A 57671-nucleotide genomic window follows, 5' to 3' on the forward strand; every position below is an offset into this window, starting at 1 on the left:
GCCGCACCGGCCCCTGAGACTGGCCCTGGTCCTGATAACTCATCGTGAACCCGATGTCCTTCCCCCGTGAGCGACAAGGACCCGCCACCCGTACCACGGGGGCCGCCCTCGGCTACCAGACGGCGGTAGCAGCCACCCCGCAACCTAAACCGACACCAATCTCATATTGGTGTAAACACGAGAAAAGTGCCTGAAACGGGCACGTGTTCGCTGGTGGTGGTCCTGGTGGAGGTCAGTGCCCAGCTCAGCTCAGCCGCAGAAGGCGCCGTGCGTAACCCGAGTTGTGTGCCCTACGTGCCCACCACTCAATGTCGGGTAGGCACCCGGCCGGCGTTCCGTGCCCCGCTCTGCGGGCGGGGCACGGAACCTTCCCGGGAACGGGGCGCGGAACTTTCCGGGGGATGGGGAACTTTCAAGGAGTGAGCGCGGAACCTTCCTGGGGCCTACTTGCAGAGGGCTCCGTCCACGGCCGCCTCGACCTGGCCGGCAGCGCTCTCCGTGGCGGGCGGCGCGGTGACGGCGAGGGTGACGGCGCGGCCGTCCTCGGTGACGCCGCCGCGGGTCGTGAAGCCAGGGATGTCTCCGCCGTGGCCCCAGGCGCGGTCGCCGCAGGATAGGTCCCAGCTCATCAGGCCGAGGCCGTAGCCGCGGCCGGGAAAGGCGGGGACGGTGGTACGCATCTGGTCGAGTTCGGCGGGCCGGAGCAGGTCACCGGCGAGGAGGGCGGCAAAGAAGCGGTTGGTGTCGCTGGGGCTGGAGATCATCGCTCCGGCCGTCCAGGCCCAGGACGGGTCCATCTTCGTGACGTCCTGCAGCGGCTTGTCCGGGTCGTCGATGTAGTAGCCGTGTGGGTGCCGGCTCCGGATGCCCTGTTCGCCGACGTTCGGGAAGTAGGTGTCGCGCAGCTTGAGGGGAACGATGATCCGGTTGGTGATCTCCTCGGCTGCCGGACGGCCAGTGACCTTCTGGATGAGCAGACCGGCGACGACGTAGTTGGTGTTGCTGTACTCCCACTTCGTGCCGGGGGCGAAGCTCGCCTTGTCCGTGAGGGCCAGGTCGAGCAGGTCGCGCGGCTCGAAGTAGGTGTGCTGGAGGCGGAAGAAGTCTGGGGCGATGTCGTCCACATAGCCGGGAAGACCGCTGGTCTGTTGCAGTACCTGCCGTACGGTGATCTGTCGGCCGTCGATGCCATCGCCGCGGATCAGGTCGGGCAGGTACGTCTCGATCGGCTCGTCCAGGTCGACCTTGCCCTCGCCGACGAGTTGCAGGACCACGGTGGCGACGAAGGTCTTGGTGTTGCTGCCGATGCGCACCTGCCCGTCGACCGGGGGCTTCCGCTTGGTGCCGAGTTCGGCCACCCCGGCGGTGTAGTTACGGGTACGGCCGTCGGAGGTGCGGACGGCGGCGAGGGCGGCCGGGAAGTTCTCCTCGGTCACGAGGCGGTTGAGGTCGGCCTGCACGCCGTCACGGGGGCGGACGGTCTCGGCGCTCGCTGCGGGGGCGACCCCACTGAAGGCAAGACCGCCGACGAGGGCGAACGACGTCACGGCGGCCAGCGCGCGTCGCCGGGTGGCGAACGATGTCGGGCGGCGGTGCAGTCGATTCCGGTCGAACATGGGAACAACTCCTCATTGCCCTCGAACTGAGGGCGGGCTCGTTGGGAGGAACCCAGTTTCGACGGAACGAGCTTCGAGATCGATGCTGCTAGCTGGCCGATTCTGGTGGTGGTAGCCGGACCACGATGCGCGCCTCGTGCCGTACCGGGAAGGACACCGAGGCGGCGATGAAGCACCGGTCGTTCGCCTCGGCGTGCAGCGCGGTCGCCCGCTCGACCATGCTGGCGTGGGTGACTGTCACCTGCGGGCGGAGCAGGACGTCGGTGAAGCGGGCGGCAGCGGTGTCGTCCTCGCGCATTGTGCCGTGGGCGGCGTCGTGGTAATCGACGACCACGACATCGTTGACGGCGCAGAGGTGCAGGTACCACAGCAGGTGGCACTGGCTCAGCGACGCGACGAGCAGCAGCTCCGGGTTCCACTGTCGCGGGTCGCCGCGAAACGCCGGGTCGGCGGAGCCGGTGAGGAGCGGGCGGCCGGGGCTCACCGTGTCGTACGACCTGTCGTACGCGCGGTAGTCCGCCGTACCGCGACCGCGGTCGCCGGTCCAGGTGGTCGCGATCTCGTATGTGTGGGTACGGTTCACGGACGAATTCTGGCAGGTAACTCGGAGTGGTTCGGGGCGGCCCGATCTCGGCGCACGGCGGAGGGCCCGCTCCGACCGGTTTGCGGTGGAAACGGGCCCTCGTGGACCTACGGGCTTCGCTATCCGGCGCAGCCGGGGACGTTGACGCAGTTGTCGGGTCGGTTCTTGATTACCACAGTGCCGGTGGCGGTGTTCAGGTTCACCGTGCCGACGGCGTTGAAGATGCCCCCGCCGTTGGTGATGGCGATGTTCTCGACCACCTTTGTGGTGAAGAGGCTGGTCGTGCCTTCGTTGTAGATGCCGCCGCCCTGGTCGGCCTGATTGCCGACAATCTTGGTGCGCCGCAAGACCGTTTCCCCTGCGTTGTAGATTCCTCCGCCGACTGCGTTCCTGTTGGTGTTGTTCTTGATGATGCTGTCCTCGATGACAGCGAAACTGTCCCCCGCCACGAACAAGGCGCCGCCGAGGACCGATGCGGTGTTGTCGGCCAGGTTGACCTTCCGCATGGTGAGTTGCCCACCGCCCTCGGCCCGGGTGGCGCCACCGCCACTGCTGCGGGCCGTGTTGTTGGTGAACGTGGTGCCGGTAACCGTGCCGACGCCGCCGAAGACAGCCAACCCTCCGGTGTTGTCCGCGAAGTTACCGGAGACAGTGCCGCCCTTGACGGTGACGGTGCTGTTGAGCGAGTAGATGCCACCGCCGCCCTGAGCGCCGCCGAGGGCGATGTTGTTGTCGATGTGGGATTTGCTGACTTCCAGCAGGCCGGGGCTGTAGATACCGCCGCCTTGTTGGGCGGCGGTGTTGCGGTCGACTGTGGAGTGGTTGACGCGGGTGGTGCCGAAGTTGGCGATGCCGCCGCCGCTGGTGATGTTGCCGCTGGCGAGGTTGCGGGTGATGGTGCTGTGGTTGGCGGTCAGTGCGCCGCCGGCGTTGACGAATATTCCGCCGCCGCCGTCGAGGGTGGTATCTCCGCCGGTGATGGTCAGTTTGTTGAGGGTGAGGTCGCCGCCGGTGTCAACGGTGAGGATCCGGAACTGGTCGGCTGCGGCGGCGCGTTCGATGGTGGTCTTCTTGCCGCCGTTGAGGGTGATCGGGGTGACGATCGCCGGCAGCCCCGCACCGTCGATGTCGGCGGTGAGCAGGTAGGTGCAGTCCTTGGCCAGGTCGAGCACCGCACCACCGCGGGCGTTGGCCAGGGTGATCTGCGCGATCAACGCGTCCGCGTCACACGGGACCGGAATCCCCTTCGGCTTCTCCGAACCCTTGCCCTTGTCGTCCCGCTTGCCCTTGTCGTCGCCCTTGCCTTTGTCACCGTGTTTGCCCTTGTCGTCGTGCTCGCTCTTGCCCCCGTCGTGCTTGCCCGCGTCCCGGCTACCGCGGTCACCGCTGCGGTCCCCACCGTGATCATCAGCAGCGGTCAGGGTCCGTCCGAGCGCATCCACAGCCGGACTGGCAGCAACGCCGACGGCGGTCAAGGCCAGACCGGTCACCCCGGCCAACCCCACCGCCCACCACCGCCACCGCGACCTCCCCCGACCCCCAACCGGCCGCACCGGCCCCTGAGACTGGCCCTGGTCCTGATAACTCATCGTGAACCCGATGTCCTTCCCCCGTGAGCGACAAGGACCCGCCACCCGTACCCACGGAGGCCCGCCCTCGGCTACCAGACGGCGGTAGCAGCCACCCCGCAACTTAAACCGGGCAAAAAGCATGTATCAACATGAACGTGAAGAAATAGCTTAAACGGGATGCTGAGGGTTGACAGTCAACAGACCTTTCGCGGTCACCTCTGTGCCAACGAAGATTGACCGCGGGTGCGATCTCTGTCGAGCGGGTCGAGTTGATCCGGGTGGGAGGGCCACGGTGCCGACGCACGAGGTGTTCAACCAGGTGCCACCCCTGGTCGACTACGACGTGGCAGACGACCCGGCGCTCTGCTCCGGACTGGCCCGGGAGGGGGCCGGCTGGGCCACCGCCGAGCTACACGACCTCGGCCGGCTCGGGGGCACCGCGGCGGCGATCGAGCACGGCCGGTTGGCCAACGAGCACCCGCCCGTACTGCGCAGCCACGACCGCTACGGGTACCGCGTGGACGAGGTGGAGTTCCACCCGTCCTGGCACGAGCTGATGCGGACCGCGGTGACCTACGGCCTGCACGCCGCGCCGTGGGCCGACGACCGACCGGGAGCGCACGTCGCCCGCGCCGCGAAGTTCTACACCTGGCGGCCGGACGCCGGGCATAGTTGCCCGATTTCGATGACCTACGCGGCGGTGCCGGCGCTGCGGCACGCCCCCGAACTGGCCGCCCGGTACGAGCCGCTGCTGACCGCCACCACGTACGACCCGGGGTTACGTCCGGCGCTCGACAAGCATGGCCTGCTGGCGGGCATGTCGATGACCGAGAAACAGGGCGGTTCGGACGTACGCGCCAACACCACCCTCGCTCAGCCGGAGACGGACGGCAGCTACCGGCTGGTCGGGCACAAGTGGTTCACCTCCGCACCCATGTGCGATCTCTTCCTGACTCTCGGTCAGGCTCCGGGTGGGCTGACCTGCTTCCTGGTGCCTCGGGTGTTGCCCGATGGCACGCGCAACCCGCTTCGGTTGATGCGGCTCAAGGAGAAGCTGGGCAACCGGTCGAACGCCTCGGCGGAGATCGAGTACGAGCACGCGGTGGCCTGGCGGGTCGGCGACGAGGGGCACGGCGTCCGCACCATCATCGACATGGTCAACCTCACCCGGCTCGATTGCCTGATCGGCGCCGCCGCCGGGATGCGCCAGGGGGTCGTCACCGCGGTTCACCACGCCCGCCACCGGTGGGCATTCGGGCGTCCGCTGGTCGACCAGCCGTTGATGCGCAACGTCCTCGCCGACCTCGCGGTGGAGTCGGAGGCCGCGACCGTCCTCATGCTGCGGCTCGCCGGTGCGACGGACCGCTCCGCCCGGGGTGACGCCGATCAGGCCGCGTTCAGGCGGCTCGGCGTGGCGGTCGGCAAGTACTGGGTCTGCAAGCGGTGGCCAGGCCACGCCGCCGAGGCCCTGGAGTGCCTGGGTGGCAACGGGTACGTGGAGGAATCCGGCATGCCCCGGCTGTTCCGGGAGTCGCCGTTGAACTCGATCTGGGAGGGCTCCGGCAATGTGGCCGCCCTGGACGTGCTGCGGGCGCTGACCCGCCAGCCGCGGGTGCTGGCGGCGTTCGAGGCGGAGGTGGACGCCGCCGCCGGTGCGGACGCCCGACTCGACACCGCGGTCCGGCGGCTGCGGGCGAGCCTGGCGGACCCGGCCGACGCCCAACTCCGGGCGCGGCACCTGGTGGAACGGCTCGCCCTCGTTCTACAGGGGTCGCTGCTGGTGCGACACGGCCACCCGGCGGTCGCCGAGGCGTTCTGCGCGTCCCGGCTGGGCGGTGCGCACGGCTACGCGTACGGCACGCTGCCTGTCGGGATTGACCTCACCGCGATCCTCGATCGCGCCACCCCGAAGGTGGGCTGACCACCGCGGGTGGGTCAGGTGTAGAGGCGGCGGGCGTACTCCGGGCCGTAGTAACTCTGCAGTTCGGCCAGGCTCTCCGCGCGGGCCTCGACCTCCTTGACCAGGCGGGCCCGGGACGGCAGCACCTCGGGTGTCCAGCTCTGCGGGCTCCACAACTGCGATCGGAGGAACGCCTTCGCGCAGTGGTAGAAAATTTCCTCGATCGCTACCACCAGCGCCAGGACCGGCCGGTGACCCTTGACCGTCATCGAGTCGAAGAAGGGCGCCTCCCGGACCAGGCGGGCCCGACCGTTGATCCGCAACGTGTCGGTACGCCCGGGAATCAGGAAGATCAGCCCGACGTGTGGATTGTCCAGGATGTTGTGGAAGCCGTCGGCTCGTCGGTTGCCGGGGCGCTCCGGGATGGCGATGGTGGTGTCGTCGATCGGCAGGGCGAAGCCGGGTGGGTCCCCCTTCGGTGAGACATCACAGGTGCCATCCGCGCCGGCTGTGGCCACCAGGCAGAACGGGGAGGCGGCCAGCCATTGCCGGTCCCGCTCGTGCAGATGGGTTCGCTCCTTCGTGGCGACCTGAGCCGTCGGTACGCCCAGTAACTCCCGCAACTCCTCGTGAGTGGTGATATCTACCGTCACGTGCCCCTCCCTCGTCCGTTGACCATGGCGGCGGTGCGTCATCGACAGCCTAGGTGGCATCGACCGGGGTGAGGTCTGCCTGGGTGACGGAGGTTACCCACCGCACCCATCCGTCAGTAGGACCACAAACAGTGCAGGTAGGACGACGAGCGCCGGCAGGACCGAACAGTGGAGGCCCGGTATGGAGAGCCGACTCAAAGTGTTGGGTCACCCCCTCCACCCGATGCTGGTGATGTTCCCGGTCGCCCTGCTCGCAACCGCCGTGCTCTTCGACGTGGTCGACATCGTGGGTGGGCCCGACTTTCTCGGTGACGTCGCCTACTGGAACCTCACCGTCGGCCTGGTCGGTGGTCTGCTGGCCGCGGCGGCGGGGACGGTCGACCTACTCGCCATCCCGACCGGCACCCGCGCCAAGCGGGTGGCGCTCACTCACGCCGCCGCGAACGTGGCGCTGATCCTGCTCTTCGCCGCGGTCTGGGTGGTCCGGCTCAACGCCGACTCCCGGGCCGCCGGCGGCGCGCTCATCGCGATCGAGATCGTCGCCTTGGCCATCCTCGGGGTCAGCGCGTGGCTCGGCGGAGAACTGGTCGACCGTCTCGGCGTCGGAGTCGACCGGGACGCCGACCTGGACGCGCCCAGCTCCCTGCGGCCCTCGGCAACCCCCCAATGAATAGGAGAAGTGTGATGAGTGAACCCGGCGGCGGGATCGGCCAGGGCAGGCGCGGCCGGCAGCAGGGGTGGGACCCGATGGGCGAGTTGCATTCGCTCCGCGCCGAGCTGGGTCGGCTGGTCGGGGGCCGGTCTGACTCGGCGGACCTCCAGCTGGACGAGACCGCGGACGGCTGGGAGGTGGTTGTCCGGCTGCCCGGGGTGGCGCCCGATGAGGTGGCGGTCGAGCTGGACGAGCGTGAGCTCTGCGTACGGGCCCGGTCGGAGGCCGAGGTCAACGCCGACTACGGGATCCTCGACGGCTCCGAGGCCCGGGCCTTCGTGTACCGGGTCGAACTGCCGTCCCGGGTGGACCCGGAGGCCATTGACGCGGTGATGGACCACGGTCTGCTTCGGATTCGGCTGCCGCGGACCGCCCGACCCGAGCCCCGCACCATCACCGTCGGGCGCAGCGGTGCTCGCGGCATTGACGGTGGTACCCCGTTCCCGGTCGACCCCGCCGTCAACCGGGAGCTGCACCACCCGAACGTCGAGACCGACCGGCCGTAGCGCGCTGATGGTCGCCCCGGACCTGCTCGGCCCGGCCGCGCAGCGCGTACCCGCGGTGGAGCGGATCGCCGTGCTGCGGGCCAACGCACTGGGCGACTTCATTTTCGTCCTGCCAGCGCTGGCCGCGTTGCGGGCCGCGTACCCCGCGGCGGAGATCGTTCTGCTCGGCGCGCCGTGGCACGCGAAGCTCTGGCGCGCCCGGCCGGGTCCGGTGGATCGGGTCCTGGTGGTTCCGCCGGCTCCCGGAATCCGCCGCCCGGAGCCGGACGAGCCGGAGTCCGGGCTGGCGGACTTCCTCGCCCGGGCCCGCACGGAACGCTTCGACCTGGCGCTGCAGGTGCACGGCGGCGGGGCGAACTCCAACCCGGTCGTGGCCGGCCTCGGCGCCCGGGTAACGGCCGGGCTGCGGGCCGAGGACGCGCCGCCGCTGGACCGTTGGCTGCGGTACGTCTACTACCAGCACGAGGTGATCCGCTACCTGGAGGTGGCGGCCCTGGTGGGGGCGCCGGCGACCACGGTTGTCCCCGCCCTGGCGGTCACCGACGCCGACCGTGCCGAGGCGGTCAGGGTGCTCGGCCCGGCGCACCGGCCCCGGGTGGCGCTGCACCCCGGTGCCACCGACACCCGTCGACGCTGGCCGGTCGAACACTTCGCGGCCGTCGCCCGGCAGCTGCACCGGGACGGGTACGAGGTGCTGGTCACTGGCACCCCGATGGAGCAGGAGGTGGTGGACCGGGTGGTGGCGGCGGCCGGGGTACCCCTCCGGCCGCAGGTCGGCACGCTCAGCCTCGGCGGGCTGGCCGGCTGCTACGCCGGCTGCGCGCTGGTGGTCGCCAACGACACCGGGCCGCTGCACCTGGCGGCGGCGGTCGGCACTCCCACGGTTGGCATCTTCTGGGTCGGCAACCTGATCACCACGGCGAGCCCGCTGCGGGGTCGGCACCGCCCAATCACGTCCTGGACGGTGCACTGCCCGGTCTGCGGGGTCGACTGCACCCCGGGTAGCTATCCACACCGGCCCGGCGACGGCGAGTGCCCGCACCGCGACTCGTTCGTGGCCGAGGTCCCGGTGATCGAGGTCCTCGAAGCCGCCCGCGATCTGCTCGCCAACGGAGAACAGCCGGCCACGACGCCCGGAGACGGGACCGGGCCCTGAGGCGCGGCCGGGGCCGCGACTGTGCTTGCCGCCCACCGGTCAAGCCTGTTCGAGGAGCACTTCCCACGCCTCAACCTCACGTTCGGTGACGGTGGTCGGTGACTCCAGGTGGAACGCTCCGCTGGGCAGGATTCCGGCGCCGCCGTGCCGCTCCAAGACGGCGAGCTGGGCGGCGACATCCTCCCCCTGGTGCCGCGCCGGCACGCGTCGCCAGAAGTCGAAGCCGCCCGCATCAACCAGCTTCGCCCGGTCGTACAGCACACAACCACCGATCCAGGAGACCTTGTACGCCCGCCAGGAGCCCGGTGGCAGGCGCAGCCGCTCGGTGACGTGGAGCAGGTTCGCGGCGGGGTGGAGTAGTGCGCGCTCCCACTGCGGGGTGCCCGGGCGGATCCGCTCCGGCACCGGCGGCCCGTCCCACTCCTCGTAGTGCCGGTGCGTCTCCGGGCGGATGTCGTGCCGGTACGACAGGCCGTGTACGGCGTTGCCGACGAACCCGCAGCCCAGCTCCGCGATCGCGGTGACCAGCCGGTGCAGCGTTCCCGGCGCCAACCACACGTCGTCGTCGAGGCAGAGCACGTACCGGGCGGTCGAGGCGGCCAGCAGCGCTGCCCGGTGCTCGGCCATCCCACGCCGGGGCAGTCGGCGGGTCAGCAGGACCGGGTGCCCTCGGTGGCGCAGGATGCGGACCATCGTGGCCACGGCCGGGTGCACGTACGCGGGGTCGCTGTCGGATTGGTCGCTGACCACCACCCCGAAGTCGGGCACGCCTTCCTGGGCGGCGAGCCCGGAGAGGGTGACCGCCAGTTCGGCGGGGCGGTTTCGGGTGGGGACCAGCACGTCGAGGTGTCGGTCGGCGCGGAACTCGTCGGCGGTGCCGTGCTCGAGGGGTCGGCTCACGCCTGCCCCGCCACCGGTGCGCTGCCGCCGTGCGCGCGGATCCGGTCGATGATCGCCGAGGTGGAGCGGTCCGGCACGTAGCCGAGGGTGCGGACCTGACCGCCGAGCCGGCGGACCAGGGGTGCCTCCGGCACCAGCTCCGGCGGGTAGTCCCCGCCCTTGACGTAGATGTCCGGCCGGATGGCCTCGATGAGCCGGGCCGGCGAGTCCTCCTCGAAGACCACCACGTGGTCAACGTGGGTCAGCGCCGCCAGCAGGGCCACCCGGTCCTCCACGGGGTTGACCGGCCGATCCGCGCCCTTGAGCCGGCGGACGCTGCCGTCGGCGTTGACCGCTACCACGAGCAGGTCGCCGAGGGCGCGGGCCTGTTCCAGGTAGCGGACGTGACCGGGATGCAGGACATCGAAGCAGCCGTTGGTGAAGACGACCGAGCGGCCTGCGCGGCGGTGTGCCCGGGCGATCGTCGCCAACTCGTCGGCGCCGACGAGGATCGGCGGGTCGCCGTCGTCGGAACGGTCGAGTGCGGTGAGCAGGTCCTCCCGCCGGCAGACACAGGTGCCGGTGTCGGAGACGGTGATGGTGGCCGCGAGTTGGGCGAGCTGCGCGGCGGTCGGTAGGGGGGCGTCGGCGGCCAGGGCGAGGGTCATCGCCGCCAGGTACGCGTCTCCGGCCCCGACCGTGTGGCTGGCTGGCATCGGGTTGCTGTGGCTGCGGCTGGGCTCGCCGTCCGGACCGGCGACGACTGCGCCTTCGGTGTCCAGCGTCACCGCCACGACATCCGCACCGGTGTGTTGCCGCAGTTCCGCGAGGCGGGATTCGGCGAGTACCGCCCGGTCCGATCCCGCGGCACCCTCGCGCGCCCCGGGCTCGATTTCCTCGTCGGCGACTTGACCGTCGCCGGGTGCGACTCCCACGGTCAGCTCGGAGGGGCCGTCGGAGCGGGCGTGGTCCGGGTGGTTCAGGTGCAGGCCCCCGCTTCCGGGCCGGGCTGCGGTGTCGGCGAGCAGTCGGCTCGCCTCAGCGAAGCTCGGCGTGACTACGGTCGGGGCGAGCCCACGCCAGTCGGCGAGGTCATGCGCGTCCAACGCGACCGTCGCGTACCGCTCCCGGTTGGCCACCAGCCACGCGCGCACCGGTGCGGGCAGGGCACCCAGCGCGTAGTCGCAGACGACCAGCGTCGGCGCCGCGTCGCCCGCCGCCTGTAGCTCCGTCGTTGCGCAGGCCAGGGCGTCGAGCAGCCGAGCTATCCCGGCGTCGTCCAGGGGCGCCGCGGGACCACCGGAGTCCTCCCGCAGCAGGATCTGGCTGCCGGCGAGCATCCGCCGCTTGACCGGGGTCGGGCGGCTCGGTTGGCTGACCGTGCGGTCCCACACGTCGGCCCGGTCCAGGCAGTCGTGCACCTCGTCGCCGGCCACGTCCGCGCCGATCGGTGCGACCAGCGCGGCCCGTCCGCCGAGCGCGGCGATGTTGACGGCGGTGTTCGCCGCACCGCCCGCAGCGGAGATCCGTCGGCGCAGGGTGAGGATTGGGGCCGGTGCCTCCCGGCAGAGCCGATCCGAGTCGGCGAACCGCCACTCGTCGAGCATCGCGTCCCCGACGACCAGGACGGGGCGTCCCAGCCAGCTCTCCACCACGGCGGCGAGTCGGTACTGTTCCGCTGCTGCTCCTGCCATGTCCGTCCGGGTCCCCGCCGGCCCGCCGGGCCAAACCTGGGGTGTTCGACCGGCGGCGGACTATTTGAGGATCAGGCGGTTCGTCTGCTCGAAGACATCCAGGTCGGCGAGGGTCTCCGGGACGCTGGCCGACAGTGGGCTGGGCAGGTGGCCGCGGTCAAAGAAGGCGGCATCGGTGGTCTCATCGGTGACCTGGGCGAGGTCCCCGTCCCACTCCTCGACCCGGAACGCGGTGGTGAAGATCTGGTACGTGTGTCCGTACATGTTGGTGTGGGTGCGGTCCGGCCCGGTGTAGAGGGCGAAGGCGCTGACCCGCAGGGCGCGCAGGCCGGTCTCCTCCCGGACCTCCCGCACGGCGCAGTCGGCGATCGACTCACCTAACTCCATCGCACCTGCCGGCATGGCCCAGTGCCCGTTGTCAGCGCGCTGAATCAGCAGGATCCGACTCGAGTTGTCCCGCACCACCGCGCGGGCACCGACGAACATCAGCGTCCGGTCGCCGGCGAGGGCGCGGAGCTGTCCGACGTAGGAATCTGCCCAGGAAATGCTCACCCCGGCTAATCTACGCACCCCCGCCGGGGCGAGATGGAGTTCCGGGGTTCTCAAATGTGATCGGCGACACTAGTTTGTTGCTATGCGGAGCACGATGATGGATGCCCCCCTCCAGGTCTCCCGGATTCTTGGCCACGGCGCCACCGTGCACAGCGCGGCGGAGGTGGTCACCTGGACCGGTGCCGAGCCGCACCGGATGAGCTACGCCGACGTGGCGCGCTCGGCCGCCCAGCTGGCACACGCGTTGCGGGACGAGTGCGGCGTGACCGGGGACGAGCGCGTCGCCACCTTCCTGTGGAACAACACCGAGCACCTGGTGGCCTACTTCGCGGTGCCGAGCATGGGCGCGGTGCTGCACACGATCAACATTCGGCTTCTCCCGGACCAGGTCGCCTACATCGCCAACCACGCGCAGGACCGGGTGGTGCTGGTCGACACGACGCTGATCCCGCTGCTGGCTAAGGCCATCGGCGACATGACCACCGTCCGGCACGTGGTGGTGGTCGGTGGTGGTGATCCCGCCCCGCTGGTCGCGGCGGCCGGCAACCGGATCTCCGTACACCACTGGGATGCCCTGCTGGCCGGGAGGCCCGACACCTACGACTGGCCGGACGTGGATGAGCGCTCTGCCGCCGCGCTCTGCTACACCTCCGGGACCACCGGCAACCCCAAGGGGGTGGCCTACTCGCACCGATCGATCTACCTGCATTCGCTTCAGGTCTGCATGCCGGAGGCGTTCAGTCTGGGGCCGAAAGACCGGGTCTTGGGCATCGTGCCGATGTTCCACGCGATGTCCTGGGGGCTGCCCTATGCGGCGTTCCTCTGCGGGGCGTCGCTGCTCCTGCCGGACCGGTTCCTCCAGGCCGCCCCGATCGCCGAGATGATCGCCGCTGAGCGGCCGACGGTCGCCGGTGCTGTCCCCACTATCTGGAGCGATCTCCTCGCCCACCTGGACAGCCACGAGGTCGACACCAGTTCGTTGGGAGAGGTGATCGTGGGTGGGTCGGCCTGCCCGCCGGCGCTGATGCACGCCTTCGAGGAGCGGCACGACATTCGGATCATCCACGCTTGGGGCATGACCGAAACGTCTCCGCTCGGTTCGGTGGCCCGCCCGCCGGCCGGCGCGGACGAGGCCGAGGCGTGGCAGTACCGCTACACCCAGGGGCGGGTCCCGGCCGGGGTCGAGGCCCGGATCGTCGGTCCGCAGGGCCAGCGGCTGCCCGCCGACGGCACGTCCGTGGGGGAGCTGGAGGTCCGCGGGCCGTGGGTGACCGGGCGGTACGTCGGCGACGAGACCCCGGACGAGGAGACGTTCCGGGATGGCTGGCTGCGTACGGGTGACGTCGGCACCCTCTCCCCGGATGGCTACCTGACGTTGACCGACCGGGCGAAGGACGTCATTAAGTCCGGTGGTGAGTGGATCTCCTCGGTGGAGCTGGAGAACGCGTTGATGGCCCATCCGGATGTGGTCGAAGCCTGCGTGGTGGGGGTCCCAGACCAGCGTTGGGGTGAGCGGCCGTTGGCGACCGTGGTGCTTCGGGAGGGGGCGAAGACCGGGGTGGAGGAGCTGCGGAGCTTCCTCGCCGAGTCGGTGGCCCGCTGGCAGCTCCCCGAGCGCTGGGCGGTCATCGACGCCGTGCCGAAGACCAGCGTGGGCAAGTTTGACAAGAAGGCGGTCCGGTCCCGGTACGCCGAGGGGGGCCTGACCGTCCGGGAGTTGGCCTCTTCGTAGCCGCCGCACCCGGCCGGCCAGGTCGGCTGGTGCAGGGAGGGTGCCGTTGTCGTGGCCCAGGGGGGCGGCCCCGGCGTTCGCACCGCGCCGGGGCCGCCCGTTCAACGCGGGATGACCCGCACTGTCATTCTCGCGAGGACGATTCGCCTCTGTCCTCCATACCTGGGAACTTGATACCGGGGGAGGATTGCCCGGCTCGATCCGGGCTCACCGGTCATTCGAGGTATCGATCAACACCTTGCCGACCGCCCCTTCCTCCACTGCCCGGTGCGCCGCCTCGGCTGCCGACAACGGGTAGTGGTGCAGCGGCAGCCCCGCCTCCTCGCCCACCCGGACGCCACCCTGCTCCACGGCCGCCGCCACATCCACGACGGCCTGTGCCTTCGCGGCCTTCGGCGCGGTGTAGACCAGGACGAACTGCCAGCGGGCGTTCAAGGCCATGAGGGGCCGGACCGGCAGGGCCACCTCGCTGCCGCCGTCGTCGGCGTACACACAGACCGCGCCGCCGGTTCGGAGTAGCTGGACATCGATGTCACTGTTGCGCGTGGAGACCTCGACGATCGCGTGGACCCCCGCTGGTGCGATCTTGCGGACCTCCGCCACCACGTCCTGTTCCCGGTAGTTGACCACGAGATCGGCCCCGGCTGCCGCCGCGAGCTTCCCCTTCTCCGCGCTGCTCACCGTGGTGACCACGCAGGCGTCCGCCCAACGCGCGAGCTGAATCGCCGCGTTACCCACCGCGCCCGCTCCACCCTGCACCAGCACGGTGTGACCAGCGAGGGCCCCGGCGTGTAGTGCGTCCGGCAGGTACTCACCGGCGGTCAGGCACCGATGCGCGGTCAGGAACGGAATGCCCAGGGATGCGCCGAGGTCGAAGGAGGCGGCGCCGAGGCGGACGGCCTGCCGGGCCGGGAGCAGCGTGTACTCGGCGGTCGTTCCCCACGGCCGCTGCCAGGCGGCCTCCCACACCCAGACGCGTTCGCCGATGAGGGACCGGTCGACTCCCTTGCCGACCGCCTCGACCACCCCCGCGCCGTCCTGGCCGGGTATCTGCCAGCCGGCCGGCAACTGGCCGTGTCGTCGTGCCTTCCAGTCCGTCGGGTTCACTCCCGCGACCGCCATGCGGACCAGCACCTCGCCGGCCTCCGGCTCGGGTACCGGCCGGTCAACCGGCCGCAGCACCGTGGGGTCGCCGGTGCGCTCGTACACGACCGCCTTCATGCCGCCTCCATCGCTTGCATGCCGTCTCCTCAGCTGCCCTGTTGGTCTGCCATACCCGGCCGTTCCTCGCCCAGACCGTCGTGGACCCGCGCCACGACGTCCGGGGTCAGCTCGCCGATCGAGGAGAGCACCACCGCGGCGAGCCGCTCGGCCTCCGACTCCAGCGGGTACGCCCCGTGTGGCACCGCCACCACGGCCATCCCCGCGGCAGCCGCGGACCGGACACCGTTGGCGGAGTCTTCGACCGCGACGCAGCGGGCCGGGTCGACACCGAGTCGTTCCGCGACCGCCAGGTAGACATCCGGAGCCGGCTTGCCGTGCTCGGTCTCCTCGGTCGACAGCGTCGCGTCGAAGCTGCCGCCCAGTCCGGTCGCGTCGAGCGCCGTCCGGATCAGCCGGGTCGGGGAGGAACTGGCCAGGCCGAGTGGCCACCGCTCGGCCGTCCGGCGCACGGCATCGACGGCGCCGCCGATCAGCGGTACGCGGTGTGCGTACCGCCGGGACATCTCGGTAACCACCTCGGCGGCAACCTGCTCGGCAGTCCGGTCGACACCGAGCTCACTGCTGAGGTAGCGGGACCATTCGCCGGTGCTCATGCCCATCAGCCGGCGCTGCGATTCGGACTGCCAGGTACCGCCGTGCGCGGCCACGTACGCCCGCCGGACCTCCTCCCAGACCGGTTCGGAGTCCACGATCACGCCGTCCAGGTCGAAGATCACCGCAGCCACCATGCCCCCCATCCTGCCGGATGGGGCCAGCGGTGCCGGTCAACCCAGGGACGGCAGGCCGATCGGGTTGTCCGGCGGGATGATGGTGTGCCCGGCCCGGACAACTGGGTCGAGCAGTTCCTGGAGCCGGGCGCTGCGTTCCGGGCCGAGTGCCTGCCAGGGATGGGTCGCCGCCGCGTCGGTGGCCGCCTCGACAGTGCCGAATCCGGACCGTCCCCGCTCGGTCGGTTCGCCGTCGGCGGTCAGCCACCCCCGGTCGTGGAGCCGGCGCTTGGCCGCCGCCCACTCCTGCTCGGTCCAGCCCCGGCCGAGCAGGTTGGCCGCGGGCATTCCCATCGCGACCCGCCAGGCCAGCGTCTCCACCGGGTCGAGGTCGGCCGCGACGAGCGCGGCGATGTGCCCGTCCCCACGGTGCTCCCGCAGGACCGTCGCCGCCTGCCAGAGCCGGGCGAGCGGGTAGTCACCGCGTGGCAGCGCCGCGTTCGCGGCCCCCAGCACCCGGCCCGCCGTCCTGGTTTCGGCCGCCGCGGCCTCCATCAGGTCGGCGGTCTCCGTGAGGTGGGACTCGGGCAGCTCGTAGGTGAGCTCGGCGAGAGCCTGGACGGCACCGGTGAGTCGGGCGCGCAGGGCCTCCTCCGGGGAGGCCAGTTTCCAGACCGCGGGCAGCGCGCGCTGCACCATGTGCGGGGCGAAGTGGTAGAAGGCCGCGGTCACCGGTGCCGCGGTGGTGGCGCCGAGCGGCGCGGACCGGCCGGCGAAGTAGCCCCGCCAGTAGCCGCGCAGCCCGGTCGCCTCGTACGCCGCGCGGGCCCGGGGATGGAAGTAGGTCACCGCGTGGACCGGCTCGAAGTGGGTCCACATCAACCGGGCTGTCCGCCCCGCGTCGTCTGTCATGCGCACCTCCGCGTCCGTTCCGGCCCGGGGGGTTGTCTGCCCCCGGTTCGACGAACCTACTGCCGTTCGGTGAGGGTGTGGAAGCCCGCTGTGGCCAACTGCACCGGCGGCAGGGCGGCGCGGCCGGCTACTGTGCGCCGAGCACGTCCACGACGAAGCGCAGCGGACCGGCTGGACGGCCACCGCCCGGGTTGGTGCCATACGCCAATTCCGCGGGGATGTCCAGCTGTACCCGGCTGCCGATGGTCACCCCGACCAAGCCCTGGTCCCAGCCGGGGATCACCGAACCGACGCCGATCGGGAAGCTTGCCGGCTGCCCGCGCGACCAGGACGAGTCGAACTCCTCGCCGTCGCTGTAGAGGATGCCGACGTAGTTGACGGTGATCGTCTGACCGCTCTCCACCGTGGGCCCGGTGCCCTCGATCAGCGGGGTGACGACGAGCTCGGTCAGCTCTCCCTCGCCCGCCTCGACGACCGGCGCGGTGCTCAGCGCGGGGTCCGCCCCTTCCGGCAGCTCGCTGCCGCCGGCAGCCGGGTCGGGCGCGTCCGCCGGCGGGGTGTCTTCCGATGGGGCGCCCGCTGATGGGGAACCCGCCGCGGTCGGGCTGCCCTCGTCGTCACCTGCCGGGCCGACCAGCACGAACACGGTGACCAGGATGGCGGCCACGGCAACCCCGGCGAGACCGCCGGCCCAGGCCTGCCGGCGGCGCTTCGCCTCGGCCGCCTTCTGCTCTGCGAGCTGCGCGGCCAACCGCCGCTCTGACTTCTGTGCCCGGTTTTGCGTCCGCTCGCTCACGCCGTCGACTCCCTGTTTGAAGATGATGGCCGGCACCGCGTGCCGGGGGAAGGCCGACGAACACGGTACCCGTCGTGGTCCCCGTGGTGCAGGTGCCGGACGCCCCATTGTCCGCTGGAGGCCGGTATCGCCGACGGTGGCCGTCTCGCCGTTTAGGCCATCTCGCCGTTCAGGCCGTCTTGCGGGCGCCCTTGCGGGCCGGCGCCTTCTTGGCCGGCTCCGCCCGCTGCCCCTCATCCTTCTTGGCGGTCGTCTTGGTTGCGGTTTTCTTCCCGGCGGTCTTCTTCTCAGCTGTCTTCTTCTCGGCTGTCTTCTTCTCGGCTGTCTGTTTCTCCTCGGCCGGCTTTTCCTCGGCTGTCTTCTTCGCCGGAGTTGCTTTTCCGCTTTTCTTGCCGGCGGCCCTCTTCGGTGCGGCCTGCTGCTCGGCGGCCTTCCGCTGAGCGGAACGCGCCGCCGAGATGGGGGTCGGTTCGCCCGCGCCGGGACCGGCGGGCTTCTCGCCGCGTGCCGCCTGGGCCCGCTCCACCGATGCCTTCAGCGCCGCCATCAGGTCCACCGCCGCGGCCGGAGCCTCTTCGACCTCCTCCGGCTGGACGACCTCGCGGCCCTCCACCTTCGCGTCGATGACCTCCTGCAGGGCGGTCCGGTAGTCGTCGGTGAAGACATCGGGCTGGAAGTCGCCCGCCATCGAATCGATCAGGGAGCTGGCCATCGCGAGTTCTGGGGGCCGAACCTTCAGGTCCTCGTCGAGAAAGCCGAACTCCGGCGTCCGGATCTCGTCGGGCCAGAGCATCGTGTTGAGCAGCAGGACGCCCTGGTGCACCCGCAGCGTCGCGAGCTGTTCGCGTTGGCGGATCGCCACCTTGACGATGGCCACCCGTTCGGAATCGGTGAGCGCGTTGCGCAGCAGCACGTACGGCTTGGTGGCGGTCCCCTCCGGCTCGAGGAAGTACGCCTTGTTGTAGAGGATCGGGTCGACCTGTTCGGCGGGGACGAACTCCAGCACGTCGATCGCCCGTGAGCTGCTCAGTGGCAGGTCGGCGAAGTCGTCGTCGGTGAGGATGACCAACTCGCCACCGCCGAGGTCGTACCCCTTGGCGATATCGTCGTAGCTGACCTCTTCGCCGCAGACCTGGCAGGTGCGCTTGTAGCGGATTCGACCCCCGTCATCCCGGTGCACCTGGTGGAACCGAATATCCTTCTCCTCGGTTGCCGAATACAGCTTCACCCCGATCGAGACGAGCCCGAACGACACGGCTCCTTTCCAAATGGCCCGCACCCTGTGCTCCTTTCACCGGTATCGGCCATGTTCTCATCCGATGGAACCGGGCGCGAGCAGTTCCGGATTCGACTAAGGTCAGCTCGTGCCCGGCGTGCCGCCCAAGCCGATGCTCGCGACTACCGGAGAGCTGCCGGTGGGCCCGGGCTGGGCCTACGAGTTCAAATGGGACGGAATCCGAGCGCTGATCAATATCGGCGACGGCCAACAGCGGGTGTATGCCCGATCCGGTGTCGAGGTCACCATTGCGTACCCGGAACTGGCCGGTTTGTCCGCGCAGGTGGATGACGCCCTCCTCGACGGCGAGGTGGTGCTCTTCGGCGCGACCGGGCAGCCGTCGTTCACGGCGCTGGCCGAGCGAATGCACGTCCGGGACCGGGGTCGAGCCGCGCGGCTCGCGGCGTCTCTGCCCATCACCTACCTGGTCTTCGACCTGTTGCGGCTCGACGGCGTCGACCTGACCGGCTACCCGTGGCAGCGGCGGCGAGCTGTGCTCGATGAGTTGGGGCTGGCCGGGCCCCGGTGGGCGGTCCCGCCGACCTTCTCGGACGGCTCGGCGACCTTCCATGCGGCGGGGGAGCACGGCCTGGAGGGGGTGATGGCCAAACGGGTCGGCTCCGTCTACCGGCCGGGTACGCGTTCGCCGGACTGGGTGAAGGTCAAGCTGGAGGTGACCGGCGACTTCGTGGTCGGTGGCTGGCGGCCGGGAGCCCGTCGGCTCGGTGGGCTGCTGGTCGGCGTCCCCCGGCCGGACGGTCGCCTCACCTTCCGGGGACGGGTCGGCGGTGGCATCGGCGCGGCGCTGGAGCGGGAGCTGCTGCGTGAGCTGGAGCCGTTGCGCACCGATGGGTCCCCCTTCGCTGGGGACCTTCCCCGCGTGGACACCCGGGCCGTGGTCTGGGTCGCACCCCGGGTCGTGGTGGAGGTGAAGTACGGCCAGCTCACCCCGGACGGGCGACTGCGCTTTCCTCGGGTGCTGCGGTTGCGTCCGGACAAACTCGCTGAGGAGGTTGACGATGCCTGACCGGCTCCGGGTCGAAGTGGCCGGCCGCACTCTGGAGTTGTCGAATCTGGATAAGGTGCTCTACCCGGTGACCGGCTTCACTAAGGGCGAGGTGATCGACTACTACACGCGGGTCGCCCCGGTGCTCCTGCCGCACCTCGCTGATCGGGCGCTGACCCGGATCCGGTTCCCGAACGGCGTCGACGGTAGCTCCTTCTTCGAGAAGAACGCCCCGGCGGCGACCCCGGGCTGGGTCCGCACCGAGACGTTGCCGGTCCCCGGTTCGGCGAAGGGCCGGGAAACGATCGACTACGTGGTCGCCGACGAGTTGCCGACCCTGGTCTGGTTGGCGAATCTCGCCGCCCTCGAACTGCACACGCCACAATGGCAGATTGGGGCACATCCGGACTTGATGGTGGTTGACCTCGATCCCGGTGAGCCGGCTGGGCTTCGTCAGTGCTGTCAGGTAGCCCTGTTGCTGCGGGAACGGCTCGCCGACGACGGGATCGAGTCGTATCCGAAAACGTCAGGGAAGAAGGGCATGCAGCTCTGCTGCCCGATCGCCGGCACCCAACCAGCCGACGAGGTCTCCGGCTACGCCCGACGGGTCGCCCAGGAGCTGGAGCGGGGGCACCCGAAGCTCATCGTGTCCAAGATGGCCCGAAAGCTACGGGCGGGAAAGATTTTCATTGACTGGAGCCAGAACAGCGCGGCGAAGACGACGGTGGCGCCGTACTCGCTGCGGGCGCAGTCGGCGCCGGCGGTGTCCACCCCGCTGACGTGGGCCGAGGTTGCGGCCGGGGCGGCCGGCAAACGCCCAGCGACCAAGCCCTACCCGCCGGCTGAGGTACTGGCCAGGATTGCCGAGCAGGGCGATCTGCTCGCCCCGCTGCTCGACGGTGGCCCCGAGCTCCCGGGCTAGCTGGTGCTCGTGGACACTCCGGCTTTCGCGGGCCAGAGCGGGCGCCAGCTCAGTGTGCCCGAAAAGGCGATGTTGGGGTCGTTCGATTGGGATAGCGTGACCTGTCGTTCATACATGCGTTCGAGGAGTTGCGACACGTGTCACGTTGGAAGAACATTGCCGTTCTGGCGGCTGCGACGGCCTCGGTGGTTGCGGCGACCGGCTGCGGACCGACTACGGCCTCGCCGGAGGAGTCGCCGCAGTCGGGTGTGCTGGAACTGCTCACCACCGACCTTCAGGGGTCATTTCAGGAGGCGGTGGAGCAGAGCGGCAAGATCGAGACTCTGCGGGCCAGAATGGTGGCTTCGGGTCCCGAGGATTTCGAGATGCAGCTGACGTTGGATCTGCGTGACCCCGTGAGCTACGAGGGCGTCATGGATATGGAGGGGGTTCCCACCGCGGTCCGTATGGTTGACTCCGCGATGTACATCGAGGTGCCCGAGGCGGAGCGCGAGAGCAACGACGGCAAGCGTTGGATGAAGATGGACCTCTCCTCCGCATTTGCCACGGGGATGGACCTTGAACAGCCAATCCAGAAGGTCGACCCGGTCGTACAGGTCAAGACACTGCTGGGTCTTGAGGAAGTCACCGTTGTCGGCGAGGAGACGGTGGACGGAACACCGACGGTCCACTACACCGTCACTGCCTCCACGGAGGAGCACCTAGCCATGCTGGAGGAGCAGGGCGAGATCGACTCCGCCGAGCTGGCGAACTCCCTGGACGAGATGGCCGAGTTCTCTGTCACGGAGATCAAGACCGATGTGTGGGTCGACGAGCAGTACTGGCCGCGTCGGGCACGCATGACCATGGGCGAGATCGTGATAACGATCGACTACACCGACTACAACGAGCCGGTGAACATCGAGGCCCCGCCGGCTGCGGAGACCAACGACTTCGATGCGCTCCTTGAGGGACTTAAGGAGCTCGGGGCTGGTAGCTGATCGGGAAATCTGATCGTCGTACTCTGCCCGGCCGGCTACCGGCCGGGCAGAGTCGTTGTGGGGCTGGATGGGGTGCGACGTACCCCTGACTCTCTCTCGGGGCGGCGGTTTGCGCCGGAGGGTCAGTGTCGCCGGTGCCCGGGCGGGCGGGGCCGGCAGCGCGAGGTGTGGTCCACCGCGAGCACGCACCGCCCACGTCCCTCCGGCAACAGCCGGTCGCAGAAGACCCAGTGGCGCACATCCTGTTGATCTTCGGCGGAGACGGTCACCCCGCCCGGCTCGACCCGGGCACTGAGTCGAATCAGCACGCGGGCAGCGGTCCGGGCCAGAATTCGGGCCCGCAGCAGGTCGGGAGCGGTGAGCGGGAGATGGATCACCCAGCGACTGGTCATCGGTAGTGGTGGCGGTCCGACTGGGCGCTCTGCCATTCCCGCAGGGCGCTTTTGATCCGCACGTTCTCTTCCTGTACCGCAAGTAGGGCGGTCTGTGCCCTGGTCAACTCGTCGGCGACCCGGTGCAGGAAGTTGCGGATCTCCACCGGGTCAAGCCCTCGTCGGCGGACCGGGAAGCACCGGTCCCGGATCTGCCCCGGCCGCAGCGGCAGCCGGGGGTGGGTCGGCGGAGCGGTTTTGTGGTGGCGGGTGACCCCGCTGTTCGGGCTGGGGCTTGGTCGGTGCGTGAGTCGGCGGATCAGGCTGCGCATGGTGGCCACCCTTCGTCGAGTCGCGGGTAGGTGGAGGGGCGCTCCGCCGGTTGCGGTCGGCGGAGCGCCCGCCCGGCCATCGCAGCCTCAATTGGCGGTACGACGGCCGGGCCGTGCCTGGGGGTGGCGCGGAGGTGCGGTCTCGGCGGCGATGCGAGACCAGTACGAGTGGCGCCAACCGACCGCAGCGGCACCGCATCACCGACAGCGACGCTACTGACACCTAGCACCTCTGTCAACGCTCTCTTATCTGTCGAACCTAGCGCACCAACTTTTTGATGCTTTTCTCCTAGCTCTTGCTGCTCTCTCAGCTGGTGATCAATACTGGAAGGGCCAACCGACTGCAAGGGGCATCCGTGCCGATACCACCAACCATGGACGAGTTGATCCGCGATCTGATGAAGCGGATCGAGGCGGGCGAGTTCCGCCCCGGCTCCCAGATACCGTCCACCCAGGAACTCGCTGACCACTACGACCTGTCGCTGTCGACGATTCACCGAGCGGTGGCGCGGCTACGGGCGCAGGGGGTGTTGGTGGGTCGTCCGGGACGCGGCGTCTTCGTCGCCGAGCCACCACATCGCTGACGGGGTGCCGCCCTTGACCGGGCAGCACCCCTACTGATTCGGGGTCCGTTGCTGGCTGCGGTCGGCTGAGGTGTCGCCCGTGTGATCCGCCGGCCGCCCTGCTACCTGCGGACGAAGGGCGCCCCCATGGCTGCTGGCACTGGGTTGGGCACCGAAGTGTCGAGCGCCTCGACCAACTCCTTGTGGGGTGCCAGCCGGCAACCTTGGATTACTGGCCTTTGGGGCGTTTCATGCTAAGAAAAGCTGGGGGAGCGGGGTAAAAAGGGCATCTGTCCTAGTTGTCTGCTCGGAGGTCAGGGGCGATGCAGGGGATCCGTCAGCGGGCCAGTTGTAGCGCTCGAGCGCGCGAGGTGGCTCGGGTCGGCACCGGATGGTTCTGCCTCGTCCTGGCTGTGACACTCCCACCGGCGATCGGTGTGTCGCCTGCAATCGCGCAGCACGGACTGGCAGCAACACCTGACGCGTCGGACACCATCCTCGCCTGGGGCGATAACAAAGACGGCGAGTTGGGCGACGGGACGACCATGGACAGCAGTACGCCGGTCGAGGTCAGTCTGCCGGCGGGCACCACCGTCACCGCCATCGCTGCCGGTGACGACCACAGCCTGGCGGTCACCTCTGCCGGCGCCGCCCTTGCCTGGGGCGGCAACCGCTTTGGCCAGCTTGGCGATGAGACCACCACGGACAGCACCACGCCGGTCGAGGTTAGTTTGCCGGCGGGCACCACCGTCACCGCCATCGCCGCCGGTGACGACCACAGCTTCGCGGTGACGTCCGCCGGCACCGCCCTTGCCTGGGGCGACAACAGCCAGGGTGAGTTGGGCGACGGGACTACCACCCGCAGCAGCACACCGGTCCCCGTTAGCCTGCCGGCGGGCACCACGGTCACCGCCATCGCCGGTGGCGTCGCCCATGGCCTGGCGTTGACGTCTGCCGGCACTGTCCTTGCCTGGGGCAGCAACTCTGATGGCCAGTTGGGGGACGGGACGACCACGGATAGTAGTACGCCGGTTGAGGTTAGTTTGCCGGCGGGCACCACCGTCACCGCCATCGGCGGTGGACGAGACCATAGTCTGGCGTTGACGTCTGCCGGCACTGTCCTTGCCTGGGGCAGCAACTCTGATGGCCAGTTGGGGGACGGGACGACCACGGATAGTAGTACGCCGGTTGAGGTTAGTTTGCCGGCGGGCACCACCGTCACCGCCATCGCCGCCAGCAGGTTCCACAGTCTGGCGGTCACCTCCGCCGGCGCCGCCCTTGGCTGGGGCAGCAACTCTGATGGCCGGTTGGGGGACGGGACGACCACGGACAGTAGTACGCCGGTCGAGGTCAGTCTGCCGGCGGGCACCACCGTCACCGCCACTACCGCCGGTGTCGCCCATAGCATGGCCCTAGTCGCACCACCAGTGGGCTCCACCCCACCACCACCGGACGCCACCGCACCGCCGCCGGACCTGCCCACCACCGGCGCCAGCCTGCCCATCACCCTTGCCGCCGCCGTCCTGCTGGTCCTCGCCGGTGCCGCCCTCATCCGCCTCGCCCACCAGCATCAACCGACCCACCGTCCACGCTGAGGCGATCCGAAGCGCCGGGCGCGGCGTCTTTGTCGCCGAGCCACCACATCGCTGACGGGGTGCCGCCCTTAGTGGGGCAGCACCCCGCGCTGCTGTGGTTGCTACGCCTCGGCCCAAACGGCCAGCTCGTTGCCGCTCGGGTCGGTGAAGTGGAACCGACGCCCGCCCGGGAAGTCGTACGGGCCGTTGACCACGGTGCCGCCGGCCTTGGTCACCGCCTGAATTGACTGTTCCAGCGCGGTCGAGAACAGCACGACCAGCGGGCCGCCCGCCCGCACCTGGGTGTCCTGCCGAAGCCCGCCCACCTCGGGTGCGGACTCACCGCGTGGGCTGCGGATGCCGGCGTATTCCGGCCCGTAGTCGGTGAACTGCCAGCCGAAGGCGTCGCCGTAAAACCGCTTCGCCTCCGTGAGGTCGGTGACGGCGAACTCAACGTAGTCGATGGCGTGCTGCCGGTGTGTCACAGATTCGGTCATGCACCAGATCGTGCCCGTTGGGTGTGACCAACTTTGCCGACGCGGCAGAGTGGGCCTAAAAGGGGACCTGTCCGGGCGCAGGTCGTAGATCAAACCAAAGAAGTAGCTGTTGTCGGGCACTCGAGCGGCGAGCGGACCCGATCCACGTACGCTGCCATGGTGCAGATTGACGTGGTTACCCTGCTTGTCGAGGAGTACGATCCGGCGATCGCGTTCTTCACCGCCGCACTCGGTTTCGAGCTCATCGAGGACTCGCCATCGCAGACCAACGATGGGCGACCCAAGCGGTGGGTGGTCGTCCGGTCCCCGGGTGCCCAGACGGGGGTTCTGCTCGCTCGCGCCGACGGAGAACACCAGCGTGCCGCTGTCGGTAACCAGGTAGCCGGTCGCGTCGGGTTCTTTCTCCGTGTCGACGACTTCGACGCCGCTTACCGGCGGATGACCGAGGCCGGTGTCACTTTCGTCCGGGAACCGCGGACCGAGCCCTATGGCCGAGTCGCGGTCTTTCTCGACATCGCCGGCAACCGGTGGGACCTCCTCGGCGCGACCTGACGTAGCCGTTGGACCTGGCTACCTGGCCCGGGTGATCGGTGCTAGGGCCCGGCCGGCGGCGGACCGACGAATAGCTGCCACATCGGGCGCGTACCGCCGCTCGCGCCTGGGTGATGCGCGGTGACGCAGCACCGAGTGCGACACCGCACGATGCCCGCGGTGGTTCACAGGTCCCGCGACCACGCCGCAAGGTGTGGCTCGGTAGTCGCCGATGAACAGCATGCCTCGGCGACTACCACGAATCATCTGAGTTAGTTGTCAGCGATGCGGATGAGGCCACCGACGGCACCGATGTATGCGGCGCCGTCGGGTCCGATGGAGATCGGGGCGTAGTGGTTGTTGACAAGTGGTCCGGCTCCGGCCAGCCTGCGCCATACCCGTTCACCGGACCGTACGTCGATCGCGGTGAAGTACCACGCGTCGGGATGTCCAAGTAGCTGGCCGCCGGGGCGGAATGTCAGTTCGTCGGCAGCGGGGTGGGTGTAGGTGTACAGCAGGCCGTTGGCCAGCGAGACTTTGCTGACCACACTGGGGATCCGCTCGGTCGTGTTGGACCAGTCGACGGAGCAGTTTCGGCCGGGGTAGTCGACGTCTATCCGGGTCAGACCCGGCACCGTGTCGGGCTGCCGGGCCCCGGCCAGCCCTTTGAGTAGCGCCTGTCCGTCGAACTGGTACCCGTAGTTATTCTCGACGATGATGTCACCGCCGACGGCGATGAGGCTGTTCTCGGTGGAGCTAGTGCCGGCGGGAAAGACCGGTTGGGCGCAGATTTCGGTCGGTCCGTTCGTGCCGCGGGCGAACACGAGTACTCGCATGGCCGGATCGGCATTGTCGGTGATGGCCACGTAGCCCCCATCTGGGCCAGACGCCGGGCCGATCAGGGTGGGGGTGGTACCGCTACTGTGGCTGAACTGGCCCGGCTTCTGTCGGCTCCCCCGGTCGTAGGGGGCGCGCCAGGTGACCTCGGGCCGGCCGCTTGGAGTGGCGTCGAACCGGTAGAGCGCGTGGTCGCTGACGACAAAGACTCCGCCGGACTCGTCCACGGCGATGCTGTTGGTGACCTGCTCGCCGTTGAATTTGCGCGTTTCGATGCGCCCGTTGGTCATGTCGAGGGTGCCGACGGTTCCGTCCTTGGCGGCGAACCAGAGCAGTCCCGACCAGTCTGGCAGGGCCGACACGATGCCGCTGGTGCCGATGGCGGGGGTGAGGTCGTAGCTGCGTTGGGGTACGAGGCGGTCGCCCTGGACGGCGACGACCAGGATCTCGCCGGTGTTGGTGGGGATGATCGCCTGGTCGTGGTTGTCGAGGTAGAAGTACGCGCCGCCGACGGCGTCGGTGGGGCTGGAACTGGAGGCGCCAGGCAGGCTCAGGGTGGTGATCGCGTCAAGGGTGTCCGGATCCAGGAGAAGCAGCCGAGGCGCCTGGCCCGGGGTGATGCAGACCGTGACGATCCGGCCCTTGGAGTCGAAGGTGACCGAAGCGCATACTCCACCCTGCAACCGTCTGCTCACTGTCAGGTCGCGTCCGGACGGGCCGGGATTCTGGTGTGTGTCGGTCTGGTAGGCGTCGCCATGCATGTTGCTGGTGCCGTTGGCGGCCATGAAGGGATGTTGCGGCACCTCCGCGTTGTCGATCGGGTTGGCTGTGGCCGGCTGACCCGTGAACGGCCGTAGTCCGATGCCGCGGGGATCGACGGGGATGGGCAGGGTGTGCCCAGCCGTGCTGTCGATTGCGGTCGTACTGGGTAGAGCCAGGCCGATTACCGTCATGACGGAGACCAGGGCGAGACCTTGCTTGCGCATGTTCATGGTCCTGACTGTCGACGGATATCGATAAATGCTGAAGTGTAGAGGTGCGTCGGTTGCGTCGGCAATGGGTGTAGGACCCCATGGCGGAGCCGATGGCCTGGTTCGTCAACCGGTCGCTTGATCGCGGATGGCCGCTAGTTAGAACCGTCCCGGTAGCTACGTCGAGTGCCGGTGGTTCTTGCTCCAGGGCGGCTGGGAATCCTGCCTGTCATCCATAATGGACAGATGGCGAGCCCGTGCGGCTCGAGGTGCCGCCGGCAGCGGAGGATTCCGACATGGACAAGGCCCTAAAGGGCGTTGAGGGTTCTCACGGAGTCGTCGCGGCCCTGCCCGGGTGCGACGGGCGGTCGAACCCCTGACCGGAGTCGCCCCGGGCCGCGCGGGTCAGTCGACCGAGGGCAGCGACGGGCCGAGGACGTCATCGGCGTCCACGATCGTGTAGGCGTACCCCTGCTCGGCGAGGAAGCGTTGCCGGTGGGCGGCGTACTCGGTGTCGATCGTGTCCCGAGACACCACCGTGTAGAAGTGCGCCTGCCGGCCGTCGGCCTTTGGCCGGAGCACTCGACCGAGCCGCTGCGCCTCCTCCTGCCGAGAGCCGAACGTGCCCGACACCTGGACCGCCACCGCCGCCTCCGGCAGATCGATCGAGAAGTTACCCACCTTCGAGATCACCAGGGTCCGCAGCTCACCGGAGCGGAACGCGTCGAAGAGCCGCTCCCGCTCCCGGTTCGTGGTTGACCCCTGCACGATCGGCGCGTCCAGATATTCACCCAGTTGGTGCAGCTGGTCGATGTACCCGCCAATCACCAGTGTCTGCTCGTCCGGGTGCCGGTCGAGCAGCGCCTTCACCACCGGCAGTTTGGTCCGGGTCGTCGCCGCCATCCGATAGCGCTCCTCGGCCTCCGCCGTCGCGTACGCCATTCGCTCGGCCTCGGTGAGGGTCACCCGTACCTCGGTGCACTTGGCCGGGGCGATCCAGCCCTGCTGTTCGATGTCCTTCCACGGGGCGTCGTACCGTTTCGGACCGATCAGGCTGAAAACGTCCCCCTCCCGCCCGTCCTCGCGAACCAGGGTGGCGGTCAGTCCCAGCCGGCGACGGGCCTGAAGGTCGGCGGTGAACCGGAAGATCGGTGCGGGAAGCAGGTGGACCTCGTCGTAGACGACCAGACCCCAGTCGCGTGCCCCGAACAGGTCCAGGTGGGTGAACGCGCCGCCGCGCCGGGAGGTCAACACCTGGTACGTGGCGATGGTGACCGGACGGATCTCCTTGCGCTCACCCGAGTACTCGCCGATCTCTGCCTCGGTCAGCGAAGTGCGGGCCACCAGCTCCCGTTTCCACTGCCGCCCCGCCACCGTGTTCGTCACCAGGATCAGCGTGGTCGCCTTCGCCTCCGCCATCGCCGCCGCCCCAACCAGGGTCTTCCCCGCGCCGCAGGGCAGCACCACCACGCCCGACCCGCCGGCCCAGAATGCCTCCACCGCCTCCCGCTGGTAGGAGCGCAGCGTCCACGGCTTCGCACCGTCGGTCCCGGCCTCGGCCAGCTCGATCGGGTGGGCCTCACCGTTGACGTACCCGGCCAGATCCTCGGCGGGCCAGCCGAGCTTGAGGAGCGCCTGCTTGAGTCGCCCGCGCTCGGATGGGTGCACCACGATGGTGTCCTCGTCGAGTTTCGGGCCGAGCATCCCGGCGAGCTTCTTGCTCTTGGCGACCTCGACCAGCACCACCCGGTCGATGGCCCGCAGCACCAGGCCGTGCACCGGGTCGTTGATCAGTTGCAGCCGGCCATACCGGTCCATCGTCTCGGCCACGTCAACGAGCAGGGCGTGCGGCACCGGATAGCGGCTGTACGTGATCAGCGCGTTGACCACGCCCTCGGCGTCGTGCCCGGCGGCCCGGGCATTCCACAGCCCCAGCGGGGTCAGCCGGTACGTGTGCACATGCTCCGGTGAGCGTTCCAACTCGGCGAATGGTGCGATCGCCAGCCGGCATGCCTGCGCATCGGGGTGTTCGATCTCCAACAGCAGGGTCTTGTCCGACTGCACGATCAGGGGTCCACCACTCACGGAAGCGCCTCTCTTGATCTCCGGATGCCGGCCGTCGCGCCGGGCAACAGGGCCGGGAGACGACCATCCAGTGTTGCACGGGCCGCAGCGGATGTTGGAATTTGCGCGCGCCATGCAACCTGGCGGGGCACTGGTACGTCTTGCAGAGTGACAACCAATGCGGGTGAGTTTCACGTTCCTGCTTCCGGGTCGCCTTCCGGACCTTGCCCGCATGGTCGTCACGCTGGTCGGCGCCGGTGCGTACGCGTTCGATCCGCGGCCGAGAGCGGCGGGGGCGGAGGGCCCGCGTCGATCGGGGCGGCGGAGCCGCCAACGGGGGCGGGCGCAGCGCCCGGGCCGGACCGGCCGGTCGTGGTGCTGGCCCAGAGCCATTGTGGGTGTCACCCTGGATCCTCGAGTTCGTCAAGGGCGGGGAGGACGAAATGACCGTCAACCAGGACGTGATGACCGAGACGCCGCGGAGGTCCGCTCCGCCCGTCTCCGCCGGCACCATGGTCGCCTACGTGGCCGGCGGGGTACTCCTGTTTGGTTGGTTCCTGTTTGGTCTGCTGGTGCAGCGGCAGGGCCTCGTGGACTCGGTCGGCGAGACCGCTGGTACGGCGTTTGGTCTGCTGCTGGTGGTTGCGGTGGTCGGCACGTTCCGCCGCGACCGACGCTGACCCGTTGGTTCCCTCCCGCCGCGACCGACGCTGAGCTGTTCAGGCGTTTAGTCCGCCAGCACCGCTGCCGCCACCCGGTGTAGGGCGAAGGTGTGCAGCATTTCGGTTCGCTCGTCCTCCGCCCGTAGGTAACCCGCCCCGATCGACACTGGCCGGACCAACCGGGAGGCGGTCGCCCCGTGCGCGTCGACATAACCCACCCAGACCAGCGCCTTGTCCCGGACCGCCTGCTGAAGCACAGCCAGCGCGTCGGTGTGGCGGTGCGCGGCCCCGGCTCCTTCCTGGCCGCGGAGCAGCGCCGGTGCCTGCCGGGCGGCCCGGGCGGCGGCATCGCCCCGCCGGATCTGCTCGACCATGCCGAGGAGCCGGGGCATCGGGAGCCTCGGGGCGGCGAGCGGGTCAACGATCCGGGCGGTGCCGGGCGAGCGCGCCGGCGCCCGGCGGGTCCTGGGTCGAGTGAGTACCGCCGCACCGGTGGCGTCCTCGGGTACTGGTGCATAGCCGGCCTCGCGCAGGGTGTTGAGCATGCGGTTGACCGGGCACGGAGTGACGAGCACGGTCGGCGCGAGTCGGCGGAGCGCCAGCACCTCCAACCGACGGTCGGCGAGTACCTCGCCGAGTAGCGCCTCGTCGTCGCTGCGCAGGTACGCCCCGGTGGCGCCGACCCGCAGACCGCCGTGCCGGCGGGCGACGTCGTCAACCAGGTAGGTGAGCCCCTGCGGCACCGGGGTCCGCGAGCGCCGGGTGAACAACGCGTGTAGGTCAGCTGCCGAGTAGCCGGCGTCCAGTGCCCGCCGGACGCTTGCCAAGGTAACCCGGTGCACGCTGGCACCGCCGGCTGACTCGTGCTCGGCCACCACGTCCAGCTCGGCGGCGAGCGTCGGGTCAGCCGGTCCGGGTACGACAACGGTCAGATCGGCCTGCACCAGGAAGTGGTCAACCGGGGCGGGGAGCAGCCCGTCCAGTGCTCGTACCGCCGTTGACGGCTCGCCATCGGCGTGCAGGCCCAGCGGGTCGTCGGCGCTCCGCTGCTCGCTGGAGGTGGCGTCGGCGAGCAGCAGCCGCCCGTACGAGGTGAGCGCCCCGAGCCCGGTCACGCCCAGCATGGCCGCCTCGGTCAGCACCTCCCGGTGTGCCGCCTCCCGTCCCCGACTGCGCCGGGGGGATCGCCAGTCCAGCAGCTCCAACACCTCGTCCGGGGTGGGTGCGGTCGCCGGCTCCAGGTCGGCGAGGACACTGAGCGCCGCCTGCCGACCAATCGGCGCTCCAGCGCGTTCTGCCTCGGGGGAGAGCACCGTGATCGGGCGATCCCGGTCGTCGCGTTGGCCGACCAGCCCGGGTTGTCGGGTCATCGTCAGCCACGCTCGGGCCAACTGCTCCCACCGCTGCGCCAGCGAACCGGCTCGCCAGGCCTCGTACCCGGCGCTCGGCAGCACCTGCTGCTCGGTGCCGGAGCGGGGCGCTGCCGCCCCGGGCGCCTCCAGCTCCCCGGTCAGCCCGGCGGCGTGGGATGCCTCCAGCAGCAGTGCGGCTGTCGTTTCGTCCAGGCCGAGGGCGCGGGCCAGTCGGCGCAGGTCGCGGACGCCCAGGCCACCGGAGCGAAGCACCGAGGCCGGCTCCGCGGCGAGCTGTTCCAGCAGCGCCTCGGCCTGGCGGACCACCTCCATGGCCTGGCCCGCCCCGGCCATGGAGGTGGTCCGCTTTCGGTTCCCGGGGTGGGGCCGAGACCAGTGGTGGGTCGGTGGGCATGGGGCCGAGCGAGCCGGTGTCCCGGCGGAGCAGGAGCCCCACCTCCCGGGGCAGCTCGACAGTCCCGGGCCGGCCGCCCCCACCGGTGGTGACCGAAACCAGAAGGCGGTGGTCAACCAGCCAGCGCACCGGTGAGCCGGTGGGTGCGCCGCCGTTCGTGGGGTCCGGTGGCAGTGCATCCTCGGCGCCCAGGGGCGGGGCCTGCAACGCCCCCGGTGGCACGCTGCCGACCGGCGGACCGGCGGCGAGTCGATCCAGGATGGCCCGGGCCGACGGCGGCGCCGAGAGCAGGGTTCGCCGCAGCTTCGCCGGGTCGGCGCAGAGGGCCGCCGCCCGCGAGTCCAGCTCCGCTGCCGGCCGACCCAGCCCTGCGGGGTACGGGGAGACTTCGTCGATGCCGCCGATCACGTGTAGGCGTTCGTCGGGCCCGTACAGCAGCAGGCGTGATCGGAGCAGCCGCACCGCGTCGCGGACGGCGGCCGGTTCCGGGGGGCGCGTGTTGGCGGCCGCCATGGCGAGTATCACGTCGAGGCTGGTTGTGTCGGCCGTTGCGTCGCGGGTGAGCCGGGCGGCGTCGAGGACCTGAAGCGTGAACCGGTCCAGGCTGTCCAGAGCACGGGCCACCGATACCCGGGACTGGGCGCGGATGGCGAGCGCGGCGAGGTCGGTGGGTACCGGCACGACGAGGTCCGGCCGCTGCTGGAGCAGGGCCGCGAGCGACTGGTCGGGCAGCGCACGCAGGTGGTCGGCGAGTGAGGTGGTCATCGTCTTTCCACGCTAGCCCGACGGGTGCCCGCTCCGCCCCTCGGTCGGCCAGTCGCCCCGACTACACCGGTATCGCCGTACCCCGTAGCAGCCGCGGCCGGGGTGGCGCCGGTGCGGGATGATCTCACTAGATTCCCAGCGGCGCCCGACGCCGTGGTCCGGTTAGCCTTAGAGCAGTAGATGTCGTGAGCGAAGCAGAGGTTTACAAGTGCCGACGGGTCGAGTGAAGTGGTACGACGCGACCAAGGGATACGGGTTCGTCACCAGTGACGAGGGCGGCGACGTGTTCCTGCCCAAAGCCGCGCTTCCGGCGGGTGTCACCGACCTCAAGGGTGGGCAGCGGGTCGACTTTAGCGTGGTCGACAGCCGCCGGGGCGTCCAGGCGATGGGGGTCAAGCTGTTGGAGGCCCCACCATCGGTGGCGGAGCTGCGTCGTCGCCCTGCGGAGGAGTTGCACGGCCTCGTCGAGGACATGATCAAGGTTCTGGAGGCGAAGGTGCAGCCGAACCTACGCCGAGGCCGGTTCCCGGACCGGAAGACCGCGCAGAAGATCGCTCAGCTGGTCCACGCGGTCGCCCGTGAGTTGGAGGTCTGAGGCACCAGGCCAGCGTCGGCGGCCCGGTTCAGCAGCGCGTTAACGGCGGCGTACCCGGCTGCACCCAGGTCGGCGGTGAACTCGTTCACATAGAGGTCGATGTGCCGCTCGACCACGTCGGGCTCCATCTCCTGCGCGTGCGTCAGCACGTAGTCGCGGCTGGCTGCCGGGTCTGCCCAGGCGCGGCGGGCCGACTCCCGGATCCACCCGGCGGCGGCCTCGGGGTCCACACTGCCCCGGCGAGCGAGAATCGCGCCGAGCGGGATCGGGAGGCCGGTGTCGGCCTCCCACCATTCGCCCAGGTCGACCAGGGCGGTCAGCCCGTGCCGGGGGTAGGTGAACCGCGCCTCGTGGATCACCAGGCCGGCGTCGTACCGGCCGGCGGCGACTCCCGGCATGATCTCGTGAAACGGCACCACCTCGATACGGGCGGGTGGCCGCCCGGCCGACCAGAGCCGGAAGAGCAGGTAGGCCGTGGTCCGGTCACCGGGTACCGCAACCGTGGCTCCGGAGAGGTCGGCCCGGTCCGGGACTCCGTTCAACCGGTCGCCCGAGCCCCCGGATGACGCGGCAGGGGCGAGCATCGGGTCGGGTCGGGTCAACACCAGGGGTCCGCAACCCCGGCCGAGTGCCCCACCGCAGGGCAGGAGGTGGTAGTCCTCGAGCAGCCACGGCAGCGCCGCGTAGCTCACCTTCACCAGGTCGAACGCGCCTTGCTCGGCGGCTGTGTTGGTCACGTCCACGTCGGCGTAGGTCACTGTGACCGCAGGGGCGCCGGGGACCTGCCCGTGCACCAGCGCGTGGAAGACGAACGTGTCGTTGGGGCAGGGCGAGATCGCCAGCGAGAGCGTCACGCACCTACGGTAGCCCCGCGGTATCGCCGCTCCTGGCCGGCCTTGTGGCAGCGGCCGGGATCCGGCATTGTTCGGTGGCCAAGATCTCTGCATCCCGCCCGCCGGAGGTGCCAACTGCCCACCTCGTACCTGCTCTGGCTCGCCGGGATCCTCGCCTCGCTGCTGGGTAACTCGCTCTTCTACTTCGCCCTCGGTTGGCAGGCGAGTGCGCATGGTGGCGCCATCGCCGGTCTTGTTCTCACCTCGGTCAATCGATAGACGTTCGAGTGGTGCTGCCCAAGCCACGTTCACGGAGTTCCCGCCTCCGGCGTGGCCTCGTGTCCCGGCAATCCGTGGGTGCGGCGCCGCTGCTTCATCTCCGCCTCATAGATATGCCGCCGCCCGCCGGCCAGGCGCTCCCGTGCCTCCCGCTCGACTTCCTGGAACGTGGCGAAGTAGCCGTCGTCGAACTCCTCCACGACCTGGAATGTCCATCGCCCGGGTAGCACATTGCGGCCCAGCAGTTCGTGCTCGACCCGGTCGGCCATGCCGTCGTGCCCGGCCTCGCGGAGCAGCCGTACCACCCGATCCAGGGTGAGATCCGCTCCACCGATGAGCTGGTGTGCCGAGTACAGGTGACCACGTGCCCGGTGGACTGTCTCCAACGCCTCGCTCAGCTCGCCCAGTGCTTCGACGGTGGCGTCATCGATCCCTTCCGGCCGGGAGTGTTCCGCGTCCACTGACCGCTTCTGATCTGGCATGGCGGCTGACGTACCCCGGAATCGTCGGGCTGCACCTGAGGGTGCCCGCCGCCAATCAATGCGCCGCACTCCCGCCGCTGTGCCTTGTCAACGGCCGGTGACGGTGAAGATCGGTTTCATCCCGTGATGTCCGGATGAGTCCGTTCGGCCGGGCCTCCCGCTTGGCTGCGGTAGTGGTCCCGGCGGCTTTGCCGGGCGATTTACGTGTGGCACCATCGTGGCACCGGCAACCACCTCCGGTCCCCTCGACAGGAGTTCACCTATGTCTAAATCGACGTACCGCTGGCGTGGTGCCATCCTCGCGTTCGCGGTTGTGGCTGCGTTCGTGGGTGGCCTGCTCGCTTTGGAGTCGAGCGCCTGGCTTGCTGACTATCAGTGGACTGCGCCGGCTCTGGAAGCAGGCGTATCGATACTTCGGTAGCTTCCGCGCCACTGACCAGGGGGCGGTATGTCAGGCAGTTCACCGCCGGTGCGTAGGACCACCGAGCAGGTCTGGCTGATCACCGCCCCACTGGCGATGGTCGCGGTGCTCTGTACCGTCTTCCTGGCTCTCGCGACCGAGTCGTCGCCTGTCAACTTAACCGTCACCACAGCCCTGTTTGTCGCGACGGTCGCGGCGAGCACGCAGGTCCTACAGATCGTCGTCCGCCGCCAGGCGCTCGAGGTGGTCGCCACCGAGATTCCACTCGTGCTGGCCTTCTACTACCTGCCGCCGTTGACGGTGGTGGCGCTCATGGTGTTGTCCGCACTCGTCCAGTACCTCTGGCGTCGGCTCGGCGTGGTGAAGGTCGGGTTCAACCTGGCCCGCACCGGCGCGGCCGCCTCGCTCGGCGGTGTCGTCCTGGTCGGACTCTCCGGTGTGGATGGAACCGGCCCGCGGACTTGGGTGGTCCTATTCGCCGCGGTGACGGTGAACTCGGTGGTTTCGCTGATCGCGGTCAGTGCCGTCGTGAGCTTGTTGCACGGCTGGCAGGTCGGCTGGGAACTGTTCCGCAGGTCGCCGGCGACGCAGATAGTTAACTCGATCAACGTGGTGATCGGCCTGATCCTGCTGCTGGCGTTGGAATCGACCGGGTGGTCGATACTGTTGATCGCCGTGCTGGCCGTCGCGATGGTGGTGGTCTACCGCTCGTACGCGCAGTTCCTCCGGCAGCATCGCATGCTGAGCAGCATGTACGAGCTGACCCGGGCGATGACCGAGGGCGGCCGGGAGGGCGCCATCGCGGACGTGCTGCTGGGCCGGATCCGGGCGCTGATGCAGGCCGAGTACGCGACCCTGTGGCTTCCCGCACTGGGGCGCTTTCCCGAGATGTTGCTCAGCGCCCGGGTGGACGACCGGGGCCTGCTCGATGTCGCGCCGACCCCTGCTGGCCTGCGGGAGCAGGTCCGGGAGTCCGGTGAGACACTCGCCGCCGGGCGGGCTCTTCCGAAACTTCCCGATCTCCCGCAGGATTTGGCCGGGCACGGGGTGAAGGACGTGATCGTGGTCCCGTTACGGTCGGGGCAGGCGGTCATCGGCACGCTGGAGGTTGTCAACCGGCTCAGCGACGGCGGCCATTTCACCCTGGACGACATCCCCGTCTTCGAGACCGTCGCCGCGCATACCGCGGTCGCACTCGAGAATTCGCGGCTGGTTGACCGGCTGCGGCACGATGCCGACCACGACACGCTCACCAAGCTGCCCAACCGGCGGCGGGTCACCGCGGCGCTCGACGAGGCGGTGAAGATCCGGGCGCCGGGTGAGGTGGTGGCACTGTTGCTGTTCGACGTTGACAGATTGCGGGAGGTCAACGAGTCCCTCGGGCACGCCGCTGGGGACCAGGTCCTGGTCGAGGTCGCCGAGCGGCTTCGCTCGTGTGCGCCGTCGTCCGCGTTGGTGGGGCGGGTCGGCAGTGACGAGTTCCTCGTGACTCTCCGCCTGGAGGGGGCGACTGCGGCCTTGGAGCTGGCGGCACGACTGCGGGAGCAGAGCCGTGCCGTGATGACCTTCGACGGGCTCACCCTTGACGTGGATACGGCGGTGGGCGTCGCTGTTCACCCGGACCACGGCAGCGGCTCCACGTTGCTGCTGCAACGGGTCGACCTGGCGGTGACGGCGGCCAAATCCGCTCCCGGGAGCGTTCAGCTGTTCAACCCCGCGCTGGAGTCTCGGTCGCGGCGGCGACTCGGTCTCGCCGGTGACCTGCGCCGGGCCCTGGACAACGGCGAATTGGAGGTGCACTTCCAACCGAAGGTCAGTCTGCGGGACCGGCGATTGGTGGGCGTCGAGTGCCTGGCCCGCTGGGAGGACCGGGCCCACGGGTCGGTCTCGCCGGAGGATTTCGTGACGGTTGCGGAGCATACCGGGCAATTGGGGAGGCTCACCGAGTTCGTGCTCCGGGAGGGGCTACGGCGCAGCCATGACTGGGCACACGGAGGTCACCCGCTCTCGGTCGCGGTAAACCTCGCCCCGCGTACGTTGACCGACCAGCACTTTCCGGAACGGGTGCGGGAACTGCTCGAGGAGTACGGGGTGCCGCCGCAGCGGCTCACGTTGGAGATCCGGGAGTCCGGGGTGCTGGACGGCACCGATCGCCCCATTTCGGCCCTGCGGTGCCTGCGTGATCTGGGAGTCCGCCTGTCGGTGGATGACTTCGGTACGGGTGACTCGTCGCTTGCGCGCCTGCGCCGGCTTCCCGTACACGAGGTGAAGGTCGACCATCGGTTCGTGCAGGGGATGGCGACCGACCCCGGGGATCTGGCCATCGTCAACGCGGTGGTCACGCTCTCCCAGCAGTTCGGCCTCGCCGTGGTGGCCGAGGGGGTGGAGAGCGAGTTGACCCTGGAACTCCTTCAGGACATCGGGTGTGAGTACGGGCAGGGATTCCTGTTCAGCCGTCCATTGCCCTATGAGCGGCTGGAGGCGTGGTTCGGCGCTCAGGCGGAGTCGGGGGCGCTGGCGACAGGGGAGCCGGCACGACTTCGGGTCGTGCCATGAGCTGGGCCCATTGGCCACCGGGGGATCCGATTTCAGCTCCGCAATCCCGCCGTGTAGGCTTACCTCTGCACGGCCACCGAGTGGTTGCGCAGGCCCCCTTAGCTCAGTCGGCAGAGCGTCTCCATGGTAAGGAGAAGGTCTACGGTTCGATTCCGTAAGGGGGCTCAGAGGGTCCGGCTGGACCCACCCGGCGGTGTAGCTCAGGTGGCAGAGCAAGCGGCTCATAATCGCTGTGTCGCCGGTTCAAGTCCGGCCACCGCTACTTTCGTCCATCGGGCCCCACCCGGCGGATGATGGGACGGGCGCTCTTGGCGCCCGCTTTGCATGTCCACGCGCTTAGCGCGTAGGCTGATGCGCCCGTAGTTGTCACCCATTTACGAGGAAGGCACTCCGCCGTGGCGAAGGCGACCGATGTCCGGCCGAAGATCACTTTGGCGTGTGTGGAGTGCAAGGAGCGCAACTACATCACGCGCAAGAACCGGCGTAACGACCCGGACCGTATCGAGCTGAAGAAGTTCTGCCCGCGCGACGGCCGGCACACGATCCACCGCGAGACCCGCTGATCCTGGCGGTCTGCCGCTGAGACACCCACGGTCGCCGATCCGCTGACCCGCGTGGTTTTATAGCCGCCGGTCGGGTGGGTCGGCGGCCGTGTTCTGCGTGTAGGTTCGCGGCATGTCCCTGGACCCTTCCTTCGTCGGCCGGACGTACCCGCCGACCGCCCCCTACCAGGTGGGCCGAGAGAAGATTCGTGAGTTCGCGACCGCGATCGGTGCTACCGAACCGGCCCACCACGACCCGACTGCCGCTCGCGCGCTCGGCCATCCGGACGTGGTCGCCCCGCCGACGTTTCCGATCGTGGTCACCATGGCCGCCAGCCGTCAGATCGTGGAGGATCCGGAGCTCGGCGTCGACTACAGCCGGGTGGTCCATGGCGATCAGCGTTTCGCCTACACCCGCCCGGTTGTGGCGGGGGATGAGCTGGTCTGCGTCAACACCATTGAGGAGGTCCGCACTCGTGGCGGGCACGGGTTCCTGACTATCCGCACTGAGGTGACCACGCCCGATGGTGAGTCGGTGGTCACGGTCTGGTCGAAGATCGTCGTACGGGGGGAGGGCTGACATGGAGCTGCCGACCAAGACCTTCCGGGTAACGCGGGCGGACCTGATCCGCTACGCGGGTGCCTCGGGAGATTTCAACCCGATTCACTGGAGCGATCGGATCGCGACCTCGGTCGGGCTACCCGGTGTGATCGCTCACGGCATGTTCACGATGGCGCTGGTGGGCCGGGCCGTCGCCGAGTGGGCCGGTGCTGCCGACGCGGTGGTTGATTACGGAGTCCGCTTCACCCGGCCGGTCGTTGTCCCAGACGATGAGCAGGGCACCGAGATCGAGGTGACGGCAGCGGTTCGGGAGGTCACCGATGCGGGCCTGACCAGGATCGACATCACCGCGACCTGCGGCGGGGAGAAGGTGTTGTCGCAGGCGAGGGCGACTATCCGGACGCCTGGCTGACCGATCTTCGACCCGCGGAGGGCGGACCGGTTGGGAAAGTCGTGCCACTACCCGTACACTGGTCCGCCGTGGGGCACGTGACCCTACTCGGCCGTTTGGCAGGGTGAGGTGACGTCCGCCGCATAGGGGTGTAGCTCAATTGGCAGAGCAGCGGTCTCCAAAACCGCAGGCTGCAGGTTCAAGTCCTGTCACCCCTGCGCCTCAGGCCTGATCGTTTCGTGGGTCGCGTCGCCGGCTGGCGGCATCCGGCCCGTGGCGGTGGTATCGGCAGGGCGGCTCCGAGGCACTCGGGCCCCCAGTTCGGACCGCTGGCTACGGCCTGTCGCGGACGGTCGGGCCGGCCGGCGTGACCAGACGCCGCGTATGCTGTGACGGCGTGCGAACCGACATCCCGCGACGGAGGGCGATGTGGCCGACAACAAGCGGCGTGGCGAGGATGCCGACGACGAGCGTCTGAACGGCGAGCTCGGCGCCGCCGGCGATGCCGACGCCGACGAGGAGTCAGCCTCCCGGGGCGACGGCGCAACCAGCCCGCGCTCCCGGGCCGAGTCGGTCGACCGGCCGAAGAGCCGCACCCAGGGTGCCAAGGTTGGTCCGTTCGGTCGAGTCGTGCGATTCGTCCGCGAGGTCGTGGCGGAGCTGCGTAAGGTCATCTGGCCGACGCGCAAGGAGCTGTTGACCTACGCCTCCGTGGTGATCGTGTTCGTCGCCGTGATGCTGGCGATCGTGGCTGGCCTGGACCTCGCCTTCGCCGAGGTTGTGCTGTGGGTCTTCGGTAACCCGAGCTGACCGGCTGACTGTGCTGATAGTGACGGAAGTGAGCAAGCGTGCCTGAGTACGACGAGACCGCCGAGCCTGTGGATGAGCAGTCCACGGTCGCGACGGCGGCTGGTGACATGTCGGTTGAGGCCGCCAGCGAGCCGGAGCTCTCCGCCAGCGCCAGCGAGCCGGCCGAGGAGAACGAGTTCGACCCGGTCGCCGAGCTGCGCCAGAAGCTGCGATACGCACCGGGCGACTGGTATGTGGTGCACTCGTATGCCGGCTACGAGAACAAGGTCAAGACCAACCTTGAGACCCGGATCACCTCTCTCGACATGGAGGAGTACATCTATCAGGTCGAGGTGCCGACCCGGGACGAGGTCGAGGTCAAGAATGGCAAGCGGTCCCAGGTCCAGGCCAAGGTCTTCCCTGGCTACATCTTGGTGCGAATGGAGCTCACCGCCGAGTCGTACTCCTGCGTGCGGAACACGCCAGGCGTGACCGGCTTCGTGGGCGCCACCGACCGCGCCGACCGTCCGGCGCCACTGAGCCTCGACGAGGTGTTGAAGTGGCTGGCGCCGGCAGTCGAGGCCGTGGAGAAGAAGGCGAAGCCCGAGGTCAAGGTCCTCGACTTTGAGGTCGGCGACTCGGTCACCGTCACCGACGGTGCCTTCGCCTCCCTGCCGGCGACGATCAGCGAGATCAACGCCGACCAGCAGAAGCTCAAGGTGCTGGTGTCGATCTTCGGCCGCGAGACGCCGGTGGAGCTGAACTTTAACCAGGTCGCCAAGATCTGATCTCCAGCACGTCGGCGGTGGGTGCCTACCCGCCGCCGACGTACTCGTTTTCTGGCCAGCGTGGCTGGCAGCCGGACCCCGCAAGGCCGGCAGTCGGAGTGCGCTACCCTAGAACGTCGCCGTCTACGCGGCATGCTGACCGTGCATGCCCGATGGGCGGTGCGAATTCCCGTTCCACGTCCCAGGAAGTGACATGCCTCCGAAGAAGAAGCTCGTCAAGACGTTCACGCTTCAGCTGCCGGCGGGCCAGGCCACCCCGGCGCCGCCGGTTGGCCCCGCGCTGGGTCAGCACGGTGTGAACATCATGGAGTTCTGCAAGTCCTACAACGCGCAGACCGAGTCCCAGCGGGGCGACATCGTCCCCGCCGAGATCAGTGTCTACGAGGACCGCACGTTCACCTTCGTGCTGAAGACCCCGCCCGCTGCCCGACTGCTGATCAAGGCTGCTGGTGTGGCGAAGGGCTCGGGTGTACCGCACCTCGAGAAGGTTGGCCAGGTCAGCCGCGCCCAGCTGCGGGAGATCGCCGAGAAGAAGATGGCGGACCTCAACGCCAATGACCTCGACCAGGCCGAGAAGATCATCGCCGGCACCGCCCGGTCGATGGGCCTGAACGTCGTCGACTGACCCACGCCGACCCGCCGATCCCGTTTGTGGGAGGGCTCGCGAGCGCCGCGGCCCGCCAGAGACCACAGGAGTAACCACAGATGCAGCACAGCAAGAACTACCGTAAGGCGGCTGCGGCCATCGACCGGTCGAAGCTGTACACCCCCGCCGAGGCCGTCAAGCTGGCCAAGGAGACCACTTCCGTCAAGTTCGACGCCACGGTCGAGGTCGCGATGCGCCTCGGTGTCGACCCGCGGAAGGCGGACCAGATGGTCCGCGGCACGGTCAACCTGCCGCATGGCACTGGTAAGACCGCGCGTGTGATCGTGTTCGCCGCTGGTGCGAAGGCCGAGGAGGCCGTCGCCGCCGGCGCCGACGAGGTGGGCACGGACGAGCTGGTCGCCCGGATCCAGGGCGGCTGGCTCGACTTCGACGCGGCGATCGCCACGCCGGACCAGATGGCCAAGATCGGTCGGATCGCGCGGATCCTGGGCCCGCGCGGTCTCATGCCGAACCCGAAGACCGGCACGGTGACGATGAACGTCGCCAAGGCTGTCGCGGACATCAAGGGCGGAAAGATCGCTTTCCGGGTGGACAAGCACTCCAACCTCCACCTGATCATCGGCAAGGCCTCGTTCTCCGAGAGCCAGCTGGTGGAGAACTACGCGGCGGTCCTCGACGAGATCCTGCGGGCGAAGCCGTCCGCGGCCAAGGGTAAGTACCTGCGGAAGGTCACCCTCACCACCACGATGGGCCCGGGTGTTCCGGTCGACCCGAACGTGGTGAAGGACCTGCAGGAGAACTCCGCCGAGGGCTGAGCACGACTGCGTGTGAACGGGGCCCCACCAGACTGGTGGGGCCCCGTTCGGCTTTCTGGCTGACCCGGCTGACGATCAGCTGAGCGGTGGGCAGCAGAGCTACCTGAGCGGTGGGCAGCAGAGCTACCTGAGCGGTGGGCAGCAGGGCTAGCGGGGGCGGTTTGGTGACCGCCGTGGGTATCGCGTATTCTTACCGCGAAGTTCCACCCAGAGACCGCTGGTCACCGTGCCTCGGCACGGTCGAAGGTTCCGCGATGACGGGCGACCCGCGCAGGGCGGTAAGCGAAACTCGGCTGGCTCCCATGGTCCGCCGACTGTGGTGCTAGCACCAGCCTTTCGCCCCGTGCGCCCTGCGCCGGGGCTTTTCTCGTTGCCGTGCTTTCCTGTCAGACCCGCCGTCGGCTACCGCCGATGACGGTGACCAGCCTGGAGCAACGAGAGAGGAGGGACATGGCGGACAAGCCGATCCGGGCCGACAAGGCCACGGCCGTCGTCGAGCTGACCGAGAGCTTCCGCAACGCGGGCGCGACCGTGCTGACCGAATACCGTGGTCTGACGGTCTCCCAGCTCACCCAGCTGCGGCGCTCGCTCGGCACGGAGACCACCTACACCATCGCCAAGAACACGCTGGCCAAGCGTGCCGCGGCGGACGCGGGTATCTCCGGGCTCGACGAGCTGTTCACCGGTCCTACCGCGCTGACTTTCGTTTCGGGCGACGTCGTCGAGGCGGCCAAGGGGCTTCGCGATTTCGCGAAGACCAACCCGAAGCTGGTCATCAAGGGCGGTGTTTTCGAGGGCAAGGCCATCTCTGCGGCCGAGGTCACGAAGCTCGCCGACCTGGAGTCCCGCGAGGTGCTGCTGGCCAAGCTGGCCGGTGCCATGAAGGGCAACCTGAGCAAGGCCGCGTCGCTGTTCCAGGCGCCGATGGCCAAGACGGCTCGCCTGGCGGCTGCCCTGCAGGACAAGCGCGAGAAGGAAGGCGCCGAGGCGGCCTGAGGCTTCCCCGGTGCACACGATTCTTAGCAACACCACTTGAGAAAGGACGCCAGACATGGCGAAGCTCAGCACCGAAGAGCTGCTCGACGCGTTCAAGGAGATGACGCTGATCGAGCTCTCCGAGTTCGTGAAGCAGTTCGAGGACACCTTCGAGGTCACCGCCGCGGCTCCGGTCGCCGTGGCCGCTGGTGCCCCGGCCGCCGGTGCTGCTGCCCCGGTCGAGGAGGAGAAGGACGAGTTCGACGTCATCCTCGAGGCCGACGGTGGCAAGAAGATTCAGGTCATCAAGGTCGTGCGTGAGCTGACCGGCCTGGGCCTCAAGGAGGCCAAGGACCTGGTTGAGTCCGCACCGAAGGCGATCCTGGAGAAGGCCAACAAGGAGACCGCCGACAAGGCCAAGACCAAGCTCGAGGGTGAGGGCGCCAAGGTCACCCTCAAGTGACCTTGTTCTAACCCCGGAAGGGTGTCCCGGTGCACGTGAGCCGGGGCACACTGCGGCACGACGGGCGGTGATCCGGTTAGCGGATCGCCGCCCGCCCGTGTTGGTGGCGCGGGCCGTCGCTGCCGAGCCGGGGTGTCTGTGCTGCCCACGCGCTTGTGCCGGCGGCTTCGGCGCCGACTGGACGGGGCGGGTCGCAGCGGGCGGTAGCCGGCCCTTGACGCGGCCCGGCCCGGCAGGCACGCTGAAACCAGCAAAACCTTCCGCGCTTGCAACGGCCGCCACTTGGGTGGGCATCGGCGAGGTGATCGCCCGATGGTCGCAAGTGGCCCGGTGGGAGCGTCGCGTTCTGAGCGGCCCGGCATGAGGTCCCCGAGGCACGCTCCGCGATGACCTGCGGGGTTGGCTGGACAGCGGCCAGCCTCTCGGCTACACTGCTAGTTTGCGCTGCCTTCCGAATTTACCCCTGCTCGGAAATGTCCGTTTGTGGATATTTCTGGTGGGGTTATTGGAGTGCGCGCGTACCAGCCGTTCTGCAGCACCGGTCCTCGGAAGGACGCATCTTGGCAGCTTCCCGCCCTGCGAAGACCAGTCGTACGTCGAGCGCTTTCGCTCCCCGCCGAGTTTCTTTCGGTCGGATTACCGAACACCTCGAGGTCCCCAACCTCCTTGCCATTCAGACCGAGTCTTTTGACTGGCTGGTCGGCAATGAGGCGTGGCAGGGCCGGTCGGCGGACGATCCGCACGCGCGCTCGGGTCTCGCGGAGATTCTCGACGAGATCAGTCCCATTGAGGACTTCTCCGGCACAATGTCACTCTCCTTCTCGGCTCCACGCTTCGACGAGGTCAAGGCCTCGATCGAGGAGTGCAAGGAGAAGGATCTCACCTACTGCGCCCCGCTCTTCGTGACCGCGGAGTTCACCAACAACACCACCGGCGAGATCAAGAGCCAGACGGTGTTCATGGGTGACTTCCCGATGATGACGCCGAAGGGCACCTTCATCATCAACGGTACCGAGCGCGTCGTCGTCAGCCAACTTGTCCGGTCGCCGGGTGTCTACTTCGATAAGCAGCCGGACAAGACCTCCGACCGCGACCTCTCCAGCGTGAAGGTCATCCCGAGCCGGGGTGCCTGGCTGGAGTTCGACATCGACAAGCGCGAAACCGTCGGGGTTCGGATCGACCGTAAGCGCCGGCAGGCCGTCACCGTGCTACTCAAGGCTATCGGTTGGACGGCGGAGCAGATCCGCGAGCGGTTCGGCTGGTCCGAGCTGATGATGACCACGCTCGAGAAGGACCACATCGCCAGCCAGGACGAGGCTCTGCTGGACATCTACCGCAAGCTGCGTCCGGGTGAGCCGCCGACCCGGGAGAACGCGCAGACCCTGCTCGACAACCTCTTCTTTAACCCGAAGCGGTATGACGTCGCCAAGGTCGGCCGGTACAAGTTCAACAAGAAGCTCGAACTGGATCTGTCGATCGACACCGGGGTGCTCACCCAGGACGACATCGTGGCCACCGTCGAGTACCTCTGCCGGCTGCACGCCGGGGAGGAGGGCTACGAGGCCGACGACATCGATCACTTCGGTAACCGTCGGCTCCGTACCGTGGGCGAGTTGATCCAGAACCAGGTTCGGGTCGGCCTGTCCCGGATGGAGCGGGTCGTTCGGGAGCGGATGACCACGCAGGACGTCGAGGCGATCACGCCGCAGACTCTGATCAACATCCGCCCGGTGGTGGCGGCGATCAAGGAGTTCTTCGGCACGTCGCAGCTGTCCCAGTTCATGGATCAGACCAACCCGCTGGCGGGCCTCACCCACCGGCGTCGGCTGAGTGCTCTTGGCCCCGGTGGTCTGTCCCGGGAGCGGGCCGGATTCGAGGTCCGCGACGTGCACCCGTCGCACTACGGCCGGATGTGCCCGATCGAGACGCCGGAAGGCCCGAACATCGGTCTGATCGGCGCGCTGTCCACCTTTGCCCGGGTCAATCCGTTCGGCTTCATCGAGACGCCGTACCGGAAGGTCGTTGACGGTCGGGTCACCGACCAGATCGACTACCTGACCGCGGACGAGGAGGACCGCTTCGTCAAGGCGCAGGCCAACGCGCCGCTGCGGGCGGATGGCTCGTTCGCCGAGGACCGCGTCCTGGTCCGTCGTAAGGGCGGCGAGACCGAGGACGTTCCTCCGGCGGCCGTGGACTACATGGACGTGTCGCCGCGGCAGATGACCTCGGTCGCGACCGCGATGATCCCGTTCCTCGAGCACGACGACGCCAACCGCGCACTGATGGGCGCGAACATGCAGCGTCAGGCGGTGCCGCTGGTCAAGGCTGAGGCGCCGCTGGTCGGTACCGGCATGGAGTACCGGGCCGCGGTGGACGCCGGTGACGTGGTGGTCGCCGAGTTCGGCGGTGTCGTCGAGGACCTCTGCGCCGACTACATCACCGTGCACCAGGACGACGGTCACCGCCGCACCTACCTGCTGCACAAGTTCCGTCGCTCCAACGCCGGCTCCTGCGTCAACCAGAAGCCGGTCGTATTCGAGGGTGACCGGGTCGAGGCCGGTCAGGTCATCGCCGACGGTCCGTGTACCGACGACGGCGAGATGGCGCTCGGGCGCAATCTGCTCGTGGCGTTCATGACCTGGGAGGGCCACAACTACGAGGACGCGATCATCCTGTCGCAGCGCCTCGTGCAGCAGGACGTGTTGACCTCGATTCACATTGAGGAGCACGAGGTTGACGCCCGGGACACCAAGCTTGGCCCGGAAGAGATCACCCGTGACATCCCGAACGTCAGCGAGGAGATGCTCGCCGACCTCGACGAGCGGGGCATCATCCGGATCGGCGCCGAGGTTGTTCCCGGCGATGTTCTGGTCGGTAAGGTCACGCCCAAGGGCGAGACTGAGCTGACCCCGGAGGAGCGGCTGCTCCGCGCGATCTTCGGTGAGAAGGCGCGTGAGGTCCGGGACACCTCGCTGAAGGTGCCGCACGGCGAGACCGGCACGGTCATCGGGGTGCGTACCTTCTCCCGCGAGGACGGCGACGAGCTGCCGCCCGGCGTCAATGAGCTGGTCCGGGTCTACGTCGCGCAGAAGCGGAAGATTCAGGACGGCGACAAGCTCGCCGGCCGGCACGGCAACAAGGGTGTCATCTCCAAGATCCTGCCGGTGGAGGACATGCCGTTCCTCGAGGACGGGACCCCGGTCGACATCGTGCTGAACCCGCTCGGTGTGCCATCCCGGATGAACATCGGCCAGGTGCTGGAGACGCACCTCGGCTGGGTGGCCAAGACCGGGTGGAAGGTCGAGGGCGATGACGCCGAATGGAAGCGGCAGCTCCAGGCGATCAGCGCCGACGAGTCCGAGCCGGACAGCAACGTGGCCACCCCGGTCTTCGACGGTGCCCGCGAAGAGGAGATCTCCGGTCTGCTCGCGTCAACCCGGGCCAACCGGGATGGCAAGCAGCTGATCGGTTCGTCGGGTAAGGCTCAGCTCTTTGACGGCCGCTCCGGTGAACCGCTGCCGGACCCGATCGCGGTCGGCTACATCTACATCCTGAAGCTCAACCACCTGGTCGATGACAAGATCCACGCACGGTCGACCGGTCCGTACTCGATGATCACGCAGCAGCCGCTGGGTGGTAAGGCGCAGTTCGGTGGCCAGCGCTTCGGTGAGATGGAGTGTTGGGCGATGCAGGCGTACGGTGCCGCGTACGCCCTGCAGGAGCTGCTGACGATCAAGTCCGACGACGTCCTCGGCCGGGTGAAGGTCTACGAGGCGATCGTCAAGGGCGAGAACATCCCGGAGCCGGGCATTCCGGAGTCGTTCAAGGTGCTACTCAAGGAGCTTCAGTCGCTCTGCCTCAATGTCGAGGTGCTCTCCAGCGACGGTGTGGCCCTGGAGATGCGGGAGACCGACGACGAGGTGTTCCGGGCCGCGGAGGAGCTGGGCATCGACCTGTCCCGGCGCGAGCCGAGCTCGGTCGAAGAGGTGTGAGTGGCGAGGGTTGCGGGCTGGCTCGGCCCGCACTTCCGGCCTGATCCGGAAGTGCGCCGGCTGGCCCGCAACCCCGCCGAGAGCTAGCTAGAGATCAGACACGACACGAGGGATATAACGTGCTCGACGTCAACTTCTTCGACGAGCTGCGCATCGGCCTCGCCACCGCCGACGACATCCGGCAGTGGTCCCACGGCGAGGTCAAGAAGCCGGAGACGATCAACTACCGCACTCTCAAGCCGGAGAAGGACGGGCTTTTCTGCGAGAAGATCTTCGGTCCTCAGCGGGACTGGGAGTGCTACTGCGGCAAGTACAAGCGGGTCCGCTTCAAGGGCATTATCTGTGAGCGCTGTGGCGTTGAGGTGACTCGGTCCAAGGTCCGCCGGGAACGGATGGGGCACATCGAGCTCGCTGCCTCGGTGACCCACATCTGGTACTTCAAGGGCGTGCCGAGCCGGCTGGGCTACCTGCTGGATCTTGCTCCCAAGGACCTCGAGAAGATCATCTACTTCGCCTCGTACGTGGTGACGAGCGTGGACGCCGATGCGCGTCACCGGGATCTCGCCACGATCGAGAACGAGATTCTCGCCGAGAAGCGGCAGTCCGAGAACAGCCGGGACTCGGAGATCGAGAAGCGGGCGGGCAAGCTCGAAGCCGACCTCGCCGAGCTGGAGGCCGAGGGCGCCAAGGCGGACGTCCGGCGCAAGGTCAAGGAGGGCGGAGAGCGCGAGATGCGCCAGATCCGCGACCGGGCCCAGCGTGAGATCGACCGCCTGGACGAGGTGCTGGACACCTTCCGCAAGCTGGAGCCGAAGCAGCTGGTCACCGACGAGTTGCTCTACCGGGAACTGCGTGACCGGTTCGGCGAGTACTTCACCGGCGGGATGGGGGCCGAGGCGATCAAGGCCCTGGTCCAGAATATGGACCTCGACACCGAGGCCCAGAGCCTGCGGGAGACCATCCGCACCGGTAAGGGGCAGCGGAAGATCCGGGCGCTCAAGCGACTCAAGGTGGTCGCCGCGTTCCTGAACACCAGCAACTCGCCGCTCGGCATGGTGCTGGACTGCGTCCCGGTCATCCCGCCGGACCTGCGCCCGATGGTGCAGCTCGACGGTGGCCGCTTCGCCACCTCGGACCTGAACGACCTCTACCGCCGGGTGATCAACCGGAACAACCGCCTCAAGCGGCTGATTGATCTCGGCGCTCCCGAGATCATCGTCAACAACGAGAAGCGGATGCTCCAGGAGGCCGTTGACGCGTTGTTCGACAACGGCCGTCGCGGTCGACCGGTCACCGGTCCGGGTAACCGTCCGCTCAAGTCGTTGTCCGACATGCTCAAGGGCAAGCAGGGCCGGTTCCGGCAGAACCTGCTCGGTAAGCGGGTCGACTACTCGGGCCGGTCGGTCATCGTGGTCGGTCCGAAGCTCAAGCTGCACCAGTGCGGCCTGCCCAAGCAGATGGCGTTGGAGCTGTTCAAGCCGTTCGTGATGAAGCGGCTGGTCGACCTCAACCACGCACAGAACATCAAGTCCGCCAAGCGGATGGTCGAGCGGCAGCGGCCGGTCGTCTGGGATGTGCTCGAGGAGGTCATCGGCGAGCACCCGGTGCTGCTCAACCGTGCGCCCACTCTGCACCGACTGGGTATCCAGGCGTTCGAGCCGCAGCTGGTCGAGGGCAAGGCGATCCAGATCCACCCGCTGGTCTGCACCGCGTTCAACGCTGACTTCGACGGTGACCAGATGGCGGTCCACGTACCGCTGTCGGCCGAGGCTCAGGCCGAGGCGCGGATCCTGATGCTCTCGTCCAACAACATCCTCAAGCCGGCTGACGGCAAGCCGGTGACCATGCCCACCCAGGACATGATCATTGGTCTCTACCACCTCACCCACCTCACCCCGGGTGAGCGGGGCGAAGGCCGGGCGTTCAGCTCGGACGCCGAGGCCCGGATGGCGTTCGACAACGGTGAACTGCACCTGCAGGCGCCGGTGAAGATCCGCCTGCGGGGTCTCGTCGGGGTCGAGAGTGGCCCCGGTGCCGAGCCGTGGACTGCGCCGGAGGGCTGGGTCGAGGGCGACCCGATCACGGTGGAGACGACGCTGGGTCGGGTTCTGTTCAACGAGACCCTGCCGCCGGGCTACCGGTTCGTGAACTACGAAATCCGCAAGGGCCAGCTCTCCGCGATCGTCAACGACCTCGCCGAGCGTTTCCCGAAGGTCGCCCTTGCGGCCACTCTGGATGGTCTCAAGGAGGCCGGCTTCCACTGGGCCACTTGGTCCGGCGTGACCATCGGCATGGAGGATGTCCTCGCGCCGCCGCGTAAGCGGGAGATCCTTGGTCGGTACGAGAAGGAAGCCGACCGGATCGACAAGCAGTACCAGCGTGGTCTGATGACCGCCGAGGAACGTCGCGGTGAGCTCATCGAGATCTGGACCAAGGCGACCAACGAGGTCGCCAAGGAGATGGACACCGCGCTACCACAGGAGAACCCGCTCTGGAAGATGATCAACTCGGGGGCCCGCGGTAACCTGCTTCAGCTCCGACAGATCGCCGCGATCCGTGGTTTGGTGGCCAACCCGAAGGGTGAGATCATCCCGCGTCCGATCAAGGCCTCCTACCGTGAGGGCCTGTCGGTACTGGAGTACTTCATCTCCACGCATGGTGCCCGTAAGGGTCTGGCGGACACCGCCCTGCGTACCGCCGACTCGGGCTACCTGACCCGTCGTCTGGTGGACGTCTCGCAGGATGTGATCATCCGCGAGGAGGACTGCGGCACCGACCGGGCCATTCCGATGCAGGTGGGCCAGCACGCCGGGGAGGCCGGTTCGCTGGTCGTGCACGAGCACGCGGAGACCAGCGTGCACGCCCGTACGTTGGCTGACGACATCAAGGGGCCGGACGGCACCGTCGTCGCCAAGCGGGGCGCGGACATCAACTCGATTCTGGTGGACAAGATCGTCGCCGCCGGGGTGGAGTCCGTCCGAGTCCGCAGCGTGCTCACCTGTGAGTCCAAGCTGGGTGTCTGCGGGGCCTGCTACGGCCGTTCGCTCCCGACTGGCAAGACCGTGGATGTCGGCGAGGCGGTCGGCATCATCGCCGCCCAGTCGATCGGTGAGCCCGGTACGCAGCTGACGATGCGTACCTTCCACACCGGCGGTGTCGCTGGGGAGGACATCACCCAGGGTCTGCCCCGGGTCCAGGAGATCTTCGAGGCTCGTATCCCGAAGGGCAAGGCCCCGATCGCGGACACCCCTGGTCGGGTCCGGATCGAGGATGGCGAGCGGTCCCGGAAGATCATTGTGGTGCCGGACGACGGCAGTGACGAGATCGCCTACGACAAGATCTCGAAGCGAGTCCGGCTGCTGGCCAACGACGGCGACCACGTCGAGGTTGGCGAGAAGCTCACCGTGGGTACGATCGACCCGCACGAGCTGCTCCGCATCCTGGGTCCGCGTGCGGTCCAGGTCCACCTGACCCAGGAGGTCCAGGAGGTCTACCGCTCGCAGGGTGTGCTCATCCACGACAAGCACATCGAAATCATCATCCGGCAGATGCTCAAGCGGGTGACGGTCATCGACTCTGGCTCGACCGAGTTCCTGCCAGGCGTGCTCGTGGATCGGGCGCTGTTCGAGTCGGAGAACCGCCGGCTCGTCTCCGAGGGCGGCGAGCCTGCCGCTGGCCGTCCGGTGCTGATGGGTATCACCAAGGCATCCTTGGCCACCGACTCCTGGCTCTCGGCGGCCTCCTTCCAGGAGACCACCCGGGTGCTGACGGACGCGGCGATCCACGCTCGCAGCGACTCGTTGATCGGTCTCAAGGAGAACGTGATCATCGGTAAGCTCATCCCGGCTGGTACTGGCATCAGCAAGTACCGCAACGTCCGGGTCGAGCCGACCGAGGAGGCGAAGGCCAAGGTCTACTCAATGACTGGCTACCCGGAGACCGATTACGGCTTCGGGCCGGCCAGCGGCCAGGCGGTCCCGCTGGACGACTTCGACTTCGGGTCGTACCGCTAGCCACGACGATCGACGCGGCCCCCGGCGATGCCGGGGGCCGCGTCGTATCCTGGTCGGCTTCGGCCGCCGGCATATCGCGTATTCAGCGGTGTCGGTGCCAGCCGCTACCATCCCCGGCATGTCCGACAGTCCGCTGCGCAAGGTAGACACCGTCTTCATCAAGGTTGAGGATCCACATGCCGTAGCTGGGTGGTATCAGGAGACGCTGGGCTGGCCCGAGCTCTTTCGCACCTCGCATATCGTGGTGCTCCAGGCCCCTGAGGGCCCGCCGGTGACCCTGCTCAATCCGGAGGGGGGCGAGTGGTCCGGTTTCAACTTCTATGCCCCCGATGCCGCCGCCGCCCGTCGATGGCTGCTCGAGCGTGGGGCCGAGGTCGGGGAGCTGAATCAGGCCCCTGACCAGCCAGTGACTTGGTTCTGGTTTCGTGATCCGTTGGGTAACCGGCTCGAGGTCTGTTCCTATCGGGGTCCATGATGGGGGTATGAGCACCGCTTCCGGGCCCGTCCCGCCCGCCCTGCTGGGACTGCCCCGGCATCCGCAGGACCCGGATCCGGTTCGGTCGACCAAGGCACGGGCGGTCTTCGCGCTCGGGCTGTTCGGGGCGCTGACCGGCCTGTTCGTCGGGGGAGCAGTGGCGGCCACCGTGGCCCTCGTGTTGGCGCGGCAGGCGCGTCGTGAGGCGTACCTGTCTGGGGGGTTTCTCACCGGAGCGGCGTGGCTGCGGCGAGGGGAGCGACTGGCCTGGACCGGCCTGGTGCTGACCATGGTTGTGGTGACTGTCGTGGTGGTGATCGGTGTTATCCGGCTGGCGGAGGCCCCCTACAGCCACGACTTCGCCCCGAACGTGGACTGACCGTCGGGAGCATTGACCAAGTCGGGCATCGCCCGCTGGTCACGCAGCGGTAGCCTGACCGATGTTCGGCGCTGGGACGTCGACTGCCGACTTGGAGGACCTGTGACCGATCCGGCACGCCCGCAGGGCACCGACCCGATGGCACCCGGCGGTGCGCGGGGGGCAGCGGAGGGCGAGAGCCGTCCGCCGGGGCACGGGGCGCCGATGCCGGACCCATGGGTCCGGCCACCAGCGCCATCCGGCCCGGCGGGTACGCCACCGACTTCAACCCCGGGTTGGGGTTCCCTGCCGGTGGTGCCTCCGCCTCCGCCGCGGGAGGCGTTGGCGCAGCCGAGCCGGATTCATCCGGTGCCGGGGACGCCGTTTGGAGTCGTACACCTCGACGTGCCGGCGGTCACCTCCGGTCTCGCGGTGGGGTCCCTGGTTGCGGGGATTGTCTCGGTTCTGGTCTCGTTGCTGGTGGTCTGTGTCGGCCTGGTAGGGGCGGATGGGGACGGCGCGTGGGCTGCGGGAGCCTTTACCGTGCTGGGCGCTCTCACCGGGGCGGGTGCGGTTGGTGCCGGTCTGTTCGGGCTGCGGCAGATTCGTCGGCCGATGCCGCCGCCAGCGGTCCGGTTTGCCGGGCGGGGACTGGCCTGGGCCGGAGTGAGCTGTGGTGGTGCCGGGCTGCTGCTCAACCTGGGCGGGCTTGGGTTGGCGTTGCTCGTGGGGTTGTCCTGACCACCGGTTTTGTGGCCGATTGTCCGGGTGTTGGGAACCGAGGGCCGTGGGAATGTCGCCGGGTGCAGCCGGTACACTCGACTCGGTAGGTGCCCAGCACGGGTGCGCAGGATGAACGGATTCGACCGGTGGGTGACCCGCCGGCCGCCCCGTTTTGACCAGCGCGGCTGTGGTAGGTACTCTTTCCCCTTGTGCCCAGGCATGCCTGGGCAGTTCGTGTGTGCGCAGTGATCTCGGTTAACGGGTGTTCTCACGGCGTGCGACGACAGCCAGAGATCCGGCCTACCTCGCGCCGGTGACCAAACCCGGTTTTCGCCCATGAACGACGACCGGAAAATCGCGAGTCGGCGACACGCCCGACCGCGGGTGCTGGGACCCCGGCAGGTGGCCCTGGTTGAAATGTAGGAGAGCCGTCCATCCGGCCGGCTAGAAGCAGACGGCGCGGTCGCCCCTGGCGGCCGAAGGGAGCGGAGAAACCCGGTGCCCACCATTCAGCAGCTGGTCCGAAAGGGCCGTCAGGCCAAGACGACCAAGACGAAAACCCCTGCCCTGAAGGGGTCCCCGCAGCGGCGGGGCGTGTGCACCCGCGTGTACACCACCACCCCGAAGAAGCCGAACTCGGCGCTGCGTAAGGTCGCTCGCGTCAAGCTCAGCAGCCAGATCGAGGTGACCGCCTACATTCCGGGCGTCGGTCATAACCTGCAGGAGCACTCGATCGTGCTCGTCCGCGGTGGCCGGGTGAAGGACCTCCCCGGTGTGCGGTACAAGATCGTACGTGGCTCGCTGGACACCCAGGGTGTCCGCAACCGCAAGCAGGCGCGTAGCCGCTACGGCGCGAAGAAGGAGAAGAGCTGACATGCCGCGTAAGGGACCCGCTCCGCGGCGGCCGCTGGTCGCTGACCCGGTGTACAACTCGCCGCTGGTCACCCAGCTCGTAAACAAGATCCTGCTGCGCGGCAAGCGCCAGCTCGCCGAGACTCTGGTCTACGCGGCGCTCGAGGGCTGCCGGGAGAAGTCCGGCACTGACCCGGTGGTCACCCTCAAGCGGGCGATGGACAACGTCAAGCCGACGCTCGAGGTGCGCAGCCGCCGGGTTGGTGGCGCCACCTACCAGGTGCCGGTCGAGGTTCGTCCGGCCCGGGCCACCACCCTGGGCCTGCGCTGGCTGGTCACCTACGCCCGCGCCCGGCGCGAGAAGACCATGGTCGAGCGGCTGATGAATGAGCTGCTGGACGCGAGCAACGGTCTCGGTGCCGCCGTCAAGCGGCGCGAGGACACCCACAAGATGGCCGAGTCCAACAAGGCCTTCGCGCACTACCGCTGGTAACACCCAGGTTCCGGCGCCGTCTCGGCGCCGGAACCACACCAGTTGTGTCGAGACGACGATAAGTAGGGATTGAAGTGGCCGCCGCAGACGCGCTCGCCAACGTACGCAACATCGGCATCATGGCGCACATCGATGCCGGTAAGACCACTACTACCGAGCGAATCCTGTTCTACACCGGTATTACCTACAAGATCGGTGAGGTTCATGAGGGCGCTGCCGTCATGGACTGGATGGCGCAGGAGCAGGAGCGCGGTATCACGATCACTTCCGCCGCCACGAAGTGCGAGTGGAAGGGCCACACGATTCAGATCATCGATACGCCCGGCCACGTCGACTTCACGGTCGAGGTCGAGCGGTCGCTGCGCGTTCTGGATGGTGCGGTCGCGGTCTACGACGGAGTCGCCGGCGTGGAGCCACAGACGGAGAACGTCTGGCGTCAGGCCGACAAGTACAACGTCCCGCGGATGTGCTTCGTCAACAAGCTCGACCGGACCGGTGCGGACTTCTTCCGCTGCGTCCAGATGATGGTTGACCGGCTCAACGCCACCCCGTTGGTGCTCCAGGTCCCGATTGGGCTCGAGGCGGAGCACATCGGTGTCGTTGACCTGATCGGCATGCGTGCCCTCACCTGGCGTGGGGAAACCCAGAAGGGTGAGGACTACGCGGTCGAGGAGATCCCGGCTGAGTTGGCCGACGTTGCCACCGAGTGGCGCGAGAAGCTGATGGAGACGCTGGCCGACGTCGACGACGCGGTGATGGAGAAGTACCTGGAGGGCGAGGAGTTCTCCGTCGAGGAGATCAAGGCAGCCATCCGCCGGGCGACCATCGCCGGTAAGGCCAACCCGGTCCTCTGCGGCTCCGCCTTCAAGAACAAGGGCGTCCAGCCGATGCTCGACGCCGTGGTCGACTTCCTGCCGTCGCCGCTGGATGTCCCGGCGATCGAGGGCACCGCGACCGACGGCGAGACCCCGCTGCTGCGGAAGCCGTCCACCTCGGAGCCCTTCTCCGGTCTCGCATTCAAGATCCAGACCGACAAGCACCTTGGGAAGCTCACCTACGTCCGGGTCTACTCCGGCGTGGTCGAGACCGGTTCGCAGGTGGTCAACTCCACCAAGGACCGCAAGGAGCGGATCGGCAAGATCTACCAGATGCACGCCAACAAGCGGGAGGAGCGCGGCTCCGCCAAGGCTGGCGACATCATCGCGGTTCAGGGTCTGAAGCAGACCACCACCGGTGACACCCTCTGCGACCCGGCGAATCCGGTCATCCTCGAGTCGATGACCTTCCCGGAGCCGGTCATCGAGGTGGCCATCGAGCCGAAGACCAAGGCCGACCAGGAGAAGCTCAGCACCGCCATCCAGCGGCTGGCCGAGGAGGACCCGACCTTCCGCGTCAAGCTGGACGACGAGACCGGGCAGACGGTCATCTCCGGCATGGGCGAGCTGCACCTGGACATCCTGGTGGACCGGATGCGCCGCGAGTTCAACGTCGAGGCGAACATCGGCAAGCCCCAGGTGGCGTACCGCGAGACCATCCGTCGCAAGGTGGAGAAGGTCGAGTACACCCACAAGAAGCAGACTGGTGGTTCCGGCCAGTACGCCCGCGTGATCATCAGCCTGGAGCCGTTGCCCCTGGACAACGACGCTCCGACCTACGAGTTCGCCAACGCCGTCACTGGCGGTCGCATCCCTCGGGAGTTCATCCCCTCGGTGGACGCGGGTGCGCAGGACGCCATGCAGTACGGCATTCTGGCTGGCTTCCCGCTGGTCGGCGTGAAGCTGACGCTGGTGGACGGTCAGTACCACGAGGTCGACTCGTCTGAGATGGCGTTCAAGATCGCCGGTTCGATGGTGCTGAAGGACGCGGCCCGCAAGGCCGATCCGGCACTGCTCGAGCCGATGATGGCCGTTGAGGTCACCACTCCAGAGGAGAACATGGGTGATGTCGTCGGTGATATCAACTCCCGTCGCGGCATAATCCAGGCGATGGAGGATCGCGGCGGCGCCCGCGTCGTCCGTGCCCTGGTGCCGTTGTCGGAGATGTTCGGCTACGTCGGCGACCTGCGGTCGAAGACCCAGGGCCGGGCTAGCTACAGCATGCAGTTCGACTCCTACGCCGAGGTCCCGGCCTCGGTGGCGAAGGAGATCATCGCCAAGGCGACCGGCGAGTGACACTCGTCTGAGCTCGGTCGATGAGCCGGGGCGGGTCGCGGGAGGGTTTCCCGCCCGCGACCACCTCGGTCGGAGGGCATGATTCCGGGCCTGTAGGCTTCATCGCCGCAGAGCCCACAATATGGCTTCCCGGCCGTCAGGCCGGAAAGGCTGTCGACAGAGTCCTAAGCGCCGACCGGCGCACCGGGGCGAACGAACCAAGAAAGTCCACAGGAGGACACCAGTGGCGAAGGCGAAGTTCGAGCGGACTAAGCCGCACGTCAACATCGGCACCATTGGTCACATCGACCACGGTAAGACGACGCTGACGGCGGCCATCACCAAGGTCCTGCACGACCAGTACCCGGACCTGAACCCGTACATGCCGTTCGACGAGATCGACAAGGCGCCGGAGGAGAAGGCCCGCGGCATCACGATCTCGATCGCGCACGTCGAGTACCAGACCGAGGCGCGGCACTACGCGCACGTCGACTGCCCCGGGCACGCCGACTACATCAAGAACATGATCACCGGTGCGGCCCAGATGGACGGCGCGATCCTCGTGGTCGCGGCGACCGACGGTCCGATGCCGCAGACCCGCGAGCACGTGCTGCTGGCCCGCCAGGTCGGCGTGCCGTACATCGTCGTGGCGCTCAACAAGAGCGACATGGTTGACGACGAGGAACTCCTTGAGCTCGTTGAGCTCGAGGTCCGTGAGCTGCTCTCCTCGCAGGAGTACCCGGGCGACGACCTCCCGGTCGTGCGGGTGTCCGCGCTGAAGGCCCTCGAGGGCGACCCGGAGTGGGCCGGCAAGCTCATGGAGCTGATGACCGCGGTCGACACCTCGATCCCGCAGCCGGACCGCGAGACCGAGAAGCCGTTCCTGATGCCGATCGAGGACGTCTTCACGATCACCGGTCGGGGCACGGTCGTCACCGGTCGCGCCGAGCGTGGCGTGCTGAAGCCGAACGAGGAGGTGGAGCTCGTCGGCATCCGTGAGAAGTCGACGAAGACCACCTGCACCGGTATCGAGATGTTCCGCAAGCTGCTGGACGAGGCTCGCGCGGGTGAGAACGTCGGCCTGCTGTTGCGTGGTGTGAAGCGCGAGGACGTCGAGCGCGGCATGGTCGTCATCAAGCCGGGCACTGCCACCCCGCACACCGAGTTCGAGGCAACGGTCTACATCCTCTCCAAGGAGGAGGGCGG

The 57671-nt window shown here is 68.5% G+C and carries 51 protein-coding genes, 3 tRNA genes and 2 pseudogenes (1 of these 56 running past the window's edge); 36 read left to right on the plus strand and 20 right to left on the minus strand.

What is annotated here, in order from left to right; genetic code table 11:
• Positions 1–443: 443 nt before the first annotated feature.
• The 3 genes from B116_RS0112460 to B116_RS0112470 form a co-directional block, all read right to left on the minus strand.
• On the minus strand, positions 444–1616 hold the full coding sequence (locus B116_RS0112460) for a serine hydrolase domain-containing protein (protein WP_027660284.1): 1173 nt from the start codon (positions 1614–1616) through the stop codon (positions 444–446).
• An 88-nt stretch (positions 1617–1704) separates the two neighbouring features.
• Entirely contained in the window at positions 1705–2199 is a 495-nt protein-coding gene (locus tag B116_RS0112465) for an OsmC family protein (RefSeq protein ID WP_027660285.1), read from the minus strand.
• A 119-nt stretch (positions 2200–2318) separates the two neighbouring features.
• Complete coding sequence (locus B116_RS0112470; protein ID WP_027660286.1) at positions 2319–3704, minus strand: hypothetical protein; 1386 nt, start codon at positions 3702–3704, stop codon at positions 2319–2321.
• A gap of 358 nt (positions 3705–4062) precedes the next feature.
• On the opposite strand from B116_RS0112470, the gene B116_RS0112475 reads away from it, so the two are divergent.
• On the plus strand, positions 4063–5691 hold the full coding sequence (locus B116_RS0112475) for an isovaleryl-CoA dehydrogenase (protein WP_027660287.1): 1629 nt from the start codon (positions 4063–4065) through the stop codon (positions 5689–5691).
• 14 nt (positions 5692–5705) lie between these two features.
• Here B116_RS0112475 and B116_RS0112480 read toward each other — a convergent pair whose 3' ends face one another.
• On the minus strand, positions 5706–6323 hold the full coding sequence (locus B116_RS0112480) for a pyridoxamine 5'-phosphate oxidase family protein (RefSeq protein ID WP_018720717.1): 618 nt from the start codon (positions 6321–6323) through the stop codon (positions 5706–5708).
• 181 nt (positions 6324–6504) lie between these two features.
• Between B116_RS0112480 and B116_RS0112485 the strand changes: the two genes are divergently transcribed.
• The 3 genes from B116_RS0112485 to B116_RS0112495 are packed head-to-tail and all read left to right on the plus strand — an operon-like array spanning position 6505 to position 8697.
• A complete protein-coding gene (locus B116_RS0112485) occupies positions 6505–6993 on the plus strand; it encodes a DUF2231 domain-containing protein (protein ID WP_027660288.1) in 489 nt (162 codons plus the stop codon).
• 14 nt (positions 6994–7007) lie between these two features.
• Positions 7008–7541: an Hsp20/alpha crystallin family protein gene (locus B116_RS0112490; protein WP_027660289.1), complete on the plus strand. Its 534-nt coding sequence runs from the start codon at positions 7008–7010 to the stop codon at positions 7539–7541.
• A gap of 7 nt (positions 7542–7548) precedes the next feature.
• Entirely contained in the window at positions 7549–8697 is a 1149-nt protein-coding gene (locus B116_RS0112495) for a glycosyltransferase family 9 protein (RefSeq protein WP_027660290.1), read from the plus strand.
• 39 nt (positions 8698–8736) lie between these two features.
• Here the strand turns inward: B116_RS0112495 and B116_RS0112500 are convergent, their stop codons facing one another.
• The 3 genes from B116_RS0112500 to B116_RS0112510 are packed head-to-tail and all read right to left on the minus strand — an operon-like array spanning position 8737 to position 11822.
• Positions 8737–9597 carry a glycosyltransferase family A protein gene (locus B116_RS0112500; protein WP_027660291.1) on the minus strand — a complete coding sequence of 287 codons (861 nt, stop codon included), beginning with the start codon at positions 9595–9597 and terminating at the stop codon, positions 8737–8739.
• Entirely contained in the window at positions 9594–11270 is a 1677-nt protein-coding gene (rfaE2, locus tag B116_RS0112505; protein ID WP_027660292.1) for a D-glycero-beta-D-manno-heptose 1-phosphate adenylyltransferase, read from the minus strand. The genes B116_RS0112500 and rfaE2 overlap by 4 nt, the downstream gene beginning before the upstream one ends.
• A gap of 60 nt (positions 11271–11330) precedes the next feature.
• Positions 11331–11822, minus strand: coding sequence for an NUDIX domain-containing protein (locus B116_RS0112510; protein ID WP_018720711.1), 492 nt, complete (start codon positions 11820–11822; stop codon positions 11331–11333).
• 82 nt (positions 11823–11904) lie between these two features.
• Here B116_RS0112510 and B116_RS0112515 point away from each other — a divergent pair, with 82 nt between their 5' ends.
• Positions 11905–13554 (plus strand): fatty acid--CoA ligase, encoded by a 1650-nt coding sequence (locus B116_RS0112515; protein WP_027660293.1) that lies wholly within the window; start codon positions 11905–11907, stop codon positions 13552–13554.
• Positions 13555–13761: 207 nt separating this feature from the next.
• On the opposite strand, the gene B116_RS0112520 is transcribed toward B116_RS0112515, so the two are convergent.
• The 5 genes from B116_RS0112520 to ku form a co-directional block, all read right to left on the minus strand.
• A complete protein-coding gene (locus tag B116_RS0112520) occupies positions 13762–14775 on the minus strand; it encodes an NADPH:quinone reductase (protein ID WP_027660294.1) in 1014 nt (337 codons plus the stop codon).
• A gap of 29 nt (positions 14776–14804) precedes the next feature.
• Positions 14805–15506, minus strand: coding sequence for an HAD family hydrolase (locus tag B116_RS0112525; protein ID WP_027660295.1), 702 nt, complete (start codon positions 15504–15506; stop codon positions 14805–14807).
• A gap of 36 nt (positions 15507–15542) precedes the next feature.
• On the minus strand, positions 15543–16397 hold the full coding sequence (locus B116_RS0112530) for an SCO6745 family protein (protein WP_018720707.1): 855 nt from the start codon (positions 16395–16397) through the stop codon (positions 15543–15545).
• Between the two features lie 127 nt (positions 16398–16524).
• Positions 16525–17229, minus strand: a complete 705-nt coding sequence (locus B116_RS0112535) for an FKBP-type peptidyl-prolyl cis-trans isomerase (RefSeq protein WP_027660296.1) — start codon at positions 17227–17229, stop codon at positions 16525–16527.
• A 133-nt stretch (positions 17230–17362) separates the two neighbouring features.
• Positions 17363–18472 (minus strand): non-homologous end joining protein Ku, encoded by a 1110-nt coding sequence (ku, locus tag B116_RS0112540; protein ID WP_027660297.1) that lies wholly within the window; start codon positions 18470–18472, stop codon positions 17363–17365.
• 85 nt (positions 18473–18557) lie between these two features.
• Here ku and ligD (B116_RS0112545) point away from each other — a divergent pair, with 85 nt between their 5' ends.
• The 3 genes from ligD (B116_RS0112545) to B116_RS0112555 all read left to right on the plus strand — a co-directional run bounded on the left by ligD (B116_RS0112545) (position 18558) and on the right by B116_RS0112555 (position 21377).
• On the plus strand, positions 18558–19496 hold the full coding sequence (ligD, locus tag B116_RS0112545) for a non-homologous end-joining DNA ligase (RefSeq protein WP_018720704.1): 939 nt from the start codon (positions 18558–18560) through the stop codon (positions 19494–19496).
• On the plus strand, positions 19489–20397 hold the full coding sequence (gene ligD / locus B116_RS0112550; protein ID WP_027660298.1) for a non-homologous end-joining DNA ligase: 909 nt from the start codon (positions 19489–19491) through the stop codon (positions 20395–20397). Before ligD (B116_RS0112545) ends, ligD (B116_RS0112550) begins: the two co-directional genes overlap by 8 nt.
• Positions 20398–20534: 137 nt before the next feature.
• Complete coding sequence (locus tag B116_RS0112555) at positions 20535–21377, plus strand: hypothetical protein (protein ID WP_027660299.1); 843 nt, start codon at positions 20535–20537, stop codon at positions 21375–21377.
• A gap of 122 nt (positions 21378–21499) precedes the next feature.
• On the opposite strand, the gene B116_RS0112560 is transcribed toward B116_RS0112555, so the two are convergent.
• The gene (locus B116_RS0112560; RefSeq protein ID WP_018720701.1) at positions 21500–21769 is read right to left on the minus strand and encodes a hypothetical protein; all 270 of its coding nucleotides are present in this window, start codon (positions 21767–21769) and stop codon (positions 21500–21502) included.
• Positions 21766–22089: a DivIVA domain-containing protein gene (locus B116_RS0112565; RefSeq protein WP_027660300.1), complete on the minus strand. Its 324-nt coding sequence runs from the start codon at positions 22087–22089 to the stop codon at positions 21766–21768. Before B116_RS0112565 ends, B116_RS0112560 begins: the two co-directional genes overlap by 4 nt.
• 347 nt (positions 22090–22436) lie before the next feature.
• Here B116_RS0112565 and B116_RS0112570 point away from each other — a divergent pair, with 347 nt between their 5' ends.
• Together B116_RS0112570 and B116_RS0112575 are read left to right on the plus strand one after the other, a co-directional pair.
• Entirely contained in the window at positions 22437–22664 is a 228-nt protein-coding gene (locus B116_RS0112570) for a winged helix-turn-helix domain-containing protein (RefSeq protein ID WP_027660301.1), read from the plus strand.
• Positions 22665–22966: 302 nt separating this feature from the next.
• Positions 22967–24238 (plus strand): RCC1 domain-containing protein, encoded by a 1272-nt coding sequence (locus B116_RS0112575; protein WP_050591866.1) that lies wholly within the window; start codon positions 22967–22969, stop codon positions 24236–24238.
• A 101-nt stretch (positions 24239–24339) separates the two neighbouring features.
• On the opposite strand, the gene B116_RS0112580 is transcribed toward B116_RS0112575, so the two are convergent.
• Entirely contained in the window at positions 24340–24714 is a 375-nt protein-coding gene (locus tag B116_RS0112580) for a VOC family protein (protein ID WP_018720697.1), read from the minus strand.
• A gap of 159 nt (positions 24715–24873) precedes the next feature.
• Here B116_RS0112580 and B116_RS0112585 point away from each other — a divergent pair, with 159 nt between their 5' ends.
• Entirely contained in the window at positions 24874–25266 is a 393-nt protein-coding gene (locus tag B116_RS0112585; RefSeq protein ID WP_026321427.1) for a VOC family protein, read from the plus strand.
• A gap of 251 nt (positions 25267–25517) precedes the next feature.
• Here the strand turns inward: B116_RS0112585 and B116_RS0112590 are convergent, their stop codons facing one another.
• Positions 25518–27068 (minus strand): hypothetical protein, encoded by a 1551-nt coding sequence (locus B116_RS0112590; RefSeq protein WP_027660303.1) that lies wholly within the window; start codon positions 27066–27068, stop codon positions 25518–25520.
• A 390-nt stretch (positions 27069–27458) separates the two neighbouring features.
• Positions 27459–29138: a DNA repair helicase XPB gene (locus tag B116_RS0112595; protein ID WP_027660304.1), complete on the minus strand. Its 1680-nt coding sequence runs from the start codon at positions 29136–29138 to the stop codon at positions 27459–27461.
• Positions 29139–29560: 422 nt separating this feature from the next.
• Between B116_RS0112595 and B116_RS0112605 the strand changes: the two genes are divergently transcribed.
• A complete protein-coding gene (locus B116_RS0112605) occupies positions 29561–29797 on the plus strand; it encodes a hypothetical protein (RefSeq protein ID WP_026321433.1) in 237 nt (78 codons plus the stop codon).
• A 47-nt stretch (positions 29798–29844) separates the two neighbouring features.
• Here B116_RS0112605 and B116_RS25070 read toward each other — a convergent pair.
• Positions 29845–32311, minus strand: a pseudogene (locus B116_RS25070) (helicase-associated domain-containing protein).
• Positions 32312–32519: 208 nt separating this feature from the next.
• On the opposite strand from B116_RS25070, the gene B116_RS0112615 reads away from it, so the two are divergent.
• Entirely contained in the window at positions 32520–32906 is a 387-nt protein-coding gene (locus tag B116_RS0112615) for a cold-shock protein (protein WP_026321425.1), read from the plus strand.
• Here B116_RS0112615 and B116_RS0112620 read toward each other — a convergent pair.
• A complete protein-coding gene (locus B116_RS0112620; protein WP_027660305.1) occupies positions 32867–33760 on the minus strand; it encodes a 1,4-dihydroxy-6-naphthoate synthase in 894 nt (297 codons plus the stop codon). The genes B116_RS0112615 and B116_RS0112620 overlap by 40 nt on opposite strands.
• A gap of 87 nt (positions 33761–33847) precedes the next feature.
• Here B116_RS0112620 and B116_RS26635 point away from each other — a divergent pair.
• Positions 33848–34009: pseudogene (locus B116_RS26635) on the plus strand (MFS transporter); the annotation flags it as partial.
• Between the two features lie 38 nt (positions 34010–34047).
• Here B116_RS26635 and B116_RS0112625 read toward each other — a convergent pair.
• Positions 34048–34500: a hypothetical protein gene (locus tag B116_RS0112625; protein WP_033667610.1), complete on the minus strand. Its 453-nt coding sequence runs from the start codon at positions 34498–34500 to the stop codon at positions 34048–34050.
• A 448-nt stretch (positions 34501–34948) separates the two neighbouring features.
• On the opposite strand from B116_RS0112625, the gene B116_RS0112630 reads away from it, so the two are divergent.
• From B116_RS0112630 to tuf, 22 genes are all read left to right on the plus strand, one after another.
• Positions 34949–37477 (plus strand): putative bifunctional diguanylate cyclase/phosphodiesterase, encoded by a 2529-nt coding sequence (locus B116_RS0112630; RefSeq protein ID WP_027660307.1) that lies wholly within the window; start codon positions 34949–34951, stop codon positions 37475–37477.
• A gap of 92 nt (positions 37478–37569) precedes the next feature.
• Positions 37570–37642 (plus strand) — tRNA-Thr (locus B116_RS0112635).
• A 24-nt stretch (positions 37643–37666) separates the two neighbouring features.
• Positions 37667–37739, plus strand: a tRNA-Met gene (locus B116_RS0112640).
• A 133-nt stretch (positions 37740–37872) separates the two neighbouring features.
• Positions 37873–38040 (plus strand): 50S ribosomal protein L33, encoded by a 168-nt coding sequence (gene rpmG / locus B116_RS0112645; protein WP_012184342.1) that lies wholly within the window; start codon positions 37873–37875, stop codon positions 38038–38040.
• Between the two features lie 112 nt (positions 38041–38152).
• The gene (locus B116_RS0112650) at positions 38153–38599 is read left to right on the plus strand and encodes a MaoC family dehydratase N-terminal domain-containing protein (RefSeq protein ID WP_018720687.1); all 447 of its coding nucleotides are present in this window, start codon (positions 38153–38155) and stop codon (positions 38597–38599) included.
• A gap of 1 nt (position 38600) precedes the next feature.
• Positions 38601–38993, plus strand: a complete 393-nt coding sequence (locus B116_RS0112655; RefSeq protein WP_018720686.1) for a MaoC family dehydratase — start codon at positions 38601–38603, stop codon at positions 38991–38993.
• A gap of 124 nt (positions 38994–39117) precedes the next feature.
• Positions 39118–39190 (plus strand) — tRNA-Trp (locus B116_RS0112660).
• Between the two features lie 211 nt (positions 39191–39401).
• Positions 39402–39782, plus strand: a complete 381-nt coding sequence (gene secE / locus B116_RS0112665) for a preprotein translocase subunit SecE (RefSeq protein ID WP_018720685.1) — start codon at positions 39402–39404, stop codon at positions 39780–39782.
• Between the two features lie 38 nt (positions 39783–39820).
• Complete coding sequence (gene nusG, locus B116_RS0112670; protein WP_027660308.1) at positions 39821–40549, plus strand: transcription termination/antitermination protein NusG; 729 nt, start codon at positions 39821–39823, stop codon at positions 40547–40549.
• A gap of 193 nt (positions 40550–40742) precedes the next feature.
• Complete coding sequence (gene rplK / locus B116_RS0112675; protein WP_018720683.1) at positions 40743–41174, plus strand: 50S ribosomal protein L11; 432 nt, start codon at positions 40743–40745, stop codon at positions 41172–41174.
• Positions 41175–41254: 80 nt separating this feature from the next.
• On the plus strand, positions 41255–41971 hold the full coding sequence (gene rplA, locus B116_RS0112680) for a 50S ribosomal protein L1 (protein ID WP_018720682.1): 717 nt from the start codon (positions 41255–41257) through the stop codon (positions 41969–41971).
• Between the two features lie 450 nt (positions 41972–42421).
• Positions 42422–42967, plus strand: a complete 546-nt coding sequence (rplJ, locus tag B116_RS0112685; RefSeq protein WP_018217071.1) for a 50S ribosomal protein L10 — start codon at positions 42422–42424, stop codon at positions 42965–42967.
• A gap of 55 nt (positions 42968–43022) precedes the next feature.
• A complete protein-coding gene (rplL, locus tag B116_RS0112690) occupies positions 43023–43409 on the plus strand; it encodes a 50S ribosomal protein L7/L12 (protein WP_018720681.1) in 387 nt (128 codons plus the stop codon).
• 560 nt (positions 43410–43969) lie between these two features.
• Positions 43970–47401, plus strand: coding sequence for a DNA-directed RNA polymerase subunit beta (rpoB, locus tag B116_RS0112695; RefSeq protein ID WP_018720680.1), 3432 nt, complete (start codon positions 43970–43972; stop codon positions 47399–47401).
• Positions 47402–47520: 119 nt separating this feature from the next.
• Positions 47521–51414 (plus strand): DNA-directed RNA polymerase subunit beta', encoded by a 3894-nt coding sequence (locus B116_RS0112700; protein WP_018720679.1) that lies wholly within the window; start codon positions 47521–47523, stop codon positions 51412–51414.
• A 118-nt stretch (positions 51415–51532) separates the two neighbouring features.
• Entirely contained in the window at positions 51533–51889 is a 357-nt protein-coding gene (locus tag B116_RS0112705; RefSeq protein WP_018720678.1) for a VOC family protein, read from the plus strand.
• Positions 51890–51896: 7 nt separating this feature from the next.
• Complete coding sequence (locus B116_RS0112710) at positions 51897–52268, plus strand: hypothetical protein (RefSeq protein ID WP_018720677.1); 372 nt, start codon at positions 51897–51899, stop codon at positions 52266–52268.
• Positions 52269–52616: 348 nt separating this feature from the next.
• On the plus strand, positions 52617–52988 hold the full coding sequence (locus B116_RS0112715; protein ID WP_027660309.1) for a hypothetical protein: 372 nt from the start codon (positions 52617–52619) through the stop codon (positions 52986–52988).
• 480 nt (positions 52989–53468) lie between these two features.
• Positions 53469–53843, plus strand: coding sequence for a 30S ribosomal protein S12 (rpsL, locus tag B116_RS0112720; RefSeq protein WP_007465318.1), 375 nt, complete (start codon positions 53469–53471; stop codon positions 53841–53843).
• Between the two features lies 1 nt (position 53844).
• Positions 53845–54315, plus strand: a complete 471-nt coding sequence (gene rpsG, locus B116_RS0112725) for a 30S ribosomal protein S7 (RefSeq protein WP_012015128.1) — start codon at positions 53845–53847, stop codon at positions 54313–54315.
• A gap of 74 nt (positions 54316–54389) precedes the next feature.
• Entirely contained in the window at positions 54390–56486 is a 2097-nt protein-coding gene (gene fusA / locus B116_RS0112730; RefSeq protein WP_018720675.1) for an elongation factor G, read from the plus strand.
• Between the two features lie 223 nt (positions 56487–56709).
• On the plus strand, positions 56710–57671 hold the 5' portion of the coding sequence (tuf, locus tag B116_RS0112735; protein ID WP_027660310.1) for an elongation factor Tu. Its footprint extends 232 nt past the window's final position; only the first 962 of its 1194 coding nucleotides appear in the window; the start codon lies at positions 56710–56712; its stop codon lies off the right edge, out of view.

The organism is Salinispora fenicalii (assembly GCF_000514815.1).
In the GTDB taxonomy this organism is placed as follows: domain Bacteria; phylum Actinomycetota; class Actinomycetes; order Mycobacteriales; family Micromonosporaceae; genus Micromonospora; species Micromonospora fenicalii.

What these genes read in the sequence shown, in the direction of transcription:
- B116_RS0112630 (WP_027660307.1), top strand. Translation starts at nt 34,949, where the DNA reads ATGTCAGGCAGTTCACCGCCGGTGCGTAGGACCACCGAGCAGGTCTGG.
- B116_RS0112580 (WP_018720697.1), bottom strand. Translation starts at nt 24,714, where the DNA reads ATGACCGAATCTGTGACACACCGGCAGCACGCCATCGACTACGTTGAG.
- B116_RS0112525 (WP_027660295.1), bottom strand. Translation starts at nt 15,506, where the DNA reads ATGGTGGCTGCGGTGATCTTCGACCTGGACGGCGTGATCGTGGACTCC.
- rplL (WP_018720681.1), top strand. Translation starts at nt 43,023, where the DNA reads ATGGCGAAGCTCAGCACCGAAGAGCTGCTCGACGCGTTCAAGGAGATG.
- ligD (WP_027660298.1), top strand. Translation starts at nt 19,489, where the DNA reads ATGCCTGACCGGCTCCGGGTCGAAGTGGCCGGCCGCACTCTGGAGTTG.
- B116_RS0112590 (WP_027660303.1), bottom strand. Translation starts at nt 27,068, where the DNA reads ATGCGCAAGCAAGGTCTCGCCCTGGTCTCCGTCATGACGGTAATCGGC.
- rplK (WP_018720683.1), top strand. Translation starts at nt 40,743, where the DNA reads ATGCCTCCGAAGAAGAAGCTCGTCAAGACGTTCACGCTTCAGCTGCCG.
- B116_RS0112495 (WP_027660290.1), top strand. Translation starts at nt 7,549, where the DNA reads ATGGTCGCCCCGGACCTGCTCGGCCCGGCCGCGCAGCGCGTACCCGCG.
- B116_RS0112605 (WP_026321433.1), top strand. Translation starts at nt 29,561, where the DNA reads ATGACCGTCAACCAGGACGTGATGACCGAGACGCCGCGGAGGTCCGCT.
- B116_RS0112575 (WP_050591866.1), top strand. Translation starts at nt 22,967, where the DNA reads ATGCAGGGGATCCGTCAGCGGGCCAGTTGTAGCGCTCGAGCGCGCGAG.
- B116_RS0112650 (WP_018720687.1), top strand. Translation starts at nt 38,153, where the DNA reads ATGTCCCTGGACCCTTCCTTCGTCGGCCGGACGTACCCGCCGACCGCC.
- rfaE2 (WP_027660292.1), bottom strand. Translation starts at nt 11,270, where the DNA reads ATGGCAGGAGCAGCAGCGGAACAGTACCGACTCGCCGCCGTGGTGGAG.
- B116_RS0112485 (WP_027660288.1), top strand. Translation starts at nt 6,505, where the DNA reads ATGGAGAGCCGACTCAAAGTGTTGGGTCACCCCCTCCACCCGATGCTG.
- B116_RS0112515 (WP_027660293.1), top strand. Translation starts at nt 11,905, where the DNA reads ATGCGGAGCACGATGATGGATGCCCCCCTCCAGGTCTCCCGGATTCTT.
- B116_RS0112655 (WP_018720686.1), top strand. Translation starts at nt 38,601, where the DNA reads ATGGAGCTGCCGACCAAGACCTTCCGGGTAACGCGGGCGGACCTGATC.
- rplJ (WP_018217071.1), top strand. Translation starts at nt 42,422, where the DNA reads ATGGCGGACAAGCCGATCCGGGCCGACAAGGCCACGGCCGTCGTCGAG.
- B116_RS0112560 (WP_018720701.1), bottom strand. Translation starts at nt 21,769, where the DNA reads ATGACCAGTCGCTGGGTGATCCATCTCCCGCTCACCGCTCCCGACCTG.
- rpsG (WP_012015128.1), top strand. Translation starts at nt 53,845, where the DNA reads ATGCCGCGTAAGGGACCCGCTCCGCGGCGGCCGCTGGTCGCTGACCCG.
- B116_RS0112705 (WP_018720678.1), top strand. Translation starts at nt 51,533, where the DNA reads ATGTCCGACAGTCCGCTGCGCAAGGTAGACACCGTCTTCATCAAGGTT.
- B116_RS0112710 (WP_018720677.1), top strand. Translation starts at nt 51,897, where the DNA reads ATGAGCACCGCTTCCGGGCCCGTCCCGCCCGCCCTGCTGGGACTGCCC.
- B116_RS0112625 (WP_033667610.1), bottom strand. Translation starts at nt 34,500, where the DNA reads ATGCCAGATCAGAAGCGGTCAGTGGACGCGGAACACTCCCGGCCGGAA.
- rplA (WP_018720682.1), top strand. Translation starts at nt 41,255, where the DNA reads ATGCAGCACAGCAAGAACTACCGTAAGGCGGCTGCGGCCATCGACCGG.
- B116_RS0112460 (WP_027660284.1), bottom strand. Translation starts at nt 1,616, where the DNA reads ATGTTCGACCGGAATCGACTGCACCGCCGCCCGACATCGTTCGCCACC.
- B116_RS0112530 (WP_018720707.1), bottom strand. Translation starts at nt 16,397, where the DNA reads ATGACAGACGACGCGGGGCGGACAGCCCGGTTGATGTGGACCCACTTC.
- B116_RS0112490 (WP_027660289.1), top strand. Translation starts at nt 7,008, where the DNA reads ATGAGTGAACCCGGCGGCGGGATCGGCCAGGGCAGGCGCGGCCGGCAG.
- B116_RS0112520 (WP_027660294.1), bottom strand. Translation starts at nt 14,775, where the DNA reads ATGAAGGCGGTCGTGTACGAGCGCACCGGCGACCCCACGGTGCTGCGG.